The organism is Vogesella facilis (genome assembly GCF_042648525.1).
Lineage (GTDB): Bacteria > Pseudomonadota > Gammaproteobacteria > Burkholderiales > Chromobacteriaceae > Vogesella > Vogesella facilis.
Window position 1 is genome coordinate 138,247 of record NZ_JBHRXN010000032.1, and the last position, 54,881, is coordinate 193,127.

Here is a 54,881-nt window from a genome sequence, read left to right on the forward strand (position 1 = left end):
GCGTCGGGCTGATGGAGATGCTGGCGCTGGCCTATCCCATCTGCCGCCGGCTGCTGGGCGAGGAGTTTTTTGAAGCACTGGCGCGCGAATACGTGCGCGCCACACCGTCCTGCAGCGGCAACCTGCATCACTACGGCGCCGCGCTGGCCGACTTCATCGCCGGCTTCGCCCCCTGCGCCGAACTGCCCTACCTGCCGGACGTGGCGCGGCTGGAATGGGCGCTGCACCACGGCTACTACGCACCGGATGCGCCCTGCTTCGAACTGGCGGCGCTGGCGGCCATGCCGCAGCCGCAGTGGGGTGCGCTGCGCTTTGCCCCGCACCCGGCCTGCCGCGTGCTGGATACGCGCTGGCCGCTGGCCGCCATCCACCGCTGGCACCAGCCGGGCGGCGAGCACACCGTGGTGGACATGCAGCAGCCACAACCGCTGCTGCTGTACCGCGACCAGATTGGCCGCATGCAGCTGCTCGTGCTGGACGCCGCCGGCTGCCGCTTCGCCGGCCTGCTGCTGGCCGGGGAAACCCTGGCGGCGGCCACCGACGCGGCGCTGACGCTGGATGCCGGCTTCGACCTGCAGGCGGCACTGCTGCGCCTGCTGCAACACGGCTGCCTGTCGGCCCTGAAGGAGTAATCATGCTGCAAACCATCGTGCACTGCGGCCAACGTGCCGCCACCGTGCTGGAGCGCTGGCTGCTGCCGCTGGCGCTGCTGGCCCTGCGCCTGTACCTGGCGCAGGTGTTCATCGCCTCCGGGCTGACCAAGCTGGCGGACTGGGACACCACCGTGCTGCTGTTCAGCGAGGAATACCACGTGCCGCTGCTGCCGCCGGCGCTGGCGGCGCTGCTGGGCACCGCCGGCGAGCTGCTGCTGCCGCCGCTGTTGCTGCTCGGCCTGTGCGGCCGCTTCGCCGCGCTGGGGCTGACGGTGCTCAACCTGATGGCGGTGATCAGCTACTGGCACGGGCTGGATGCGCGCGCGCTGGAATTCCACCTGGTATGGGGGCTGATGCTGGCGCTGCTGCTGGCCGCCGGCCCGGGGCGGCTGGCGCTGGATCCACTAGTCAAACGGCGGTTTGGATGAGGCGGTACCGGCAAGCGCGGCGCGTGGCATAATCGACGGCAATCCTTATCCAACCGTACTGATTGTCCATGAGCGCCAGCCACACTCTCGTCCTGCAAGCCCCCCATCTCGACCCCACCCGCGTTACCGAGCTGTCCATCCTGGCCGGTGCGGCCAACGTGCCCGCCATCCACGCCGGCGTTGCCCGCGTGACCGGCTGCAACCCGGCGCGGCGCGAGGTGGTGCTGGCGCGCGCCGAGGCGCTGGGGGTGGATGCCAACTTCGTCGACGACGAGCGCCGCTTCGCCGACTTCGGCCTGCTGGTGTCGGACATGGATTCCACGCTGATCACCATCGAGTGCATCGACGAGATCGCCGACATGCAGGGCCTCAAGCCGCAGGTGGCGGCCATCACCGAGCGCTCGATGCGCGGCGAGCTGGACTTCACCCAGTCGCTGTGCGAACGCGTGGCGCTGCTGGCCGGGCTGCCGGAGGCGGCGCTGGCGCAGGTGTACGAACAGCGCCTGCAGCTGATGCCGGGCGCGCAGGCACTGCTGGCCGCCTGCCGCGAGCACGGCGTGAAGTTCATGCTGGTGTCCGGCGGCTTCACCTACTTTACCGAGCGGCTGCAAGCCGAGCTGAATCTCGACTATACCTACGCCAACCAGCTGGAAATCGTGGACGGCAAGCTCACCGGCCGCGTACTGGGCGACATCGTGGACGGCGAAGCCAAGCGCCGGCTGCTGATCGCCAAGCGCGAGCAACTGGGTCTGCGAGCCGACCAGGTCATCGCCGTGGGCGACGGCGCCAACGATCTCGCCATGCTGGCCGAAGCCGGTGTCGGCGTGGCCGCCCACGCCAAGCCGGTGGTGCGTGCCCAGGCCGGCTACCGCCTCAACGTCAGCGGCCTGGACGCCATTCGCAACCTGTTCCTGTAAGCGGCCACCCCGTGATCCTGCCCCAGCTCGATACCGCCAGCTTCGATGCCCAGCTGCCGCTGCTCATCCGCCAGGCCGATGCGCAGGAAAGCGCGCGCGCGCTGCTGGAAACCCGGCTGGCGCTGGCCATCCTGGCAGCGCCGGGCGATGCCGGCGACGGCTCGGCGCAACTGCAGCGGCTGGAAGCCAAGCTCGACCTGTCGCTGGAGCTGGCGCTGCGCGCCCGCACGCAGCCGGGCGGCCAGCTGTGCCCCTGCCGCATCGGGCTGGACAGCATGGCCTGGCAGCAGGCACAGCCGCTGCCGCTGGGCAGCCAGTGGCTGCTGAGCCTGCAGACCGGGCTGGATTCCGCGCTGACGCTGCACCTGCCGATCTGCATCCGCCAGTGCGAGCAGCACGCCGACGGCTGGTTGCTGCGCGCCGACTGGAGCGGCGCACTCCCCGAGGCAGTACAGCAGAACTGGGAGCGCTGGGTGTTCCGCGGCCACCGGCAACAGGTGGGCAAGCGTCGATGAGCCAAGCCCCCGCCGCACCGCTGGATCGCCGCGAATCGCGCCTGCGCTGGATGGACAGCCTGCTCACCGCGCTGTTTTTGCTGCTGCTGTGGTGGCTGGTGGCGGAAATCCTCTACGAGCGCGCCGGCAGCCTGAGCCAGCGCGTGGAGCTGCGCCAGCAGAGCTGGCTGCAGCAGGCCAGCCGCGCGGTGGATGCGCGGCTGGAGACGCTGCAACGGGAAATGCAGCTGTTCGGCCAGGTGGATGCCGGCCTGGCGCAGCAGGCGGTGAGCCTGCATCCGCTGGAAAACGGCCAGCTGTGGCTGCTGCAGCACGAACAACTGAGCCAGCCGCTGGGGCCGCGGCAACCGCTGCCGGCCAGCGCCCGCGACAATATGCTGCAGCTGCTGGCGCAGCGCCCGGCCAACGGCAAGATGCTGTTGCTGCCGGCCGCCTCGGCGGCCAACCCGGACCGCCTGCAGGTGAGCATGGTGGTATGCGACGAGCACGCCGCCGACTGCGACCGCGCCATCAGCGGCTTCATCACCCTGACCGCGCTGCTGGACCCGGAACTGCTGCTGTCGCGGCCGCACTTTGCACTGCGCGATACGCAGGGCAACCAGCTGGCCTCGTACCACGGCGATGAGAACGGCAGCAACCTGCTGCACACTCACAGTACCAGCAGCCAGCTGACCACCGTGCCGCTGCAGCTGTCGGTGCAGTTCAACCCGCGCGAAGAACTGCGCCCGTTCATGCTGTTTTCGCTGTTCCTGGTCGGCGGCGGCGCGCTGCTCAGCCTGCTGCTGATGCTGCTGATCGTGCGCGTCAACCGCAAGCTCGGTTACGCGGTGCGCCACAGCCGCGAAGTGACCCAGGCCACCCACCTGCTGACGCTGACCAACAACAGCCTGCGCGAGCGGCTGCAGGTGCTGGTGGACGAACAGCGCGACCAGCAGACGCTGATCGACACCGTGCAGGTGGGCGTGCTGATGCTGGACGCCGAGCAGCAGACCCTGCTCACTGCCAACGAGGCGGCGCTGCGCATGCTGGGCTTCAACCGCCAGGCGCTGTTCCGCCAGCTGCCGGAGCAGCTGTTCGCCGACGCCGCGCAGTACACCCAGCTGCAGGCACAGCTGAAAGAGCAGCAACTGGTGAGCGAGCGCGAGGTGGAGCTGGTGACGCGCAGCGGCGAGCGGCTGTGGGCGGTGCTGTCGATGCGGCCGCTGCTGTTCCGCGAGCGGCGCGCCATCGTGCTGAGCTTCGTCGACATCACCGAACGGCTGCTGCACGCGCAGCGGCTGGAGCAGGAAAAGCAGACCACCGAGCGCACGCTGGCGCAGCTGCAGTCCACCCAGCACGAGCTGTACCAGCGCGCCACCCGCGACGACCTGACCGGCATCGCCAACCGCCGCCACTTCCTCAGCAACGCCGGCAAGGCGCTGGAGCAGGCGCGGCGCGAACAGCAGCCGTTCGCGGTGGCGGTGCTGGACGTGGACCGCTTCAAGTCCATCAACGACCACTACGGCCACGCGGTGGGCGACAGCGTGCTGCGCCAGAGCGCCACCACCATCGCCGCGCTGCTGCCGGACGTGGCGCTGTTCGGCCGCCTGGGCGGCGAGGAGTTTGCCATCGCCCTGCCCGGCTTCAGCCTGCTGGAGGCGCACGCGCTGCTGGACCAGCTGCGCGACAGCCTGGCGGCGCAGCCGCAGCAGGTGGACGAGCACCTGCTGCTGGTGACCTTCTCCGCCGGCGTGGCCGAGCGCCAGCTGTGCGGCGACCTGCTGTCCAACCTGCTGAAGGAAGCCGACCACGCCATGTACCGCGCCAAGCGCAGCGGCCGCAACCGGGTGGAGAGCGCGCGCGGCGCCAATATCTAGCCGCCCGACGCGCAAAAGCACAAGGCCCGGCGTTGCCGGGCCTTGCTGTTGGCGATGCCTGCCGGCGGCTTACTGCGCCAGCGCGCTCAGCAGCTTGCCGTGGATGCCGCCGAAGCCGCCGTTGCTCATCACCAGCACCTGGTCGCCGTCGCGCGCCTCGGCCACGATGGCGGCCACCAGCGCGTCGATATCGTCGAAGCACTGCGCCTTGGCGCCCAGCGGCGCCAGCGCCTCGGCCACGCTCCAGCCCAGGTTGGCCGCACCATAACAGAACACCACGTCGCCGTCGGCCAGCGAGGCCGGCAGCGCCGCCTTCATGGTGCCCAGCTTCATGGTGTTGGAGCGCGGCTCCAGCACCGCCAGGATGCGCTGCTTGCGGCCAACCTTGTGGCGCAGGCCGGCGATGGTGGTGGTGATGGCGGTGGGATGGTGGGCGAAGTCGTCGTACACGGTGACGCCGCGCACGCTGCCCTTCACTTCCATGCGCCGCTTCACGCTCTTGAAGCGCGACAGCGCCTCGATGGCCAGCTGCGGCGTCACGCCGACATGGCGCGCGGCGGCAATCGCCGCCACCGCGTTCAGCCGGTTGTGCTCGCCCGGCACCTCCCACTGCACGCGGCCCAGCGTCTCGCCGTGCAGCAGCACGTCGAAACTGCCGTCGGCATCCGCCGCGCCAGCCTGCCAGCCCTCGGCAGTGCCGAAGCGCTCCAGCGGGCTCCAGCAGCCGCGCTCCAGCACGCGGTCCAGGCTGGGCTCGCGGCCGTTGCTGACGATCAGGCCGTTACCCGGCACGGTGCGCACCAGGTGGTGGAACTGGGTCTCGATCGCCGCCAGATCGGCAAAGATGTCGGCGTGGTCGAATTCCAGGTTGTTCAGCACCGCGGTGCGCGGGTGGTAGTGCACGAACTTGCTGCGCTTGTCGAAGAAGGCGGTGTCGTACTCGTCGGCCTCGATCACGAAGAACGGGCTCACGCTCGCCGCATCCTGGCGCGGCGCGCCCGGCAGCCGTGCGGAGATGCCGAAGTTCTCGGGGATGCCGCCGATCAGGAAGCCCGGCTCCAGGCCGGCATCCTGCAGGATCCACGCCAGCATCGAGCTGGTGGTGGTCTTGCCGTGGGTACCGGCCACCGCCAGCACCCATTTGTCGTGCAGCACGTTCTCGGCCAGCCACTGCGGGCCGGAAATATACGCCAGGCCGCGGTTCATGATCTCTTCCATCAGCGGCTTGCCGCGGGTCACCACGTTGCCGATCACGAACACGTCGGCGCCGATGTCCGCCTGTTCGGCGCCGAAGCCCTGCAGCAGCTCGATGCCCATGGCTTCCAGCTGGGTGCTCATCGGCGGGTAGACGTTGGCGTCGCAGCCGGTCACCTTGTGACCCGCCGCCTTGGCGATGGCGGCGATGCCGCCCATGAAGGTGCCGCAGATGCCGAGAATGTGGATATGCATGATGGTGGAGCGCAAAAATCGGGAAAGCGGCAAGCATACCGCAAAGCAGCAAGGTTGGCCGCATGCGGCCAACCTTGCCTCAGAAGAACAGCCAGCCCAGCAGCAGGAACAGCGGCAGCAGGATAAGCGCCGACCACAGCAGGTAGCCGAAGAAGCCGGGCATGGCGATGCCGCGCTGTTCGGCAATCGCCTTCACCATGAAGTTGGGGGCGTTGCCGATATAGCTCAGCGCGCCCATGAACACCGCGCCCATGGAAATGGCCAGCAGCGTCTGTGCCTGCGGCCCCATCAGCTGCGCCGCGTCGCCGGAGGCCAGGTTGAAGAACACCAGGTAGGTGGGCGCGTTGTCGAGGAAGGCCGACAGGATGCCGGTCAGCCAGAAGTAGCTGCCGTTGACCGGCGCGCCGTCGCTGCCGGTCACCAGTTGCACCAGCGGCGCCAGCTGCCCGGCCGTGCCGACCTGCAGGATGGCGATCACCGGCGCGATGGTGATGAAGATGCCGGCGAACAGCTTGGCCACTTCCAGCATCGGCGCCCAGTTGAAATCGTTGCCGGCGCGCACCTGGCGCGGGGTGATCTTCAGCGACACGGCGGCGATCAGCAGCAGCAGCGCGTCGCGCAGCAGGTTCTGCAGCGCCAGCGGCGTGCCCAGGATGTCGAAACTGATGCCCGGCTGCCAGAAGCCGGACAGCAGCACCGCGACTATCACCGCCAGCAGCAGCGGCACATTGCGCAGCCCGTACAGCTTGATGCCGGCATCGGCGCGCGCCGGCGGCGGCACGCCCTCCTGGCGGAAGTAGTAGCGGTCCAGCGCGTAGAACAGCGCCAGCAGCACGCTCACCAGCAGCAGCACCGGCAGCGCCATCGCCTTGAGCGTCCAGAAAAAATCCACGCCCTTCAGGAAGCCGAGGAACAGCGGCGGGTCGCCCAGCGGCGTCAGCCCGCCTCCGATATTGGCCACCAGGAAGATGAAGAACACCACCACGTGCACCTTGTGGCGGCGCTGCTCGTTGGCCTTCAGCAGCGGGCGGATCAGCAGCATGGCGGCACCGGTGGTGCCCATGATGGACGCCAGCAGCGTGCCCAGCGCCAGCAGGCCGGTGTTCAGCGCCGGCGAGGCGCGCAGATGGCCCCACACCAGGATGCCGCCGGACACGGTGTACAGCGCCAGCAGCAGCACCACGAAGGGAATGAACTCGGCCAGCAGCGCATGCACTAGCAGCGCGGCGGAGGCTCCGGCACCGAAGCTGAAGCTGAACGGCAGCAGGAACAGCGCGGTCCACAGCGCGGTGATCTTGCCGAAATGGTGGTGCCAGAAGCCCGGTGCAAACATCGGGAACAGCGCGATGGACAGCAGGATGCCGGCAAACGGCAGCCCCCAGCCGAGGCTGAGGCTGGCGCCGTCCAGCGTGGCGGCCTGCGCCAGTGCCGGCATGGCCAGCAGCGCCAGGCAGCTTAGCAGTCGGTGCATGGATTCTCCTTGTGGTCACGGCAGCCGGCCGCGCCGGTCATGCCATGTTGATGATGGCATGCCGTGCCGGCCGGCGGGCAAAACTTATCCGAGGCTGGCGCGCGCCGAAAATTCCCCTCCCACCGGCAAAATATTTTTCACCAAAACAAAACCCCGGCGTTGCCGGGGTGTGCGGGCTTGCGGCCAACCTTGGCCGCAGCACGGCAGCGCTTAGCGGCTGCCCTTCTGGATGAACTCGATCTTGTAGCCGTCCGGGTCCTCGACAAAGGCGATCACCGTGCTGCCGTGCTTCATCGGCCCGGCCTCGCGCACCACCTTGCCGCCCTTGGCGCGCACCGCGTCACAGGCGGCGTAGGCGTCGTCCACTTCCACCGCCAGGTGGCCGAAGGCGTTGCCCAGCTCGTAGCTGGCGGTGTCCCAGTTGTGGGTCAGCTCGATCACGCTGTTGCTGGCTTCGTCGCCGTAGCCGACAAAGGCCAGCGTGAAGCGGCCGTCCGGGTAGTCGTGCTGGCGCAGCAGCTGCATGCCCAGCACTTCGGTGTAAAACGCCAGCGAACGCTCGAGGTTGCCGACACGGATCATGGTATGCAGCAGGCGCATGGGGTTCTCCGCGAAAAGGTTGGCCGCAGGTGGCGGCGGTGCAGTCAGAGCAGGCAGATGGGGCCGGATCGGCGACAGGCAAGTCGCCGCGGCGGAACAGTTTGTTCAGCCGTGGCGGAACAGCAGCTCGCCGTGCTGCTTCAGCCACTGCCGCGCCCCCTGCCAGCCGGGGTACAGCCGCTCCACCTCGGCCCAGAACACCTTGGAATGGTTCATGTGCAAGAGGTGCGCCAGCTCGTGCGCGATCACGTAGTCGAGTATCGCAGGCGGCGCCTGCACCAGCCGCCAGTTGAGGCGGATCACCCCGCGGCCGGAGCAGCTGCCCCAGCGGCTGCGTGCGCTGGACAGCGCCCAGCCGGACAAGGGCCGCGCCGCGCGTGGCAGCCACAGCTGCAACCGCTCGGCAAAACGTTTTTTGGCTTCGCGCTGCAGCCAGGCCAGCAACGCCGCCTGGCGCCGCGCCGGCAATTCCAGCTGCGGGCCGGCCAGGTGCAGCGCACCGCCCTCCACCCGCGCGCTGATGCGCTGCGCGGCGTGGCAATGCAGTTGCAGGTTTTCGCCGGCATACAGCACCAGGTCCGGGCTGGCCGCCTGCTGCTGCGAGGCTTCACGGTGGCGCGCAAGATGGCCGGCGATCCAGTCGCGCTTTTGCGCCAGCACTTCCTGCAGATAGGCCAGCGACACGCCAGGCGGCGCGATCACCTCCACCTCGCCGTGCTGCACGCGGATGCCGACGCTCTGGCGCTGGCGCCGCGTCAGGCGTACCGCCACCGCGCCGTCAGGCAGCGTGAGTGTGAGCGCGCCGGGCCTTGCGTTCATCGGGATGGGCAAACGGGCCGACGCCGCCGATCTCGCGCTGCTGCGCTTCGATCCAGTCCTCGGCGGCGCGGGTCATGGCTTCGGGGCCGGCGTAGTCCTGCGGCCGGATGGCCGGGCCGATCACCACGGTGATCTCGCCCGGATGCTTGAGGAAGGCGTTGCGCGGCCAGAATTCGCCGGCATTGTGCGCCACCGGCACCAGCGGCATGTCCAGCTGCCGCGACATGCGCGCCGCCCCCAGCTTGTACTTGCCGCGCAAGCCCGGGCGCACGCGGGTGCCTTCTGGGAACACGCTGATCCAGAAGCCGTGCTGCTTGCGGTTCAAGCCCTGCGCCAGCATGCGGTTGTTGGCGCGGCTGCGGTCGGAGCGGTTGATGGTGATCGGATTCATCAGCCCCAGGCCCCAGCCGAAGAACGGAATCCACAGCAGCTCCTGCTTGGCGACGAAGATCTGCGACGGGAAGATCTTCTGCAGCGCCAGCGTCTCCCAGCCGGACTGGTGCTTGGCGCAGATGATGGCCGGCTCGGCGATGATGTTTTCCGCGCCGATCACGCGGTAGCGCAGGCCGACGATATGCCACAGCGCCCAGGTGAGCAGCTGCGCCCAGCTTTCGCCGAACACGTGGCGCTTGCGGCGCGGCAGCGGCGCCGCAAGCAGCAGCAGGATGAAAAAGATCGGCGTGGACACGGCGACCAGCAGCCAGTACAGCAGGTTACGGACGAGCAGCATGCGTATCAGTCTTCGAGATTGATCAGGTAGTCGGCGGCATCGAACAGGTCGTCGAACACCAGCGTGCCGTCCGGCAGGCCGCCTTTTTCCAGCGTGCGCAGACCCTTGCCGCTGCGCACCAGGATGGGTTGCCCGCCGACCGCGGCCACCGCCTGCAGGTCGCGCAGGCTGTCGCCGATCAGCGGCAGGCCTTCGCCGCGCACGTTGAAGCGCTGCATGATCTCTTCCACCATGCCCGGCTCCGGCTTGCGGCAACGGCAGTTGTCGTCGGCCAGGTGCGGGCAGAACACCACCGCATCGATGCGGCCGCCGGCCATGTTCACCAGCCGGTGCATCTTCTCGTGCATGCTGTTGAGCGCGTGCATGTCGAACAGGCCGCGGCCGATGCCGGACTGGTTGGTGGCCACCACCACATGCCAGCCGGCCTGGGTGAGGTTGGCGATGGCGTCGCAGCTGCGCGGCAGCGGCTGCCATTCCATGGTGTTCTTGACGAAGTCGTCGCGATCTTCGTTGATCACGCCGTCACGGTCGAGGATGACGAGTTTCATGCTTCCCTTTGGCCTGCACGGCAGGCGATAAGCGGGTCATTCAGCCGGCCTGCGCCGGGCGGCGCACGGCCGCGACAGCCTGCGCTGCCTGGCCGCGCCCGCTGCGGCAGCTTACTCCGCCAGCAGCGAAATATCCGCCACGCGGTTGAACAGTGCAGCCAGGCTCGCCAGCAGCGCGATGCGGTTGCCGCGCACTGCCAGGTCGTCGGCCATCACCATCACGCCGTCGAAGAAGGCATCCACCGGCGCACGCAGCGAAGCCAGCTGGGTCAGTGCGCCGGCGAAGTCGTGGGCGGCGAACTTGGCGTCTACTGCCGGTGCCAGTGCCTGCACCGCGTCGAACAGCGCGCGCTCGGCATCCTCGGCGAACAGCGCCGGGTTGACGGCGGCGATGTCGCCGTCGGCCTTCTTCAGGATGTTTTTCACCCGCTTGTTGGCCGCGGCCAACGTTGCCGCCTCCGGCAGCGCCTTGAACTGCGCCACCGCGGCCAGCACCGCCGGCACCTCGTTCAGCACGCTCGGCGCCTGTGCCAGCACGGCGTCGATCTCGTCGGACTTGTAGTCGGCGGCCAGGTAGTTCTTCAGCCGCTCCAGGCAGAAGGCATGCACCTCGTCCACCACCGTGGCGGACAGCAGGCCGGCCGGGAAGGCGGCGGCGGTGGCGCTCAGCAGTGCTTTCAGGTCCAGCGGCGCTTCCAGCACCATGCGCAGCACGCCCAGTGCGGCGCGGCGCAGCGCGAACGGATCCTTGTCGCCGGTCGGAATCAGGCCGATGCCCCAGATACCGACGATGGTTTCCAGCTTGTCGGCCAGCGCCACGGCGGTGGCGATGGCGCCCTGCGGCAGGCTGTCACCGGCAAAGCGCGGGTGGTAGTGGCCTTCGATGGCGTCGGCCACCACCTCGTCCTCGCCATCCAGGCGCGCGTAGTAGCGGCCCATGATGCCCTGCAGTTCCGGGAACTCGCCCACCATGTCGGTGACCAGATCGGCCTTGGCGAGATAGGCGGCGCGGCCGGCCAGCGAGCTGTCGGCGCCCAGTTTGCCGGCGATGGCGGCGGCAATGCTGGACAGGCGGGTGATGCGTTCCAGCTGGTTGCCGATCTTGTTGTGGTACACCACGTGCTCGAGGCGCGGCAGGCGGCTGTCCAGGCGCTGCTTCTGATCCTGCTCGTAGAAGAACTTGGCATCGGACAGCCGTGCGCGCAGCACGCGCTCGTTGCCGCCGATGATGTAGCGCGGGTCGGCGGTTTCCAGGTTGGACACCAGCAGGAAGCGGTTGATCAGCTTGCCCTCGGCGTCCAGCAGCGGGAAGTATTTCTGGTTCTGCTGCATGGTCAGGATCAGGCATTCCTGCGGCACGTCGAGGAATTCGGCCTCGAAGCCGGCCTCCAGCACCACCGGCCATTCCACCAGCGCGGTCACTTCATCGAACAGCGCCTCCGGCGCGGCGATGGTGGCGCCCAGGCGGGCGGCGGCCTCGGCCAGCTTGTGGCCGATCAGCTCGCGGCGGGCGCTGAAGCTGGCAATCACCTTGCCCTGTTCCGCCAGGGTGCGGGCGTAGCCATCGGCGTTGGCGATAACCACGTCATCGCTGGACAGGAAGCGGTGGCCGCGGGTGAGGTTGCGGCTGTTGAGACCCAGCACCTCGCCGTCGATCAGCGCGTCGCCATGCAGCATTACCAGGCCGTGCACCGGACGCACGAACTGCACGTCCAGATCGCCCCAACGCATCAGCTTGGGCGCCGGCAGCTTTTTCAGCGCGGTGGCGACGATGCCGGACAGCACCGCGGCCAGGCTCTCGCCGGCCTTGGTGGATTCGTAGGCAAATACCTCCTGCTTGCCATCGTGGGCGGTGGTGAGCTGGCTCACCTCCACGCCGCAGGAACGGGCGAAGCCGGCCAGTGCCGGCGACGGCTGGCCGTCCTTCATGCCGGCGGCCACCGCCGGGCCGCGGCGCACGATGTGCTGGTCCGGCTGGATGCCGGCCACGGCCGGGATCTGCACCGCCAGGCGGCGCGGGCTGGCGTAAACGTTGGCCGCAACGTCGGCGGCCACGAACTGCAGTTTTTTCAGTTCGTCGCTAATGGTATCGGCAAAGCTGGCTGCCAGTTTTTCCAGTGCCTTGGGCGGCAGTTCTTCGGTCAGCAGTTCAATCAGCAGGGTCGCGGTTTGGGTCATGATCATTCAATTTTCAGGCGAGGAGCGTCGGGCGCCAGGCGGCAGACAATCTGCAGCATGGTGTCGGCGATGGAGCCGGTTTCCACCGGAACGAAGGTCCAGTTGAAACGCTGCAGCGGAAACATCTGGGTGTAGACATGCTTGCCCTTGGCCGTCCAGAAGGAGGTGTTCACAAAGGCATACTGCCGGTTCTGGCAGTCGGCGCGGCCTTCGAGGCGGCGCACCTGGTAGCTGATACCCAGCGCGGTTTCCTGTTTCTTGTCGGCAAAACGCTCCTGGTTGACGAAACGGACAAGCCCTTCGTTCACATTGGCAATGGCGTCCAGTTCCAGCGACAGCTCCAGCGCCTCGCTGGACTGGTAGACCTCGAACTTGCCTTGCTGCGCCGGTGGCTGCACCTGATGCTGTAGATACCAGGTCAGCGCCGCCAGCGTCAGCAGAATGACGAAGATGGTTGCCCACGTCTTCATGCAATCAGGCTTTCTTGCACATCGGGAAGCCCAGCGCTTCGCGGGCGTTGTAGTACGCCTGCGCCACGCCGCGCGCCAGGTTGCGGATGCGGCCGATGTAGGCGGCGCGCTCGGTGACCGAGATGGCGCCGTGGGCATCCAGCAGGTTGAAGGTGTGGCCGGCCTTGAGGATCAGCTCGTAGCACGGCAGCGGCAGGCCGGCTTCCAGCATGCGCTTGGCTTCGCCTTCGAACTGCTCGAACTGCTTGAACAGCAGCTCGACATTGCTTTCCTCGAACGCGTACTTGGACTGCTCGTACTCGTTCTGGAAGAACACGTCGCGGTAGGTCACCGCCGTGCCGTCCGGCAGGTAGGTCCACACCAGGTCGTACACGTTCTCGATGTCCTGCAGGTACATCGCCAGGCGTTCCAGACCGTAGGTGATCTCGCCCAGCACCGGCTTGCAATCCAGACCGCCCACCTGCTGGAAGTAGGTGAACTGCGTCACTTCCATGCCGTTGAGCCACACTTCCCAGCCCAGGCCCCAGGCACCCAGCGTCGGGTTTTCCCAGTCGTCTTCCACGAAGCGGATATCGTGCACGCGCGGGTCGATGCCCAGCTCCTGCAGCGAGCCCAGGTACAGTTCCTGGATGTTCGGCGGCGACGGCTTCAGCACCACCTGGAACTGGTGATGCTGGAACAGGCGGTTGGGGTTCTCGCCGTAGCGGCCGTCTTTCGGGCGGCGGCTGGGCTGCACATAGGCGGCGTGCCACGGCTCCGGGCCGAGCGCGCGCAGGAAGGTTGCGGTATGCGAGGTGCCTGCGCCCACTTCGGTATCGTACGGCTGGAGCAAGGCGCAGCCCTGACGGTTCCAGTAGTGCTGCAGGGTAAGGATGATTTCCTGAAAAGTGAGCATGGGGCAAACGGAATGGATTGAGAAACAAAGACCGATTCTAACCGTTTACGCCAGACCGGGAAAACCGTTTGCAGTTGGCCGCCTGCGCATGGCGGCGCCCCGCCGCTGTGCTGACATTTAAGACACAGCCGGCAGAACTTCTTGCCATGCCCAAGGCATGGCGTTACCACCGGCCGGCGCAGCGTGCTAAAGTGCTGCGCTTCTGGTAGAAGTTGGCCACCGATGAATCCGACCCAGACCATCCTTGTCGTCGATGACGCCGAGATCAATCTGCACCTGCTGCAAGGACTGCTGCAGCCGGATTATCGCGTGCTGACCGCCGACAACGGCGCCGACGCCTTGCAGCTGGCCCTGGAGCAGCAGCCCGACCTGGTGCTGCTGGACGTGATCCTGCCGGGCATGGACGGCTACGCCGTGCTGCAGCGGCTGCAGGCCGACCCGCGCACCAAGCATATCCCGGTGATCTTCGTCACCGCGCTCAGCAGCGCCGAAGACGAGGCGCGTGGCCTGGAGTTCGGCGCCGTCGACTACATCACCAAGCCGCTCAACCCCATCATCGTCAAGGCGCGGGTCGCCACCCACCTGAAGCTGGAACGCCAGCGCCGCATGCTGGAAGCGCTGGCCAATATCGACGGCCTGACCGAGCTGCCCAACCGCCGCCAGCTGGACAAAGTCTTCGTCACCGAGTGGGACCACGCCGTGCGCAGCGGCAGCGACCTGTCGGTTGCCGTCATCGATGTCGACTGCTTCAAACAGTACAACGACCTGTGCGGCCATGCCCGCGGCGACTGGGTACTGCGCCAGGTGGCGCGCACCATTTCCGCCAGCCTGCTGCGCAGCACCGACTTCGCCGCCCGCTACGGCGGCGAGGAGTTTGTGGTGCTGCTGCCGGCCACCCCGGCCGATGGCGCCTGGCTGCTGATGGACACTCTGCGCCGCAATATCGAGCGCCTGGCCATCCCGCATCCCGGTTCCGATGTCTCCGATTTCGTCACCCTCAGCGTCGGCGTGGCCGGCTCCCGCCCGCTGCCGCAGCAACAGTCGGCGCTGCTGCTGCAGAAAGCCGACCAGCGGCTGTATCACGCCAAGCGCAGCGGTCGCAACTGTGTGGTGGGCGATGGCCTGCACAGCAGCTTCAACAGCAGCGCGGTGTTCAGCCCGGACCTGCCGCTGGACTTCCCCGGCCTGTAAGCCGGCAGCAAACAGAAAAGCCCGCGTGTGCGGGCTTTTGTTATTTGCGGCCAACGTTGGCCGCAACAGCGCTTACTGCCAGTCGAGGATCACCTTGCCGCTCTGGCCGGACAGCATGGCGGCGAAGCCGGCCTCGAAATCGTCGACCTTGAAGTGGTGGGTGATGATCGGGTTGATATCCAGCCCGGACTGGATCAGCGCCACCATCTTGTACCAGGTCTCGAACATCTCGCGGCCGTAGATGCCCTTGATTTCCAGCCCCTTGAAGATCACCTGGTTCCAGTCGATGGCGGTGTTGGCCGGCGGGATGCCCAGCAGCGCCAGCTTGCCGCCGTGGTTCATCACTTCCAGCATCTGGCGGAAGGCCTGCGGGTTGCCGGACATTTCCAGCCCCACGTCGAAGCCCTCGGTCATGTGCAGCTCCTGCATCACCGCCTTCAGATCCTGCTTGGCCACGTTCACCGCGCGGGTGGCGCCCATTTTCTGCGCCAGCTCCAGCCGGTAGTCGTTGACGTCGGTGATCACCACGTGGCGCGCGCCGACATGCTTGGCAATCGCCACCGCCATGATGCCGATCGGGCCGGCGCCGGTGATCAGCACGTCCTCGCCCACCAGGTTGAACGACAGCGCGGTGTGCACCGCATTGCCGAACGGGTCGAAGATGGACGCCAGATCGTCGGAGATGTCGTCCGGAATCGGGAAGGCGTTGAAGGCCGGAATCACCAGGTATTCGGCGAACGAGCCTTCGCGGTTGACGCCCACGCCGGTGGTGTTGCGGCACAGGTGGCGGCGGCCGGCACGGCAGTTGCGGCAGTGGCCGCAGGTGATGTGGCCTTCGCCGGACACGCGCTGGCCGATCGTGAAGCCCTGCACTTCCGAGCCCATGCCGGCCACCACGCCGACGTACTCGTGGCCGACATGCATCGGCACCGGGATGGTCTTCTGCGCCCAGTCGTCCCAGTTCCAGATATGGATGTCGGTACCGCAGATGGCGGTCTTGCGGATCTTGATCAGCAGATCGTTGTGGCCGACTTCCGGCATCGCCACATCGGTCATGGACAGGCCGGGAGCGGCCTGCAGTTTGGCAAGTGCTTTCATGGTTTTCCCTTTGTTTACCACGGCAACCCACGGCGGAACGTGCTCCGGGCCGGCCCGCCATGCGGGCGCCCGGCCGGCGACCAAGCGCCGAGTATACGTCTGCCCGCCGGCGCCATCGCAGCCGGCGCCCACTTTCCGTGCACGCCGCTGTTGCCGCAGCAAGAAATCAGTGCGGTTAGATCACGCCCAGCTCGCGGCCAACCTTGATGAAGGCGGCCACGGTGCGTTCCACCTGCTCCAGCGTGTGGCCGGCGGACATCTGCGTGCGGATGCGCGCCTTGCCCTTGGGCACCACCGGGTAGGAGAAGCCGATCACGTACACGCCCTCGGCCAGCAGCGCCGCCGCCATTTCGCCGGCCAGGCGCGCATCGCCCAGCATCACCGGCACGATGGGGTGCTGGCCCGGCACCAGGGTGAAACCGGCGGCGCTCATGCCGTGGCGGAAAGCCTCGGCATTGCGCTTCAGGTTGGCACGCAGCGCGGCGCCCTCGGCGCTGCGCAGGATCTCCAGCACCTTCAGGCTGGCGGCGGCAATGGCCGGCGCCAGGGTATTGGAGAACAGATAGGGGCGCGAACGCTGGCGCAGCAGGTCGACAATCGGCTGGCGCGCGGCCACGTAGCCGCCGGAAGCGCCGCCCAGCGCCTTGCCCAGCGTGCCGGTGTAGATGTCGACGCGATCGCCGACACCGCACAACTCCGGCGTGCCGGCGCCGGTCTCGCCGATGAAGCCCACCGCATGCGAATCGTCCACCATCACCAGCGCGCTGTAGCGGTCGGCCAGGTCGCAGATGGCTTTCAGGTCGGCGATGATGCCGTCCATGGAAAACACGCCGTCGGTGACGATCAGCTTGAAGCGCGCACCGGCGGCCTCGGCCGCCTGCAGCTGCGCTTCCAGGTCGGCCATGTCGTTGTTCTGGTAACGGAAGCGCTTGGCCTTGCACAGCCGCACGCCGTCGATGATGGAGGCGTGGTTGAGCGCGTCGGAGATTACCGCATCCTCTTCGCCGAGCAGGGTTTCGAACACGCCACCGTTGGCGTCGAAACAGCTGGAGTACAGGATGGTGTCGTCGCTACCGAGGAAGGACGAAATCGCCGCCTCCAGGTCCTTGTGCACCTGCTGGGTGCCGCAGATGAAGCGCACCGACGCGCAGCCGTAGCCGTAGTCGTCCATGCCCTGTTTGGCGGCAGCGATCAGGCGCGCATCGTCGGCCAGGCCCAGGTAGTTGTTGGCACAGAAATTCAGCACATGCTGGCCGCCGGCCAGATCGATATCGGCCCGCTGCGGCGAGGCGATCACCCGCTCCGGCTTCTCGTAGCCTTCGGCGCGAATCTGCGCCAGCGTAGCCTGCAGGTGGGCAAGGTAGGTGTGGTTCATCCTGGTTTCCTTGAATGACGCCCCCCGCCGGATCGCAGCGGGCATGGCGATACTGTCACCATTGTAGACCCCGGCTTTTGCCACGTTCAGATACAGTTGCCGGCGATTTTGCGACCGCCGGTGTTACCGTGGTCTTACAGCATAGTTGCTGCATCGCAGTACCCAGACTCCAAATCTCTGCCCGCTCCCTACCTTATCGCACCAAATAAATATTGCCATTCAAGAAGCAGCTACGCCCCTAAAAAATACAATTTCCAGCAAAATTTTTATTTTTATGTCATTGATTTAACTAAGCAGTCAAAGTTTGCACCATGCACCAAGCAATACCAAAAAATTATATTTCTTGCCGTCGACATAACAATTGAATCAACATAATAAATACCACCCGAATAAATAAGATTTTATTTTAAATGCACCCAGTTATTATAAACCTCTGCAAGGGAGTAAATAAATGCGTAAGACCATGCTGGCAATGGCCATTAGCTGTGCCTATGTCCCGTTGGCCTTTGCCGATTTTTCCGGCAGCTATGCCCCCGGCAACTGGACCCTAACAAATAATTTGGGCGGGAATGGCAGTGTTAACACCATAAGCGCCCCCAGCTCTATCACCCTGACTGGTACGAGCAACAACCAATCGGGTGCCACAACCAACTACACGACCACCCTTGCTTGCAGCAAATGCAATATTTCATTCCATTGGGCATACAGCAGCACAGATCCGGCTACCGGATACGATGCCGGCAAGTACTTACTAAATGGCACAGCAACCATATTGTCCTCGCTCAACACTGGCGCATCTGGGACAGTCAGCCTTTCCAACATCAATGGGGGCAGTAGCTTTGGCTGGCAAATCTGGACACTTGACGGAGAGCTTGGCCCTGGGGTGCTGGTTATCACCAACTTCAGTATTAGCAACAGCCTGAGCGTCTACAGCTCTGCCAGTAGCAGTAATAACGCCCCGGCTTATGCGGCAGCTCAGGTTATTGATGGCAATAGCGAGCTGCAGGATCTGTTTGGCTCGCTGAGCAGCGACCAGCAAATCTCCGACGCCGCCAGCCAGACTCTGCCGCTGCTGACCGGTGGTAGCCTGCAGGCAGCCGGCAATGCGCTGTCCGGCATCAACGGCGTGATCCAGGGGCGCCAGCAGGGCATGTCCGCCGGCGATGGCTACTTCAGCGATAAATATGTATGGGTGAAACCATTCGGCTCCTGGGCCAAGCAACATGACCAGAACGGCGTTAGTGGCTTCAAGTCCCGCACCAGCGGCCTGGCCGTGGGTGCCGATGCCGCCGCCAGCAGCAAGCTGCGCCTGGGCGCCGCATTCGCCTACGCCAGGGCCGATGTGGACAGCAACTCCAGCAGCGCGCCACAGAATGCCAAGGTGGACGTATTCCAGCTGGTGGGCTATGGCAGCTATGCGCTGCCGCGCGACTTCGACCTGGACTTCCAGGCCGACGTTGGCCAGAACCGCAACCACGGCGAGCGCACCATCGCCTTCACCAATAGCGTGGCATCGTCCAAGTACAGCAGCGATACCACGCACGTCGGCGCCGGCCTCAGCCGCAGCTACCAACTGAACGAGAAGACCAGCCTCACCCCAGCCCTGCGCGCCGACTACACCTGGATCCGGGACAGTGCCTACCAGGAAAGCGGTGCCGGTCTGCTGAACCTGAACGTGGATAGCCGCGCCAGCGAACAGTTCGTGCTGGGGCTGGATGGCAGGCTCGATCGCAAGCTGAACGACAGCACCACGCTGAGCGCCAAGCTGGGCGTGGGCTACGACACCCTGGCCAAGCGCGACAGCATCACCGCCACGTTTGCCGGTGCCGCAGGCGCCGCGTTCACCACCTATGGCCTGGATCCGGATCCGTGGATCGCGCGCGCCAACCTGGGCGTAAGTCATCTCACCAAGAGCGGCACCGAAATCAGCCTGAGCTACGACTCCGAGCACCGCAAAGGTTTCAACAACCAGAGCGCATCGGTGAAAGCGCGCTGGGCGTTCTGAGCGCCGCTCGCAGCAAGACAAGCTCCGCCTGGCGGAGCTTTTTTCATGCCGGCACGGCAAGGCGGCATACTCCCCGGCGCCCTGCCGCCTCCCATAAGCAGCGCCCGGCAGGCATAATCAGCGCTTGCCAGCGCCCTGTTCCCACACCGTGAAACCCTCCCCCGCCACCAGCCTGCACTGCCGCTTCTGCCGCCATTACTACATCACTCACGATGTACGCTTTCCCTATGGCTGCCGCGCCATGGATTTCAAGAGCAAGCGCCTGCCGTTGCAGGAGGTGCGCGCAGCCACCGGCCGCGACTGCCAGACCTTTGCCCCGAAGACACCGCGCTGAGTCCAACGCTGGCCGCATGGCAGACCAGCGGCCCCGATAAAGCAAAACCCCCGCATGGCGGGGGTGGGCATTACAGCGCGGCCGGTATTGCCGGCGACGGCCTGGGCACCTTGTGCGCATGCACGATGTGCCTGTGCGGGTGCTTGTGATGCACAGGCCTGGCTGCCAGCGGGCGCGACAGCTTGGTCGCCACCACGATAGTGACCGGCGCCGGCTCGCTGGCAAAACCACCGGCGGCAGACAGCCCGCACAGGGCGGCCACCGCGGTGAGCATCAGCCTGTTCATCGACTAGCGCTTACTTGGCGGCGGAAGCCGCTTTTTTCATGCCGGCCTTGTGATGCTTGGCGACATGCTTCTTGTGCATGACTTTCTTGTGCATCATTTTCTTGGCCGGGGCCTTCTGCACCACCGCCGGCTTGGCGGCAGCGTCGGCCGGCTTGGCGGCATCGGCGGCAAAACCGGCCATGGAAGTCAGGCCCAGAACGGCAGCAACGGTCAGTGCGGTCAGTTTTTTCATGATGTTCACTCCAGTGATTGAGAACGCTTGCATTCCGGGTGTCACCCATGCGACTAGCCCTTGACGTCATGCTATGCCGCCAGCCGGCCAAGGTATGTAAGGCAGCTGTTACCGCATGTTGGCCGCCGTGCGCTACCGTTACCCGGCGTTACAGGCCGGGCCGCGGCGGCCGCCTTGCCGCCGCCACAGGTAACCGTGCGTAATCGGCGCCCCAAAAAAACATGCGGCCAACCCCGCTACAGGGTTGGCCGCATGTGTCACCGGATCGGCGCTCAGCGCTTGAGCAGGCGCGCCGCATCCATGGCGAAGTAGGTGAGGATGCCGTCGGCGCCGGCGCGCTTGAACGCCAGCAGGCTTTCCAGCATGCATTTCTCTTCGTCCAGCCAGCCGTTCTGGAACGCCGCCTTCAGCATCGCGTACTCGCCGGACACCTGGTAGGCATAGGTCGGCACCTTGAAGTGATCCTTCACGCGGCGGATCACGTCCAGGTAGGGCATGCCCGGCTTGATCATCACCATGTCGGCGCCTTCTTCCAGGTCCATCGCCACCTCGTACAGTGCTTCGTCCAGATTGGCCGGGTCCATCTGGTAGGTGTACTTGTCGGCCTTGCCGAGGTTGGCCGCCGAGCCGACCGCGTCGCGGAACGGGCCGTAGAAGGCGGACGCATACTTGGCGCTGTAGGCCAGGATCTTGGTGTGAATGAAGCCTTCGTCTTCCAGCGCGCTGCGGATGGCGCCGATGCGGCCGTCCATCATGTCGGACGGGCCGAGCACGTCGGCGCCGGCCGCGGCGTGGCACAGGCCCTGCTGCACCAGCACCTCGGTGGTTTCGTCGTTCAGCACGTAGCCGCTGGCATCGAGGATGCCGTCCTGGCCGTGCACGGTGTACGGGTCCAGCGCCAGGTCGGTCATGATGCCCAGCTCTGGGAAGCGGGTTTTCAGCGCGCGCACCACGGTCGGCACCAGGCCGTCCGGGTTGTAGGCTTCCTCGCCGGAATTGTCCTTGCCGGTTTCGATCACCGGGAAGATCGACAGCATCGGAATGCCCAGCTGCAGCGCCTGTTCCGCGGTGTACAGCAGCTTGTCCAGGCTCTGGCGCACCACGCCGGGCATCGATGTCACCTCCTGCTCGCGGCCCTGCCCTTCCAGCACGAACACCGGGTAGATCAGGTCATTACAGGTCAGCACGTTCTCGCGCATCAGGCGGCGGGAGAAATCATCGCGGCGCATGCGGCGCAGGCGGGTGGCGGGGAAGTAGCGGTTGGTGAACATGGACGGCTCTTTCGGCGGGAAGTGAAATTTCGGCAACACGATAGCAAAGCCAGACCACCGCGCCCAGCATTGGTTCATGCTTTCTTGTTGCGGCGCAAGGTTGGCCGCAAGCCGGCAGCGACTAGGGTTTTTGCGATGGCCAGTCGTCGTCTTCGTCGTCGTCCTGCTTGTCGGTGGCGTAGGTGCCGGGAATCACCCCCGGCGGCAGCTTGATCGGCCCCTGTTTTTTCGCCAGCCGCGCCAGCGTGCCGACCACGGTGACGATGGGGCCGATGATCATCAGCACCCAGAACCAGGTGGAATGCAGCAAATCCATGAAATCAGTCCGAAATGAAAAAACGCCGGGAAAGCCCGGCGTCAATGTGTTTACGCGGATCGCGGCAAGGCTATCACACCTTGTCGTATACCGGCTGGCCGCCGCGTTTGCGTTCCTCTTCCAGATTGTCTTCCGACTGGTGACCGCTCCAGTAGTCGGCATTCTTGATGCCGAGCTTTTCCGGATGGAATACCGGGTCCAGACCCTGTGCCTTCTGTGCCTCGTAGTCGCGCAGCGCAATGAAGGCCGGCTTCTGCAGCAGGATGATGGCGGTAATGTTCAGCCACGCCATCAGGCCCACACCGATATCGCCCAGGCCCCAGGCCAGATCGGCGGTTTTCACGGTGCCGTACACGGTGGACACCATCAGCGCCAGTTTCAGCACCAGCGTCAGCCATGGGCGATTGATCTTGCGATTGAGGTAGGCAATGTTGGTTTCGGCGATGTAGTAATAGGCCACGATGGTGGTGAAGGCGAAGAAGAACAGCGCCACCGCCACGAAGATGGAACCGAAGCCCGGCATGATGTTTTCCATCGCCGTCTGGGTGTAACCCGGACCGGCAGCCACACCGGCGATGCCGCTATACAGCGCCTTGCCATCCGGCCCCTGGACATTGTACTGGCCGGTGATCAGCAGCATGAAGGCCGTAGCCGAGCACACGAACAGAGTGTCGACATATACCGAGAATGCCTGCACCAGACCCTGCTTGGCCGGGTGCGACACGGCGGCAGCCGACGAGGCATGCGGGCCGGTACCCTGGCCAGCTTCGTTGGAGTACACACCACGCTTCACGCCCCACTGGATCGCCATGCCAAGGATGGCGCCGAAACCGGCGTCAAAACCGAACGCGCTGTTGAAGATCAGCGCCAGCACGTGCGGCAGCTCATGAATGTTCAGCGCCACCACCACGCAGGCGACCAGGATGTAACCCAGTGCCATGAACGGCACCACGATCTCGGCAAAGGAAGCGATACGCTTTACGCCGCCAAAGATGATGAAGCCCAGCACCAGTGCCAGCACGGCAGCAGTGACATTCGGGTCAATGCCCAGCGCGTTCTGCAGACCGGCAGCAATGGAGTTGGACTGGGTGCCCGGCAGCAACAGACCGCAGGCAAAGATGGTGGCAATGGCAAAGAACAGCGCATAGCGCTTCATGCCCAGCCCCTTCTCGATGTAGAAGGCCGGACCACCGCGATATTCGCCGTTGATCTTTTCCTTGTAGATCTGGCCCAAGGTGGATTCCACGTAGGCCGAACTGGCACCGAGGAAGGCAACCATCCACATCCAGAACACGGCACCGGGACCGCCAAAGGTGATGGCAGTGGCCACACCGGCGATGTTGCCGGTACCCACGCGACCGGCCAGCGTCATGGCCAGCGCCTGGAACGACGACACGCCGCTGTCGCTGGACTTGCCGTCGAACATCAGACGGATCATTTCGCCAAAATGGCGTACCTGCGCAAAACGGGTGCGCAGCGAGAAGAACAGGCCGACACCCAGACAAAGGAAAATCAGCCCTTTGCTCCAGATCCAGCCATTCAGAAAATCAACCAGTTCCTGCATGTTTACTCCTTACGATCAGTGTTGTGCGGTCCCAAACGGGAGGCTCCCTGTCAAGGAGCCGGCTTCGCGCGAGTCTTGGCGCCCACGGCGAAGCCGCAACCATACTGAATGCCGATAAGCAGAGCTAGGTGGCCGGATACAATAGCCATAATCCGTCCGCATGTTCGGAATATGGCGCATTACATTGCGTTACAAATACAAATCGCGCCGTCTGCAATGCAGAACGGCGCGATGAAAATACAACAGTCAGAAACAGGGCTTAGCCGAAGAAGTCCTTCAGTTTGTCCATGAACGACTTGGTGCGCGGGCTGTGGGTGGCGACATCGCCCTGGCTGATGGCCTCGAACTCGCGCAGCAGCTCTTTCTGCCGCTCGGTCAGCGCCACCGGAGTTTCCACCACCACGTGGCACATCAGATCGCCGTAGTCGCTGCCACGCACCGACTTCACGCCCTTGCCGCGCACGCGGTAGACGCGGCCGGACTGGGTCTCCGCCGCGATCTTCACCTTCACCATGCCATCCAGCGTCGGGATTTCCACCTCGCCGCCCAGCGCCGCGGTGGCGAAGCTGATCGGCATTTCGCAATGCAGGTCGCGGCCATCACGCTCGAACACGCTGTGCTTCTTGATGTGGGTGACCACGAACAGGTCACCGGCCGGGCCGCCGTTCTGCCCCGGTTCGCCCTCGCCCGCCAGGCGGATGCGGTCGCCCTCGTCCACGCCGGCCGGAATCTTCACGTTCAGCGTCTTGTGGGTCTTCACCTGGCCGGCGCCGTGGCACTTGTGGCACGGGTCGGTGATTTCCTTGCCACTGCCGTGGCAGGTCGGGCAGCTCTGCTGGATGGAGAAGAAACCCTGGCTCATGCGTACCTGGCCGTGGCCGCCGCAGGTGCGGCAAGTCTTGGGCTGGGTGCCCGGCTTGGCGCCGCTGCCGTGGCACACGTCGCAGTTCTCGTGCGACGGGATGCGGATCTGCTTCTCGCAGCCGCGCGCCGCGTCTTCCAGCGAGATTTCCATGTTGTAGCGCAGGTCTGAGCCGCGATACACATTGGAGCGGCCGCCGCCGCCACGCTGGCCGCCGCCGAAGATGTCGCTGAAGATGTCGCCGAAATCGAAGCCGCCGAAGCCGGCGCCGCCACCGCCCATGCCGGCCTGCGGGTCTACCCCGGCGTGGCCGTACTGGTCATAGGCGGCGCGTTTCTGGTTGTCGGACAGGATCTCGTAGGCTTCCTTCACCTCCTTGAACTTGTCCTCGGCTTCCTTGCTGTCCGGGTTGCGGTCCGGGTGGTACTTCATCGCCAGCTTGCGATAAGCCTTCTTGATGTCGTCGTCCGAGGCATCGCGGTTGACGCCCAATGCCTCGTAGAAATCCTTCTTCGCCATGCTGTCTCACCATTGCGCCAACCGTAAGGGTTGGCCGAGCTTGTTTACAAAGCCCTGCCGCCAGGCGGCAGGGCTTTGCGATGCAAACAGGAAGGCTGCCGAAGCCAGGACTTGCCAGGAGCGGCGCGGTTTGGCCGGGCCCGGTAACCCCGGCTAGGAACTGTGTCAGCAGCCTGCGCCAACCATGCAAGGTTGGCCGCCTATCAAGGAAAAGGCACAGCGCCCCGTAGGGCCTGTGCCTTGACGCGCTCAAGGAAGCTTACTTCTTCACTTCTTCGAATTCGGCGTCGACGACGTTGCCGTCGTCTTTTTTGTCGTCGGCCGGCTGGGCTTCGGCACCGGCTTCGCCGCCCTTGTCGGCGTACATGTGCTCGGCCAGCTTGTGCGACGCGGTCATCAGCGCCTGTACCTTGGCGTCGATCACTTCCTTGTCGTCGCCCTTGATCACTTCCTCGGCTTCCTGCAGCGCGGTTTCGATCGCGGCTTTCTCGTCGGCGGAGATCTTGTCGCCGAACTCGGCCAGCGATTTCTTCACGCTGTGGATCATGCCTTCACCCTGGTTGCGGGCCTGCACCAGCTCGTGCAGCTTCTTGTCTTCTTCGGCGTTCAGCTCGGCGTCGCGCACCATCTGCTGGATTTCCGCTTCGGACAGACCGGAGGAGGCCTGGATGGTGATGTTGGCCTGCTTGCCGGAGGCCTTGTCCTTGGCGGACACGTGCAGGATGCCGTTGGCGTCGATGTTGAACTCAACCTCGATCTGCGGCACGCCGCGCGGTGCCGGCGGAATGTCGCCCAGGTTGAACTGGCCCAGCGACTTGTTGGCGGCAGCCTTTTCGCGCTCGCCCTGCAGCACGTGGATGGTTACCGCGGTCTGATTGTCGTCGGCGGTGGAGAAGGTCTGCGAGGCCTTGGTCGGGATGGTGGTGTTCTTCTGGATCAGCTTGGTCAGCACACCGCCCAGGGTTTCGATACCCAGCGACAGCGGGGTCACGTCCAGCAGCAGCACGTCCTTGCGATCGCCGGACAGCACCGAACCCTGGATCGCGGCACCCACGGCCACGGCTTCGTCCGGGTTCACGTCACGACGCGGTTCCTTGCCGAAGAAGGCCTTCACCGCTTCCTGTACTTTCGGCATGCGGGTCTGACCGCCGACCAGGATCACGTCGGTGATATCGGCCAGCGATACACCGGCGTCTTTCAGCGCTACCTTGCACGGCTCGATGGAGCGCTGTACCAGGTCGTCCACCAGGCTTTCGAACTTGGCGCGGGTAATCTTCATCGCCAGGTGTTTCGGGCCGGTGGCGTCCATGGTGATGTACGGCAGGTTCACTTCGGTCTGGGTAGCAGACGACAGCTCGATCTTGGCCTTTTCCGCGGCTTCCTTCAGACGCTGCAATGCCATCACGTCGTTCTTCAGATCGACGCCCTGGTCTTTCTTGAACTCGGTCACGATGTAGTCGATCACACGCTGGTCGAAGTCTTCGCCGCCGAGGAAGGTGTCACCGTTGGTGGACAGCACTTCGAACTGGTGCTCGCCGTCTACGTCGGCGATTTCGATGATGGACACGTCAAAGGTGCCGCCGCCCAGGTCGTATACCGCGATCTTGCGGTCACCTTCCTGCTTGGCCAGGCCGAAGGCCAGCGCGGCAGCGGTCGGTTCGTTGATGATGCGCTTCACGTCCAGACCGGCGATGCGGCCGGCGTCCTTGGTGGCCTGACGCTGGCTGTCGTTGAAGTAGGCCGGCACGGTGATTACCGCTTCGGTCACTTCTTCGCCCAGGTAGTCTTCGGCGGCCTTCTTCATCTTGCGCAGCACTTCGGCGGAAATCTGCGGCGGTGCCATTTCCTTGTCGCGCACCTGCACCCAGGCGTCGCCGTTAGAGGCTTTCTTGATCTGGAAAGGCATCAGGTCGATGTCTTTCTGCACTTCCTTGTCTTCGAAGCGGCGGCCGATCAGGCGCTTCACCGCGTACAGGGTGTTCTTCGGGTTGGTTACCGCCTGGCGCTTGGCCGGGGCGCCGACCAGGATCTCGCCGTCTTCCATGTAGGCGATGATGGACGGAGTGGTGCGTGCGCCTTCGGCGTTTTCGATTACTTTCGGGTTGCCGCCTTCTACGACTGCCACGCAGGAGTTGGTGGTGCCCAGGTCAATACCGATGATTTTGCCCATGTTCAATCTTCCTATGCTTGTAACTGGATTCAGGCGCCGCGAACGTTGGCCGCAGCCGCCGGTTGAGTTGTCAGATATTGGCTATCGCCACAATTTCAAGAGGGCCTTGAGTGGCTTTCAGGCTTTCGGCTTGGCCACTACCACCATCGCCGGGCGCAGGATGCGGTCGGTGATCAGGTAGCCCTTCTGCATCACGCGCAGCACGGTGCCGGCCTCGGCATCGGACTCTTCCTGGCTGATGGCCTGGTGTTTGTGCGGATCCAGCTTCTCCCCCACCGGGTTGATCTCGCTGATCTGGCCTTTCTCGAACGCGGCCACCAGCTGCTTCAGCGTCAGGTCGACGCCGAATTTGAGGTTTTCGAACTGGCCGGACTGGTCCAGAACCGCCATTTCCAGGCTGTCTTTCACTGCCAGCAGTTCGGAGGCGAACTTCTGGATAGCAAACTTCTGTGCGTTGACCACATCTTCCGCCGCACGGCGGCGCATGTTTTCGGTTTCGGCCTTGGCGCGCAGGCACTGGTCTTTCCATTCCGCCACTTCGGCTGCCAGCGCCGCAATGCGCTGTTCCGGCGTCAGCTCCACTGCTGCCGCCGCGTCTGCCGCCGCCGCATCAGTTTGTGTAAGCACTTCTTCTGCTTGGGGATTCTGGTTTTCCTGCATGGCGCTTCCATTTGAGTGAAGTCATAAACACCTTCGCCATATAAGGCCATCGCCGGACTTTTCAAGCCCTGCCGTTTACAAACTAAATGCTCGTTTAATTACATTTTTTTTCGCATTGCACAAAAAATGCCAGTCGAAAATATTCATTTCTGCACCTGCATGTTAGCTTTTGAAAACAAAGGATTTTTTTTGTGCTGCACTGCACACAAGGCGATTTTTCTGTGATTAAATGATTTCACAACAGCGCTACTGCACGGCCCGCCAGCCCCCTTATCCGGGGCGGTTTCCGGCAGTGAAACCAGCTACCAAAACAGGCTGGTGCTAACGCAAAAACGCCGGCAAGACCGGCAGGCAACAAGAGAACTGGGAGCGCCGGGCAACCGGCAAAACGCAACTATCAAGTGAAGGGTTCATCACCATGACGACTCGTGAACAACGCATCGCCGCCATCCAAAAAGACTGGGACGAAAATCCGCGCTGGAAAGGTATCAAGCGTGGCTATAGCGCCGCCGACGTGGAGCGCCTGCGCGGCTCCGTCCAGGTAGAGCACACCCTGGCCCGCAATGCAGCCAACAAGCTGTGGAACCTGGTGAACACCGAGCCCTACATCAACTGTCTGGGCGCCCTGACCGGCGGCCAGGCCATGCAGCAGGTAAAGGCCGGTATCAAGGCCATCTACCTGTCCGGCTGGCAAGTTGCCGCCGACAACAACGAATACGCCGCCATGTACCCGGACCAGTCGCTGTACCCGGTGGACTCGGTACCGAAAGTGGTTGAGCGCATCAACAACGCCTTCACCCGTGCTGACGAAATCCAGCACTCCAAGGGTGTTGAGCAGGGCGATGCCGGCTACATCGACTACTACGCACCGATCGTGGCCGACGCCGAAGCCGGTTTCGGCGGCGTGCTGAACGCCTACGAACTGATGAAGGCGATGATCCGCGCCGGCGCCGGTGGCGTGCACTTCGAAGACCAGCTGGCTTCGGTGAAGAAATGCGGCCACATGGGCGGCAAGGTACTGGTGCCGACCCAGGAAGCGGTACAGAAGCTGATCGCCGCCCGTATGGCTGCCGACGTATACGGCGTGCCGACCCTGGTGATCGCCCGTACCGACGCCGAAGCCGCCGACCTGCTGACCAGCGACTGCGACGAGCGTGACCGTCCGTTCCTGACCGGCGAGCGCACCGCCGAAGGCTTCTACAAGACCAAGAAAGGTCTGGAGCAGGCCATCAGCCGCGCCGTAGCCTACGCCGAGTACGCCGACCTCGTATGGTGCGAAACCGGTACCCCGGATCTGGAATTCGCCCGCAAGTTCGCCGAGGCGGTACATGCCAAGCACCCGGGCAAAATGCTGGCCTACAACTGCTCGCCGTCCTTCAACTGGAAGAAGAACCTGGACGATGCCACCATCGCCAAGTTCCAGCGCGAGCTGGGCGCCATGGGCTACAAGTACCAGTTCATCACCCTGGCTGGCATCCACAACATGTGGTACAACATGTTCGATCTGGCACAAGACTACGTGGCTCGCGGCATGTCCGCCTACGTGGAGAAGGTGCAGGAGCCGGAATTCGCCGCCCGCGATCGTGGCTACACCTTCGTGTCGCACCAGCAGGAAGTGGGCACCGGCTACTTCGACGACATCACCACCGTGATCCAGGGCGGCAAGTCCTCGGTTACCGCGCTGACCGGTTCCACCGAAGAGGAGCAGTTCCACTAAGCCTTTCGACATCAAACGGCGCCTCGACCCCGCCGTCTGCGTCAAAAGCAAAACCCCCGTCGCCAGACGGGGGTTTTGTCTTTACAGCTTGCGGCCAACGTTGGCCGCAAGCATCGCGCCTTCTGTAGTACGTGGGCAAGCCACAGCCAACGATCCGCCTAACTACACACCAGAAGTAGAACCGAACCGATGTGCCCCAATCCCGTTTTGCACGGGGTTTCGAGCAGCAGCCGGGGAGCCGGGGATCGCTAAGGGGGCCGCGGTGGCCCCCTTAGCCTGCTCGCCGGGCGGAACCGGCACCTAAAATCATCATCCGCGCAGCGGATTCGACACCAGCATCAACACCCACCAAAGAAAATGCCGCCCACCTTCATAAGGTGAGCGGCATTACGCCTCGCAAGCGGGAGATGCCTTTTGCGGCCAACCTTCAGTACAAAGGTTGGCCGCATCGCACATCACGCCTTGTGCAGATGCGAACGCTGGCGCGAGTAGCCGAAGTACACCACCAGGCCGATCACCAGCCACACCACGAAGCACAGCCAGGTCAGGCTGGACAGCTGCGCCATCAGGAACACGCAGAACAGCATCGCCAGTGCCGGCACGTAGGGCACACCCGGGCAGTGGAATTTGCGCGGCAGATCCGGCTCGCGCTTGCGCAGCACGATGATGGCGGCGGCGATCAGGGTGAAGGCGGCCAGGGTGCCGATGTTCACCAGCTCGGCCAGGGTGCCCAGCGGCACGAAGCCGGCGATCAGCGCGATGATGCTGCCGATCAGCCAGGTGGCCTTGTACGGCGTGCCGTACTTGGGATGCACCTCGGAGAACACCTTGGGCAGCAGGCCGTCGCGCGACATGGCGAACAGGATGCGGGTCTGGCCGTAGGTCATCACCAGGATCACGGTGAGCATGCCGAGGATGGCGCCCAGGTCGACGAAACCGGCAAACCAGTCCAGTTTGGCCACCTGCAGCGCCAGCGATACCGGGTGGTCGATGCCCTTGAACTGCATGAACGGCACGATGCCGGTCATGATGGCGGACACGATCACGTACAGCACCGAGCAGATCGCCAGCGACCAGATCACGCCGCGCGGAATATCCTTCTCCGGGTTCTTCACTTCTTCCGCCGCGCAGGTCACCGCGTCGAAGCCGAGGAAGCTGAAGAACACGATGGCGGCGCCCTGGAACACCCCGCTCATGCCGTAGGGCAGCGCCGGGTTCCAGTTGGCCGGCTTCACGTGCCACACCGCAATGGCGATGAACAGCAGCACCACCGCCACCTTGATCAGCACCACGAAGTTGTTCACCCGCTTCGATTCCTTGATGCCGAAGGCCAGCAGCGTGGTGACCAGCATGGCGATCACGAAGGCCGGCAGGTTGAAGAAGGTTTCCACCCCCGGACGGGCGCCGGCGGCGGCGGTCAGCGCATCCGGCAGGTGGAGGCCAAAGCCCGACAGCAGGCTCTGGAAGTAGCCGGACCAGCCCACCGACACCGCGGACGACGCCAGCAGGTATTCCAGCATCAGGTCCCAGCCGATCATCCAGGCGATGATCTCGCCCAGCGTGGCGTAGGCATAGGTATAGGTAGAGCCGGACACCGGCAGCATGGAAGCAAATTCGGCATAGCACAGCGCGGCAAAACCGCAGGCGATGGCGCCGATGATGAAGGACAGCACCAGGCCGGGGCCGGCCACGGTGGCGCCGGTGCCGGTCAGCACGAAAATGCCGGTGCCGATGATGGCGCCGATGCCCAGCATGGTGAGGTCAAAGGCGGATAATTCCTTGCGCAGCACACCCGCGCCCTGCGATGCGGCCAACATCTGGCGCACATCCTTCTTGCGTAACAAACTCATTGTCGTGTCCCGTTGCACCGGCGAACGTCGGCTCTGGTGGAGCCGGCTACCGGCATTTGTTGTGATGTATCGCGCTGCGCTGGTCAGACGCAACGCGCAGGGGCGCGACTATGCCGCATCGCAGCACCCGCTTCAAGCCGCCAACTGTAACCAGTATTTTGTATCCATACTGTAATGCCCGCGTTTGCAGGGGGGAAATGCCAGCGCACGGCGGCCGGGGCGATACATCGCGCCGCGATATGCCAATTTGCGGCAGATCACTGCAAATGTGCCGCCACGGCCGCCGGCTGCGGTTTTTCCGCGACTGGCGCACCGTCCTCGCCGGCATTGGCGCTAAAAAAGTAAAAGATGTTGTCGGTCTGCGCCTATTTTTCCGCCACCGCCATGCCGCTAAACTGCAGGGCAATAGGCACCGTGCCGGACAAATCAAAGGAGAGACAATGGCACTGCAACTGCCGCCGGGCGTGGAACTGCTCGCGCCGGTGAAAGCCGCGCACCAGGCACTGCTCAGCTACGAGGCGCTGGCCTTCATCGCCATGCTGCACCGCCGCTTCGAGCCGCGTCGCCGCGAGCTGCTGGCGCTGCGTCAGCAACGCCAGGCCGAGCTGGACGCCGGCAAGCTGCCGGACTTCCTCCCCGAGACCGCCGCCATCCACCACAGCGACTGGCAGATCGCCGCGCTGCCGGCCGAGCTGCGGGACCGCCGCGTGGAAATCACCGGCCCGGCCGAGCGCAAGATGATGATCAATGCGCTGAACTCCGGCGCCAGCTGCTTCATGGCCGATTTCGAGGATGCGCTGAGCCCCAACTGGCACAACATCATCCACGGTCACCAAAACATGTGCGATGCCTGGCGCGGCAGCATCAGCCACCACGGCGCGGACGGCCGCCACTACCGCCTGAACGACAGCCCGGCCACGCTGCTGCTGCGCCCGCGCGGCTGGCAGCTGCCGGAAAAACACCTGCGCATCGACGGCCAGCCGGTATCCGCCGCGCTGTTCGATTTCGCGCTGAGCTTCTTCCACAACGCCGCGCTGCTGCAGGCACAGGGCCGCGGCATCTACTACTACCTGCCCAAGCTGGAAAATCACCTGGAAGCACGGCTGTGGAACGATATCTTCCTGGCGGCGCAGCAGGCACTGGCGCTGCCGGTGGGCAGCATCCGCGCCACGGTGCTGATCGAGCACCTGTTGGCCGCATTCGAGATGGATGAAATCCTGTACGAATTGCGCGAGCACAGCGCCGGGCTCAATGCCGGGCGCTGGGACTACATCTTCAGTTGCATCAAGAGCTTCCGCCAGGCACGCCATTTCTGCCTCGCCGATCGCGAGCAGATCGGCATGACGGTGCCGTTCATGCGCTCCTACGCGCTGCTGCTGCTCAAGACCTGCCACCGCCGCGGTGCGCCGGCCATTGGCGGCATGTCGGCGCTGACGCCGATCAAGCACGATGTTGCAGCCAACGAGCGCGCGCTGGCGAGCATCCGCGCCGACAAGGAGCGCGAGGCGCGTGACGGCTACGATGGCAGCTGGGTGGCGCACCCGGCGCTGGTGCCGCTGGCACTGGAGGCGTTCCGCAGCGTGCTGGGCGATGCGCCCAACCAGCTGCAACGCCAGCGCGAACACGTGGTGGTGACCGCCGCCGACCTGCTGAATTTCCAGCCGGAAACACCGATTACCGAGGCCGGGCTGCGCAACAACATCAGCGTCGGCCTGCAGTACCTGGGCGCCTGGCTCGGCGGCAACGGCTGCGTGCCGATCCATAACCAGATGGAGGACGCCGCCACCGCCGAAATCGCCCGCGCCCAGCTGTGGCAGTGGCTGCACAGCGCCAAGGGGGTGCTGGACGATGGCCGCCGCATCAGTCTGACCTTGCTGCGCGACCTGGCCACCGACGAGATCAACCGGCTGCAGGCCGAGTACGGCAGCCGCTGGAGCCGGCACTTCGAGGATGGCGCGCAGCTGTTCGACCTGCTGATCACCAGCGAAGACTTCATCGAGTTCTTCACCCTACCCGGCTACGAATACCTGGACTGAACCACCGCACCGCAACATGTGGCAGCGCGCTGTACCGCCGCCACTACATAATTCGCCAGCATCCACCCGCCCGCGCCGCCTGCGCTGGCGGGTTTTTCTTTTCAGGCGCAAACATGGGGCAGATCGCACCAAATGGATACAATATGTGAAATATTATTGCTGCGCACAATCTGAAACGGCTGCTGCTTTGCAATATCATTGCCCGACACCGCATCGCAACATTCCAGAGGAATACCCCATGCACGCCATTTCGCGCCGCACCCTGCTGGCCCTGGCCATCGCTGCCAGCCTGTCCCCGTTCGCCCTGGCCGCCGAGCAGAAATCGGTGGCGGTTACCGCCATCGTCGACCATCCGGCGCTGGATGCCGCACGCAAGGGTATCGAGGATGAACTGAAAGCCGCCGGCTTCGAGCCGGGCAAGCAGCTCAAGTACCAGTTCCAGAGCGCCCAGGGCAACCCGGCCACCGCCGCGCAGATCGCCCGCAAATTCGTCGGCGATGCGCCGGACGTGATCGTGGCTATCGCCACCCCCAGCGCCCAGGCCGCCGTCGCCGCCACCCGCTCCATTCCGGTGGTGTTCACCGCCGTGACCGACCCGGTAGCCGCCAAGCTGGTGCCGGGCTGGAGCGCCAGCAAGACCAATGTCACCGGCGTGTCCGACAAGCTGGCACTGGCGCCGCAGATCGACCTGATCGGCAAGGTGAAGCCGGGCGCCAAGCGCGTGGGCATCGTGTACAGCCCGGGTGAAGTGAACTCGGTGGTAGTAGCCAAGGAGCTGAAAGCCGAGCTGACCAAGCGCGGCATGAGCCTGGTGGAAGCCCCGGCACCGCGCACCGTGGACGTGGCCCCCGCCGCCAAGAGCCTGATCGGCAAGGTGGACGCCATCTACACCAGCACCGACAACAACGTGGTGTCCACTTATGAATCGCTGGTCGCCGTGGCACAGCAGGCCAAGCTGCCGCTGGTGGCCGCCGACACCGACTCGGTGAAGCGTGGTGCCATCGCTGCGCTGGGGCAGAACTACTACGACATCGGCCGCCAGACCGGCAAGCTGGTGGTACGTATCCTGAAAGGTGAAAAGCCGGGCGCCATCGCGCCGCAACTGGGCGAAAAACTGTCGCTGTCGCTGAACCCGGCCGCCGCGCAGAAGCAGGGCGTGACCCTGAGCCCGGCGCTGCTGAAAGCGGCACAGGAAACCGTGAAGTAATGCCGCAAACGTTGGCCGCACACCCTGCGGCCAACCTCTTGTTTCATCGCGCAGCCACAAGCTGCGCGTTTGCATTCCCGTTGGAGAGAACCACAACATGACGCTGATCGCCCTGATGGGCGCGCTGGAAATCGGCCTGGTCTTTGCGCTGGTGGCGCTGGGCGTGCTGATTTCCTTCCGCATCCTCGATTTTCCCGACCTGACTGCCGACGGCAGCTTCCCGCTGGGCGGCGCGGTAGCCGCCACCCTGATCGCCGGCGGCCATGACCCGTGGCTGGCCTGCGGCGTGGCAGCTCTGGCCGGCGCCGCCGCCGGGCTCACCACCGCCTGGCTGAACGTGCGGCTGAACATCCTGCAGCTGCTGGCCTCCATCCTGGTGATGATCGCGCTGTATTCCATCAACCTGCGCATCATGGGCGCGCCGAACATGCCGCTGATCGGCAGCCCCACCGTGTTCAGCCCGCTGATCGGCGACAACTTCGACATCGCCTGGCAGGTACAACCGGCGCTGCTGGCAGCCATCATCGTAGCGGCCAAGCTGGCGCTGGACGTGTTCTTTGCCTCGCAGGCCGGCCTCGCCATGCGCGCCACCGGCGCCAATGCCCGCATGGCGCGCGCCCAGGGCATCGCCACCGAACGCATGGTGCTGGCCGGCATGGCGCTGTCCAACGCGCTGATCGCACTGGCCGGCGCGCTGTATGTGCAGACTCAGGGCGGCGCGGATGTCTCCATGGGCGTGGGCACCATCGTGGTGGGCCTGGCGGCGGTGATCATCGGCGAAACCCTGCTGCCCTCGCGCAAGCTGTGGGTAATTACCCTGGCCACCGTGCTGGGCGCCCTGCTGTATCGCCTGCTGATCGCCGTGGCGCTGAACGCCGACTTCATCGGCCTGCAGGCGCAGGATCTGAACCTGATCACCGCGCTGCTGGTGGGCTTTGCGCTGGTACTGCCGAAACTGAAAGCCAAATTTGCCCGCAAGGCGGGAGGGAAGCTCTGATGCTGCGCGCCGATAATCTGTTCAAGACCTTCAACCCCGGCATGCCGATCGAGAACCCGGTGCTGCGCGGCCTGTCGCTGCAGATCGCCAGCGGCCAGTTCGTCACCGTGATCGGCAGCAACGGCGCCGGCAAATCCACCTTCCTCAATGCGCTGGCCGGCGATGTGATCGTCGACAGCGGCAGCCTGGCTATCGACGGCCAGGATGTCACCCGCACCCCGGGCTGGCAGCGTGCCGGTCTGGTGGCGCGCGTGTTCCAGGATCCGATGGCCGGCACCTGCGAAAACCTCAGCATCGAGGAGAACATGGCACTGGCCTATGCCCGCGGCCGCAAGCGCGGCCTGGGGGCGGCGCTGAACCGCGAACTGCGCGAGCTGTTCCGCGAGCGGCTCGCCACCCTGAAACTGGGGCTGGAAAACCGCCTGCCGGATCGCATGGGGCTGCTGTCCGGCGGCCAGCGCCAGGCCGTGAGCCTGCTGATGGCCAGCCTGCAGCCGTCGCGCATCCTGCTACTGGACGAGCACACCGCCGCGCTGGACCCGAAAACCGCCGCCTTCGTGCTGGAGCTGACCGACCGCATCGTGCACGAGAACAAACTCACCGCGCTGATGGTGACCCACTCCATGCGCCAGGCGCTGGATCACGGCCATCGCACCGTGATGCTGCATCAGGGCCGCGTGGTACTGGATGTGGCCGGCGACGAGCGCAGCCGCATGCAGGTGGCCGACCTGCTGGCGATGTTCGAGAAAACCCGCGGCGAAGCCATCGACGACGACGCACTGCTGCTGGGCTGAGCAACGTCCGGCCCGGCAGGCCTGGCCTTGCCGGGCTGCTGCCCGCCTGCTGCGGCCAACCCGGCCGCTAGCACAACGCCATAGGCAGGCAGCAGACAAGCAGGTAGTCTGTATTTATCGAAATAGCCGGCAGTCCCCATGCAGCTGCTTGACCCCTTTACGCTTTACTTCCTGCTGATGGCCACGCTGCTGCTGCTTTCCCTGCTGCTGCTGCTGATGGGCCTGGTGCACCGGCAGGAACGCTCGCTGCGCTTCTGGGGCATCAGCGGCCTGCTGGGAGTGGGCGGTGTGCTGCTGTTGCTGGCGCGCGAGCTGCTCTCGCCGTGGCTGGGCGTGATAGCCGCCAACTCGCTGCTGTTCGCCAGCCTGGCCGGCTGCTGGCTGGGCATCGTGGAATTCCAGCAGCGGCCGCTGCCGTGGCGCCAGGCCTGGGCGCTGTGGGGCGGCTGCAGCCTGCTGTGGGTACTGCTGCTGTTCTACGGCGACACCGCGCTGCGCTCGCAGCTGTACGGCCTCATCTACCTGCTGTTCGCCGCGCTGGCGCTGTACCAGCTGCTGTGCGACCCGGCCCACCGCCGCCGCGGCAGCTACCGGCTGGTAGGCGGCATCATCCTGCTGCTGATGCTGAGCTACAGCTATCGTACCTACCACATGCTGCTGCACCCGGTACTCAACCCGCTGCGCAATACCGGCCTGCCACTGCAACAGCTGCTGGCCAGCCTGCTGGAATTCGCCAAGACGCTCGGCCTGCTGTACCTGGTGTTCGAACGCATGCAGCAAGGGCTGCAACAGCTGGCGATGCTGGATGCGTTGACCGGACTGCACAACCGGCGCGCCTTCGAGCAGCAGGCGACGGCCACCTTACTGCACGATGGCCACCACCGCCATGCGCTGCTGGTGATGGACCTGGACCTGTTCAAACGCATCAATGACGGCCACGGCCACCAGGCCGGTGATGCTGCATTGCAACACTTTGCCAGCCTGTTAGCCGCGCAGCTGCCCGCCGGCAGTATCAGCGGCCGCCTGGGCGGTGAGGAGTTCGTGGCGCTGCTGCGCGACACCAGCAGCAGCCAGGCCTGGCAGGTGGCGGAGGCGATCCGCAGCCAGCTGGCCGCCAACTGGATCGGCCTGCCGGACAAGCCGGCGTTTCAGGTCACCACCAGCATCGGGCTGGCCATGCGCCACCATCGGCAGCAGACGTTGGCCGCGCTCTACCATGACGCAGACATGGCGCTGTATGATGCCAAGCAGCGCGGTCGCAACCAGGTCTGCAGCAGCCGGCCGCTTGTTGCGGTGCCAGCAGCGGAGTGAACCTGTTAGCCCGCACCGCAGTCTGACAGCGCTCAACCATCCCTGGGAGCCCCCATGCGTACCATCGCCCTTGGCAGCCTGCTGCTTGCCCTGCTGCCGGCAGCCCCGGCTCTGGCCGACAACAGCACCCTGCTCAACCTCAGCGCCAGCGCGCAGCGCGAGCTGGCCAACGACGAAGTCACCGCCAGCCTGTATGTGCAGGAGCGCCAGGCCCAGCCCGCCGTGCTGGCCGACCGCCTCAACAAGGCACTGGCGCGCGCGCGCGGTGAAGCCGCCGCCTTCAAGCCGGTGGAATTCAGCAGCGGCAGCTACAACAGCTGGCCGGACTACGGCCGCGACGGCAAGATCCAGGGCTGGCAAGGCCGCGCGCAGATCCGCCTGAAGAGCCGTGACTTCACCGCCGCTGCCGAGCTGGTGGCGCGACTGCAGAAATTCATGCTGCTGGAAAACGTGCAGTTCAACGTGGCCGACAGCACCCGCCGCCAGGCGGAAGACAGCCTGATCCCAGAAGCCATCGCCGCGCTGCAGGCGCAGGCTGCCGCCACCGGCAAGGCGCTGGGCCGCCACAGCCAGCAGGTGCTGGAGCTGAATATCGGCCAGGTGCAGGCACCGCCGCCGATGCCGATGCTGCGCGCCAAAGCGATGATGGCCGACGCCGCCGCGCCGGAAGTGGCCACCCCGGACTGGCAGGCCGGCAACAGCGTGGTGCAGCTCAATGTCAGCGGCCGCATCGAGCTGCGCTGAGCAAACACCCGGAGATGAGCGCCGCTCTTTTGATCGGCCTGCGCTTACGCTAAATTAGATGCTGATACCCCCATCGCCCACTCGTGCCCACACCATGAAACTGATCGCATCGCTTACCAGCCCCTACGCCCGCAAGGTCCGCATCGTGCTGGCGGAAAAGAAGATCGACTGCCCGCTGCAGCTGGACATTCCCTGGGAGGCCGGCTCCACCGTTACCGACTCCAATCCGCTGGGCAAGGTGCCGGTGCTGCTGATGGACGATGGCAGCACGCTGTACGACTCGCGCGTGATCGTTGAATACCTGGAGAACAGCTCGCCGGTATCGCGCCTGCTGCCGCAGGACAGCAAGCGCCTGCTGATCGAGACCCGCCGCTGGGAGGCGCTGGCCGACGGCATCTGCGATGCGGCCAGCAGCATCGTGCTGGAGGGCCGGCGCCCGCCTGACAGGCAGAGCCCGGAGTGGATCGAACGCCAGCAAGGCAAGGTGGATCGCGGGCTGGCCGCCCTCTCCACCATGCTCGGCGAGCGCCACTGGTGCAATGGCGAGGCCTACAGCCTGGCCGACATCGCCACCGGCTGCGTGCTGGGCTATCTCGACCTCCGCTTTCCGCAGCTGGACTGGCGTAGCGCCTACCCCAATCTGGCGGCGCTGGAAGAAAAACTGGCCGCCCGGCCCAGTTTTGCCGAAACGCTGCCACCCGCCGCCTGAGCCGACAAAGCCCCAAAAAATGCCGTTTCACTGAAGCGGCATTTTTTACGTGCATTTTTTCTGCACCCGTCTATGCTGAATTCAGGTTAGCCACAAGCAACCATACGCGGGAGCACAAACATGAGACTCGAACACTTCAATCACGTCGCCAACCTGATCGGCCTGAAGAAAAAATCGCGCGAAGCCGTGTGGCTGATGGAAATCGACGGCATGACCGGCTATGCCGCGTCCAAGCAGCTGGATATCAGCCAGTCCACCGTGTCACGGGCGCACGCGCGCTTTCGCCGGGCACTCAACGAAATCAACGCGCTGTCACCTTTCCTGCCGCTGTAAGCCGGCCAAGCGGCTGCCCGCCCGCGGGTGGCCGCTTATTCAAACACCGCGCTGCGCACGCTGCCATCGAACTGCAGGCAATCCGTCACCCGCTGCAGCTGCATGGCAGACAGCTCCGCCAGCGGCCAGTAGCGCCAGGCCAGATGCTCGTCACTCAAGCACAAGCGCCCGTCGGCCGGTAAACGGCAGCGGAAAATGCAGACCTGCGACTGGTAGCTGGCGTGGTAATACACCCCGGACAGGTAATCGATGGCCACTGCCAGCCCCAGCTCTTCGCGGCACTCGCGCAGCAAGGCCTGGTGGATGGTTTCCCCCGGTTCCACCCCGCCGCCGGGCAAGCCCCAGCGGCCATCGCCATAGCTGGCCTGCAACTGCAACACCTGTCCGCGCTCATCGGTAATCACCGCATGACAGCTCATGCGGAACATGTCGTTAAATGCCATCCCGGCTCCTCCTGCTGCGACGGTGCGATTGAGGATATTGTCGTATTCCGGCTACTTGGCAAAATTCCTGCGTAACCATGGCAAATTTTTCACAAAAACTATTGACGCCGGGAGGTGCCATCCGTATAGTTCGCGTCTCTCGCAAGTCAACGACAAACGAGAAACAGCGCACCCGTAGCTCAGTTGGATAGAGTATCTGGCTACGAACCAGAGGGTCGGGCGTTCGAATCGCTCCGGGTGCGCCAGCTGTCCCCATCGTCTAGAGGCCTAGGACACCGCCCTTTCACGGCGATAACCGGGGTTCGACTCCCCGTGGGGACGCCAATACGCACCCGTAGCTCAGTTGGATAGAGTATTTGGCTACGAACCAAAGGGTCGGGCGTTCGAATCGCTCCGGGTGCGCCAGCTGTCCCCATCGTCTAGAGGCCTAGGACACCGCCCTTTCACGGCGATAACCGGGGTTCGAATCCCCGTGGGGACGCCAGGATTCGACAATCAAGCCACCGCAAGGTGGCTTTTTTGTTTTCCGCACCGCTCACCGAACCGCTCCCTCCCCGTACCGGTCTTATACCCGGCCAATCATTTTGCTGCGCCCTTTCATAGCATAACGATATATATATTCAGTCTTTTGCTAGCACCGCGCTCTCCGGTACATTGCCACTGCCGGACAATCCGGCGGCCGCTGCGGCCCTACTGTCGAAGTCAACTGTTCAAGAAACGAGTGCCACGATGAAAATCAGTCAGGAGAGGCTGACCCACCTCAAGCAACTGGAAGCCGAGTCCATCCACATCATTCGCGAAGTCGCCGCCGAATTCGAGAATCCGGTGATGCTGTACTCCATCGGCAAGGATTCCGCCGTGATGCTGCACCTGGCACAGAAGGCCTTCGCCCCGGGCAAGCCGCCGTTCCCGCTGATGCACGTGGACACCACCTGGAAATTCCAGGACATGATCGCGCTGCGCGACAAGCAGGCGCGCGAACACGGCTGGGACCTGATCGTGCACGTGAACCAGGAAGGCGTGGACGCCGGCATCAACCCGTTCACCGCCGGCAGCGCCAAGCACACCGACGTGATGAAGACCGAGGGCCTGAAGCAGGCGCTCAACAAGTACAAGTTCGACGCTGCCTTTGGCGGCGCGCGCCGCGACGAAGAGAAATCGCGCGCCAAGGAGCGCGTGTACTCCTTCCGCGACAAGAACCACCGCTGGGACCCGAAAAACCAGCGCCCGGAGCTGTGGAACATCTACAACTGCCGCATCAACAAGGGTGAAAGCATCCGCGTGTTCCCGCTGTCCAACTGGACCGAGCTGGACATCTGGCAGTACATCTTCCTGGAAAACATCGAGATCGTGCCGCTGTACTTTGCCGACGAACGCCCGGTGATCGAGCGTGACGGCACGCTGATCATGATCGACGACGACCGCATCCTGCAGTACCTGAGCGAGGAAGAGAAAGCGAAGATCCAGACCAAGCGCGTGCGCTTCCGCACCCTGGGCTGTTACCCGCTGACCGGCGCGGTGGAATCCTCCGCCACCACGCTGCCGGAGATCATCCAGGAAATGCTGCTGACCAAGACCTCCGAACGCCAGGGCCGCGTGATCGACCACGACTCCTCCGGCTCGATGGAGAAGAAGAAGATGGAAGGCTACTTCTAAGCCGCCGTTTCCTTATAAGGCACACTACATTCCAGAGGTTGGCCGCATGCGGCCAACCTTGCTGATGCAAGGCTCTAGCTCATGGCACACCAATCCGACCTGATCGCCAGCGATATCCTGGCCTACCTGAAACAGCACGAAAACAAGGACCTGCTGCGCTTCATCACCTGCGGCAACGTCGACGACGGCAAATCCACGCTGATCGGCCGCCTGCTGCATGACTCCAAGCTGATCTTCGAAGACCAGCTGGCCGCCATCCAGCGCGATTCCAAGAAGTACAACACCACCGACCAGGAGATCGACCTGGCGCTGCTGGTGGATGGCCTGCAGGCCGAGCGCGAGCAAGGCATCACCATCGACGTGGCCTACCGCTACTTCAGCACCGATCGCCGCAAGTTCATCATCGCCGACTGCCCGGGCCACGAGCAGTACACCCGCAATATGGCCACTGGCGCCTCCACCTGCAACCTGGCGGTGATCCTGATCGACGCCCGCTACGGCGTGCAGACCCAGACCCGCCGCCACAGCTACATCGTGAGCCTGCTGGGCATCAAGCACGTGGTGGTGGCCATCAACAAGATGGACCTGGTGGACTTCGATCAGGCGGTATTCGACCGCATCCGCGCCGAGTACACCGCGTTTGCGGCCAACCTGGACATCCCCGACATCCGCTTCGTGCCGATCTCCGCACTGCGCGGCGACAACGTGGTGAACCGCACCGACAGCGCACCGTGGTACGACGGCCAGACACTGATGGACATCCTAGAAAGCGTGGAGGTCGAGCACGACGTGAAGCTGCCGGCGTTCCGCCTGCCGGTGCAGTACGTGAACCGCCCCAACCTGGACTTCCGCGGCTTCTGCGGCACCGTCGCCGCCGGCGAAATCCGCCCCGGCGACCGCGTGCGCGTGCTGCCGTCCGGCAAGGAAAGCAGCGTCAAATCTATCGTGGTATACGAGGGCGAGCTGGCGGCCGCGCATACCGGCCAGGCCATCACACTGACCCTGGCCGACGAGATCGACATCTCGCGCGGCGACACCATCGTGCGCACCGACGAGCCGCAGCCGCAGGTGAGCCAGGGCGTGGAAGCGCACCTGGTGTGGATGGATGAAACGCCGCTGGCGGTAGGCAAGGAATACCTGTTCAAGCTGGCCGGCAAGAGCGTAACCGGCCGCGTGGAGCGCATCGTGCACCGCGTGGATGTGAACACCCTGGACGCCTTCGAGGCAGAAAAACTGCAGCTGAACGAAATCGGCCTGGTGCGTATCAACTTCACCGCGCCGGTAGTGTTCGACCCTTACCGCGACAGCCGCGCCACCGGCAGCCTGATCGTGATCGACCGCCTGAGCAACGCCACCTCCGGCGCCGGCATGATCCGCAGCGCCGCCAGCAGCAGCGGTCGCAACGAGCACGACGAGCTGGCGCACTTCAAGGCCTTCGAGCAGGAGCTGAACACCCTGGTGCGCAAGTACTTCCCGCACTGGGAAGCACGCGACATCAGCAAGCTGCTCTGATCTCAGGCAGCAAGGCAAGACAAAGCGGAATCCTGCCGGATTCCGCTTTTTTGTTGCCGCCGGCCTGGCAGCCGGCAGCCGGGCCTCCTCCTGTCCCGATGCATGCTGCTAAACTGCCGGGCTTCCGGGACACAACACTACACAGCACAAAGGGCGACGCCGCGCACCGGAACGCGAGCCAGGCCCGCAACCACAGGATTTTCCATGTCCACCACCCGCCTGCTACCCGCCGTCGGCGCCCTGCTGGCCGGCATGCCGCTGCTGGCCCACGCCAGCGTCAACGGCGCCGAGCTGTCCGCGCTCTGGGCCGTGCCGTTTGCCGGCATGCTGCTGTCCATCGCGCTGCTGCCGCTGTTTGCGGCCAACGTCTGGCACCACCACTTCGGCAAGATCGCCGCCGGCTGGGCGCTGGCGTTTGCGCTGCCATTTGCCGCCGGCCACGGCCTGGGGCTGACGCTGCACGAGATCGCCCACACCCTGCTGCTGGAATACCTGCCGTTCATCATCCTGCTGGTGGCGCTGTTCAGCGTGGCCGGCGGCATCTATGTGCGCGGCAACCTGCACGGCTCGCCGCTACTGAACACCGGCTTTCTCGGCATCGGCACCCTGCTGGCCAGCTTTACCGGCACCACCGGCGCCTCGATGCTGCTGATCCGCCCGCTGCTGCGCGCCAACGACAACCGCCGCCACAAGACCCACGTGTTCGTGTTCTTCATTTTCCTGGTGGCCAATATCGGCGGCTCGCTGACGCCGCTGGGCGACCCGCCGCTGTTCCTGGGCTTCCTCAAGGGGGTGGGCTTCGGCTGGACCATGCAGCACCTGCTGGCGCCGATGCTGACCGCCAGCGCCATCCTGCTGCTGGCCTTCTATCTGCTGGACAGCTATTTCTACCGCCAGGAAGAAAACCTGCCGGCGCTGCCGGACCCGACGCCGGATTCGCGTGTCAGCCTGCTGGGCAAGGTCAATCTGCTGCTGCTGCTGGCGATTGTCGGCGCGGTGCTGCTGTCCGGCGTGTGGCGGCCAGGCGTGGCCTGGCAGCTGGGTGGACTGGAGATCGAGCTGCAAAACGTGGTGCGCGACGTGCTGCTGCTGGCCATCGCCGGGCTGTCGCTCAAGCTCACCCCCGGCAACTGCCGCCAGGCCAATGCCTTCAACTGGGGGCCGATGCTGGAGGTGGGCAAGCTGTTCGCCGCCATCTTCGTCACCATGATCCCGGTGCTGGCGATGCTGAAGGCCGGCCAGCACGGCGCCTTCTCCGGCTTGGTGAGCATGGTGAGCCAGCCGGACGGCAGCCCGGTGAACGCCGCCTACTTCTGGCTCACCGGCGCGCTGTCCAGCTTCCTCGACAATGCCCCGACCTATCTGGTGTTCTTCAACCTGGCCGGCGGCGATGCGCAGCAGCTGATGAGCGATGGTGCCAGCACCCTGCTGGCGATCTCGGCCGGCGCGGTGTTCATGGGCGCCAACAGCTATATCGGCAACGCCCCCAACTTCATGGTGAAAGCCATCGCCGAAGAACGCGGCGTGGCGATGCCCAGCTTCTTCGGCTACATCGGCTGGGCGCTGTGCTGCCTGATCCCCACCTTCGTGCTGCAGACCGTCATCTTCTTCTGATGTCTTGCGGCCAATCCCAAGGTTGGCCGCAGCAAAATAAAAGCCGCCTTGCTGGCGGCTTTTTTATGGCGCGGGCGCGATGCTCAGGCGCAGTAGCTGGCGCTGGTCATCAGCTTGGCGCTGAGTTTCATCATGCCGCGCAGCGGCGCCGGCAAGCGCGCCGCGCCCAGCTCATTGGCCATCTCGGCATGCTTCAGTTCGTCGTCGCGCATCTGCGTCACGATGGCGCGGCTGCGCGCATCCTGCGCCGGCAGCTCGCTGAGATGGCTGTCCAGGTGCGCGCCGACCTGGTGTTCGGTTTCTTCCAGAAAGCCCAGGTTCCACTTGTCACCCAGCACGCCGGCGGCCACGCCGATGGCCAGCGAGCCGGTGTACCACAGCGGGTTGAACAGGCTGGGGCGGCCGCCCAGTTCGCGGATACGCTGCTCGGTCCATGCCAGGTGCTCCACCTCCTCGAAGGCGGCATGGCGCAGCGCCTCACGCGCCGCCGGGTCGCGCGCGGTCAGCGCCTGGCCCTGGTACAGCGCCTGCGCGCACACTTCGCCGCAGTGATTGACGCGCATCAGCCCCAGCGCGTGCTGCTTTTCCGCTTGGCTCAACTCGGCTTCCGCCACGGCGTGGTCCGGGTGCGGACGGGCACTGTGCGCCGGCGCAAACAGCGTGCGCAGGCCACGGTCGAATTCGGTAATCAGGTTATCTAGCATCATGCAAGGTGATGGAGGTCATCAATAGTGGCAATTATACCCTGCCCCGGCTGCTGGTATAATCCCGCGGTTATTTGTTCCAAACTCAGCGCAAAAGGACAGCAAGCATGAACATCGACCTCATCGGCCCGGGCAAAGACATGCCGAACGACTTCAACGTCGTGATCGAAATCTCCGCCAACGCGGCTCCGATCAAGTACGAATTCGACAAGGAAAGCGGCGCGCTGATGGTTGACCGCTTCATGGGCACCTCCATGATGTACCCGGCCAACTACGGTTTCGTGCCGCAGACCCTGGCCGGCGACGGCGATCCGGTAGACGTGCTGGTGGTGACCCCGTTCCCGCTGCCACCGGGCGTGGTGATCCGCGTGCGCGCACTGGGCATGATCAAGATGGAAGACGACGGCGGCGTGGATGCCAAGCTGGTAGCGGTGCCGGTAGAAAAGCTGTGCCCGATGTACAAGGACATCCAGCAGCTGGAACACCTGCCGCAGCTGCTGCGCGACCAGATGGTGCACTTCTTCGAGCACTACAAGGATCTGGAAAAAGGCAAATGGGTGAAGATCCAGGGCTGGGGCACGCTGGAAGATGCCACCCGCGAACTGGTGGAAGGCGTGGAGCGCGCCAAGCAGGCCTGATAACGTTGGCCGCAAAAAAAGCCGGGGAATCCCCGGCTTTTTTATTGCCTGCGGCCAGGCTTACTTGGCGAAACGGCCGGCGGTCTGCGCGATGCGGGCGCCGAACAGGCGGGCGGATTCCAGATCGGAGGCATCCGGCGTCACCTCGGCCGGCGCATTGTCGGTACGCGCCATCAGGCCCAGCGAGCTGCCGTAGCGGTTGATCTGCGTGCCGGTAACGCCGCCCGGCAGCAGGCCGGTGCCGACCCAGATCATGCTGTGCTGCGCGGCAAACACCGACAGCTGCTGCAGGGTGTTCAGCTTGTCACCGCTGGGGCTGTTGGATACGGTGAAGCCGGCGGCGATCTTGTCCTTCCAGCCCTGGGTGTACCAGACCTTGGAGCTGGCATCCATGAAGGCCTTGAAGCCGGCCGACACGCTGCCCATATAGGTGGGCGCGCCGAAGATGATGGCATCGAAAGCGGCCAGTTCGTCCAGGCGCTGGCTGGCGTCGTCGGCGGCAAACAGCGCCACTTCGGCGTGTTCGCGGGCACCGGCGGCCACTTCTTCGGCCAGTTTGGCGGTGTGGCCGTAGCCACTGTGATACACCACGGCAAGCTTGGTACTCATCGACATTTCCTTATATAAACATAGAACGCAGGCATAGCTTGATGGTCTACTATGCAACTCACCGCGCTGCTGATTCAAAAAAACTGGATTGAAACCTCGTCGCTGGCACCACAGCGCCAACTGCTCTTGCTTGATTTGCAAAGGTTGGCCGCAGTATAAAAAGCCAGCACGGCCAAAAACAGCAGAACATTTTGATTTTTATTTTCAGAAAATCTGACGATGAAACTGACTCTAGACTCGCTCATGGTGCTGGACGCCATCGACCGCCGTGGCAGTTTTGCCGCCGCCGCCGAGGAGCTGTACCGCGTGCCCTCCGCCATCACCTACAGCGTGCAGAAACTGGAGCAAGACCTGAACGTGCAGCTGTTCGACCGCAGCGGCCACAAGGCGCGCCTCACCTCCGCCGGGGAACTGCTGCTAAAGGAAGGCCGCGCGCTGCTGGATTCGGCCGCCATGGTGGAAAGCCGGGTCAAGACCCATGCCACCGGCTGGGAAGGCCAGCTGCGCATCGCCATGTCGGACTTGCTGCGCTTCGATGATGTACTGCGCCTGGTGGAGGAGTTCGACGCGCTGCAGGCCGATACCGAGCTGCGCCTGAGCCGCGAAGTGTTTGGCGGCACCTGGGACGCGCTGGTGGACAACCGCGCCGACCTGGTGATCGGCGCCACCGAGAACAGCCAGGGCGGCGTGTTCCACAGCAAGCCGATGGGCAAGGTGCAGTTCGTGTTCTGCGTCGCGCCGCACCACCCGCTGGCCAGCATGGAAGACCCGATCCCGCAGCACGTAATCCGCCGCTACCGTGTCGCCGTGGCCGCCGACACCTCGCGCAACCTGCCGCCGCGCAGCATCTCGATCCAGGAAGGCCAGCCGCGGCTTACCGTCGCCAGCGTGGAAGATAAAATCGCTGTGCAAAGAACCGGACTTGGCGTAGGGTTTCTGCCTACCTGCCGCATACACGACGATCTGGCCAGTGGCCGGCTGATCGTGAAAGAACTGGAAGAAAAGCGCTCGCTGGTCTCGCTGCACTACGCCTGGAAGGAAAGCCAGCCCGGGCAGGCGCTCAGCTGGTTCATCAAGCGGCTACAGACTTTTGACTGGCACCTGAACTGACCCGACACCATGTCCGCTGACTCAGCGTACCGCCTGGCCCTGCAACAGCGACTGGCCACCGGCGGCCTCATCCACCCCGCCGTAGCGGCCGGCGACAACTGCCTGCAATGGCAGCAGCTGCTGATCCACTGCGGTCTCCTGCCGCTGAGCAGCACGCCTGCGGCCAACCTTGCCCTGGAACTCAACAGTCCCTGGCTGCCGCCGCAAGCCGGCAGCGGCTTCGCACTGCTGGTGGCCGGCCAGCGCCAGGCGCTGCAGCAGGCCCGGCCGCTGCTGGATGCACTGGCTCCGCAAGCCGGCGGCTGGCTGTACTGCGGGCCACTGGGCGCGGCCAGTTTCTGCCGCCGCGTGTTCGATGCGCTGTTCTATCTGAGCGGGCCGCTACTGCTGCAGCAGGCGGCCAGCGGCCAGCCGCTGCCGATCGACTGGCCCGGCCTGCTGCTGCAACAGCAGGAGCTGCTGCAACAGTTGGCCGCCCTCAGCCGCGACTACCTGCAACAACAGGGCGACAGCGCCGCCGCCAACGGCGAGCCATGGCAAGTGCTCGACGACTTTCGCCAGCCGCCACAGCAGCAGCAACACTTCGCCCGCAGCCTGGCGCACCTGCTGCTGCTGGCACATGGCCTGGGCGAGAATGCCCGCCAGCTGCTGGAGACGGCACTGGACCTGGCCGCCGCCGCGGCGCCAGAAAATGCAAAAAGCCCGCCGTAGCGGGCTTTTTTAACACTGCGCGGCGAATCAGGCAGCCGGAGTAGTGGTCTTGCGGGCGCGGCTTACCGCGGCACCAGCAGCCTTGGCGGAAGTCTCGGCAGCTTCCACGCTGGCTTCGGCGAAATCGGAGCCGACTTTCTTGGCGGTCTTGGAAGCGCTTTCGAAGGCGGCGCTACCGGAGGACACCAGGTTCTTCAGCACCTGCACCGCAGATTCGGAACCGGCCGGTGCATGCTTGGCCAGACGGTCCAGCGCTTCCAGCACCTGCTTGTTGGTTTCGGCAACCTGCTCTTCCACGAAGGAAGTCAGTTCGCTCTGCGCCGCCACAGTAGCGTCGTACACTTCGCGGGCGGTCGCCAGGCTCTTGTCCAGGTTCGGTTGTACCAGGCCAGCCTGGAATTCGGCGAAGGACTTCGGATCCTTGATGCCGGTCAGCTGCTTCACGGTCTCGGCGTTCTCGGCCACGACCTTGCGGGCGATTTCCAGCTGCAGGTTGGTTAGGCGCTCGGCGCTGGCCAGCACGATGGAGGACAGGCGAACGGCTTTGTCGAACTGGGCCTGACCGAAAGCGGAGAATTCTTGTACGTTGGTAAACATGGAGATAATCCTTTTCAGTGAATAACTACTCAGCAGCAAAACCGTTAGTGTTCTTGATTACTGACCAGATGTTGCGCTGCAACAACCCGAATCATATATTGCACCGCAACAATGTCAAGTAAATTTACGCGGCATAGCGGCTAAGTGACTATTTTTGCAACAGCTTTCGCCACTCTGCCGCCGCAAGGTGACAACAGCATGACAAGGCCTGGCATGCTGCCCTGCAATGCCACCCGCGCCGGCAAACTCGCCACACCCCCTACCTGACCGCCCGGCCGGCGCAAAAGCCGGCGCTGCGCGTTGAAACGCTTAGTCCAACGCTATACACTCGCCGTCATAAATTAAATCTATCTGTTAGCGAAACCAGACAATGAGCCAAGCGGCCAACCTTTTCGACATCAAATCCGCCAGTCTCGACCTGCTGGCCATCCTGCTGCGCAGCGGTGACTGCGCCGCACTGGCCGCGGCACTGGAAGCCCGCTTCGGCAACAAGACCGATGCCAGCCAGAGCGAGGCCTTCCTGCTGGATCTGGAGGCCATCGAGCAGCCGCAGGCACTGGACCTGGCCCGCATCCGCCAGCTGTTCCAGGCCAAGGGCATCGCCATCATCGCGCTGCGCCACCGCGATCACGCCGTCGCCGCGCTGGCACGCCAGCACGGCCTGGCCTTTGTCAGCAGCGGCAGCAGCCCGCGCCAGAGCGAACTGCCGGTGGAAGCACCGGCCGTGGAGGCCGCGCCGGCACTGCCGGCCAGCACGCTGGTGATCGACCGCCCGGTACGCGCTGGTCAGCAGATCTACGCCAAGGGCGGCGATCTGGTGGTGCTGGCGATGGTCAATGTCGGCGCGGAACTGATCGCCGATGGCAGCATCCACGTGTATGCGCCGCTGCGCGGCCGTGCGCTGGCCGGTGCCCGCGGTAACACCCAGGCGCGCATCTTCGTGCAGAGCATGGAAGCCGAACTGGTGTCCATCGCCGGCGTGTACCGCACCATCGAACAGGCGCTGCCCGACAGCATCCAGGGCAAGCCGGCACAGATTTACCTTGAAAACGAGCGCCTGGTAATGAGCGCGCTCGGTGCATAAGAACTCGCAAGTTGAAGGAACCCCATCGTGGCAAAAATCATCGTAGTGACCTCCGGCAAGGGCGGCGTAGGCAAGACCACCACCAGTGCCAGCTTTTCTTCCGGTCTCGCCCTGCGCGGCCATAAAACCGTGGTCATCGACTTCGACGTCGGCCTGCGCAACCTGGACCTGATCATGGGTTGCGAACGCCGCGTGGTGTACGACCTGATCAACGTGCTCAATGGCGAGGCCAGCCTCAACCAGACGCTGATCAAGGACAAGCACTGCGACAACCTGTTCGTGATCCCGGCCTCGCAGACCCGCGACAAGGATTCGCTGAGCGAAGAAGGCGTGGAAAAAGTGCTGAAAGAGCTGGGCGACATGGGCTTTGAATACATCGTCTGCGATTCGCCGGCCGGTATCGAGAAAGGCGCGCTGCTGGCGCTGCTGTTCGCCGACGAAGCCATCGTGGTCACCAACCCGGAAGTGTCCTCGGTGCGCGACTCCGACCGCATCCTCGGCATCCTGTCCTCCAAGTCGCGTCGCGCCATCGAAGGCCGCGAGCCGGTGAAGGAGCACCTGCTGCTGACCCGCTACGCGCCGGGCCGCGTCGACAAGGGCGAAATGCTGTCGGTAGACGACGTGAAGGAGATCCTGCGCGTCAACCTGATCGGCGTGATTCCGGAATCGCAGGCCATCCTGCAGGCGTCCAACTCCGGCACCCCGGTAATCCATCAAAAAGGCAGCGATGCTGCCGATGCCTACAGCGATGTCGTGGCGCGCTTCCTCGGCGAAACCCGCCCGATGCGCTTCCTCGAAGCCGAGAAAGTCGGCTTCCTCAAGCGTCTGTTCGGAGGCTAAGCCATGTCGCTGATCGATTTGCTGTTCGGCAAACGCCAGAAAACCGCCTCCATCGCCCGCGAGCGCCTGCAGATCATCCTGGCGCACGAGCGCAACGGCCGCAGCGCCCCGGACTACCTGCCGGCGCTGCAGCGCGAGCTGATGGAAGTGATCTCCAAATACGTGGCCGTCAACCTGGACGACATCAAGGTGCAGGTGGAGCGCCAGGACGATTTCGAAGTGCTGGAAGTGAACATCGTGCTGCCGGAGCACCAGCGCTGACACCATGACCCTTACCGAACTGCGTTACATCGTGGCGGTGGCGCGCGAGCGCCACTTCGGTCGGGCGGCACAGAGCTGCTTTGTCAGCCAGCCCACCTTGTCCATCGCGATCAAGAAGCTGGAAGACGAACTGGGCGTCACCCTGTTTGAACGCGGCGGCCAGGAAGTGGCAGTCACCGAGATCGGCGAGCGCATCATCGAGCAATCGCAACGCGTGCTGGAAGAGGCCGAGATGGTGAAGCGGCTGGCCGGCGAACACCAGAACGAGCTGGCCGGGCCGCTGAAACTGGGGGTGATCTTCACCATCAGCCCCTACCTGCTGCCCAAGCTGATTCCGGCGCTACGCATCCTGGCGCCGGACATGCCGCTAATCCTGGAAGAGAACTACACCGCGCGGCTGGCCGAGATGCTCAAGCGCGGCGAAGTGGACGCCATCATCGTCGCCGACCCGTTCGACGAGGCCGGCACCGAGGCGTATCCGCTGTACGACGAGGAGTTCGTGGTGGCCACGCCGAAAGGCCATCCGTGGGAGAAGCGCCAGTCGCTGCGCCCGGACGAGCTGCGCGACGAAAGCGTGCTGCTCTTGGCGCAGGGCAACTGCTTCCGCGACCAGGTGCTGCAGGCCTGCAGCGAAGTAGCCAGCCGCCAGCACCAGTCCGGCAGCCTGGCGTCCATGGTGCAGGGCAGCTCGCTGAACACCATCCGCCACATGGTGGCCAGCGGCATGGGCATTACCGTGCTGCCGCAGACCTCGGTGGCGCCCGGCGACGAGAACCTGCTGTCGCTGATCCCGTTCGCCGCACCGGTGCCACAGCGCCGCGTGCTGCTGGTGACGCGGCGCCAGTTCTTCCGCAAGAAGGCGATCCACACCCTGCAGCAGGCGGTGTTCCGCTCCGGGCTGGCCGGCGTGACCATGCTGGAGGACGAAGCCGCGCTGGCCTGAGCCGCCAGTCCGGCAACAAAAAAAGCCACCGCAAGGTGGCTTTTTTCATCCGGCAAACGTTGGCCGCAGCGCATGCGGCCAACCTTGCGCATCAGGCGTTGCGGATCACGCCGGCCAGGCGGGCAATGCCCTGCTCGATGCGCTCCGGCGAGGCGTGGCTGAAGTTCAGGCGCAGGTGGCCGATGCCCTGTTCCGGGTTGGCGTAGAACGCCTCGCCCGGCATGAAGGCCACGTTGTGCTGCTCCAGCGCCACCTTCAGCAGCGGACGGGTATCGCGCGGCTGCTTCAACGTCAGCCAGAAGAACAGCCCGCCCTGCGGCACCAGCCAGTCGGCGATGTCGCCGAAGTGTTTTTCCAGCGCCGCCTGCATCGCGTCGCGGCCAACCTTGTAGCTTTGCTGCAGCTGCTTGAGATGGCCCTGGTAGTCGCCGCTTTGCAGCCACTGGGTATTGAACCACTGCCCCAGACGGTTGGTGTGCAGGTCGGCCGCCTGTTTCAGCTTGATCAGGTACGGCATCAGGTCCTTGGACGCCACCAGGTAGCCAATGCGCAGCCCCGGCGCCAGCGTCTTGGAGAACGAGCCGCAATAGATCCACGGCGCATCCTTCAGATGCGTTACCAGCGGCTTCGGCGCCTCGCCGTCGTAGGACAGCGCGCGGTACGGATCATCCTCGATCACCGGCAGCTTGGCCGCCTCGATCACCGCCGCCAGCTCCCGGCGGGTCTGCTCGCTGTAACAGGCACCGGACGGGTTCTGGAAGGTCGGGATCAGGTAGGCCAGCTTGGCCTTGCTGCTGTCGATCGCCTGTTGCAGCGCGGTGGCGGACAGCTGGCCGTTGTCCTGCTGCTGCACGGTGGTGATGTCGGCGCCGAACAGCTTGAACACCTGCAGCGCCGCCAGGTAGGTCGGGCCTTCGGCGATCACCGGCGTAGCCGGGTCGATGAACAGCTTGGCGGCCAGATCCAGCGCCTGCTGCGAGCCGGACAGCACCAGCACCTGCGAAGCATCCACGTTCAGACCGATACGCGCCAGTTCCTCTACCACCGCGGCGCGGAATTCCGGCTCGCCCTCACTGGTACCGTATTGCGCCAGATTGGCCGGCACCCCGGCAAAATCCAGCTTGGGCAGGCAATTGGCGGCCGGCAGGCCACCGGCAAAGGAAATCACTTCCGGACGCTGCGCGGCGGCGAGAATCTCGCGGATCAGTGAGCCGGACAGACGTTCGACGCGTTCGGAAAACATGGTACTCTCCTTAGCTGACAGGTATGTTTTAAGTCAAATTGTTTGACCAATCTAACGTCTATTGACGCACACGTCAACATGCAATCACCACTGCCCAACACCTTGCTGCGTGACGCGATGAAAGCCTTCTTTCACGCCTATCTCGCCTTCACCGACAAGCCGGATGAAATGCTCGCCAAGCGGGGTCTGGCGCGGGTGCATCACCGCATTCTGTTCTTCGTGGCGCTGTATCCGGGGCTGTCGGTGAAAGACCTGCTCGGCTGCCTGGATGTCACCAAGCAGGCGATCAACATCCCGCTGCGCCAGCTGATGGAAATGGACCTGATCGCCGCCGGCACCGCCGCCCACGACAAGCGGGTGAAGGAGCTGCGGCTGACCGAAGAAGGCCGCAAGCTGGAAGAAGCGCTGCACCGCGAACAGGCCAAGCTGCTGATGCAGGCGTTTGCCGAAGCCGGCGAGGACGCCACCCGCGGCTGGCTGGCGGTGAACCAGGCGATGGCCGTGCACGCCGTCGGCCCCTGACAGGCCTGCGGCCAACAGCAAGGTTGGCCGCAAACCCCGGTACATCAGTACGCCAGGCTATTCGAGGCGCGCGTAGCGCACCTCCAGAATCTCGATCTCCTCCTCCCCCTGCGGGCCGCGGAAATACACCACGTCGCCTTCGCGCGCCTTGATCAGCGTGCGCGCGATCGGCGAGATCCAGCTGATGTGACCCTTGGCGAGGTCAATCTCGTCCACGCCGACAATCGACAGCAGCTGCTCGCTGCCGTCGCCGCGCAGGATCAGCACCGTGGCGGCAAAAAACACCTGGTCGGTGGCCTCGCGCAGCTCCGGGTCCACCACCTCGGCCGCTTCCAGCCGCTTGGTAAGGAAGCGGATGCGGCGGTCGATCTCGCGCAGCCGGCGCTTGCCGTACAGGTAGTCGCCGTTTTCCGAACGGTCGCCATTGCTGGCCGCCCAGTTCACCACCTGCGTCATATGCGGGCGCTCTTCCTTCACCAGCTGGTTCAGCTCCTGGCGCAGGCGATGCCAGCCGCCCGGGGTGATGTAATTCTTGCTTGAAGCCGGCAGGCGCTGCTCGGCTGGCAGATCGTCGTCCTGCTCGTCGTCGCTCTCGCGGGTAAATGCCTTGCTCATGCTGCTCCCTTCCCGGCCATCCGCACCGGCACGGCCAACAAACCAAACGCCCCCAGCCTATCGAGCTGGGGGCGTGTAGTTTAACGCTTAGCGGCCGCGCTTGTTGCCGCGAGCCGGCGCTTCCTGGCCGGTAGCAGACAGGCCGGCCCACTTCATCACCGCCGCCACTTCCGACTCGTTCAGCTCGTAGTACTGGCCGCGCTTCAGGCGCGGCGGCAGACCGATATTGCCGAAGCGCACGCGGATCAGGCGGCTGACGGTAAGGCCGAAATGCTCGAACATGCGGCGCACTTCGCGGTTGCGGCCTTCGCGGATCACCACGTTGTACCAGCGGTTGGCGCCGTCCTCGGCGCCGCCCTTCTCGCTGACGCGCTGGAACACCGCCGGGCCGTCTTCCAGCTCCACGCCGCGGGTCATCTCGTTCATCTGTTCGCGGCTCAGCTCGCCCAGCACGCGCACCGAGTACTCGCGGTCGAACTCGAAGCTCGGGTGCATCATGCGGTTGGCCAGCTCGCCGCTGGTGGTGATCAGCAGCAGGCCGGAAGTGTTCACGTCCAGGCGGCCGATGGCCACCCAGCGGCTGGAACGCGCCTGCGGCAGGCGGTCGAACACGGTGATGCGGCCTTCCGGATCGTCGCGGGTGACGATCTCGCCTTCCTGCTTGTGGTA

At 64.6% G+C, this 54,881-nt stretch carries 55 protein-coding genes and 4 tRNA genes (1 of these 59 running past the window's edge); 32 read left to right on the forward strand and 27 right to left on the reverse strand.

Annotation, left to right across the window (positions count from 1 at the left end; genetic code table 11):
• The 5 genes from ACFOLG_RS14230 to ACFOLG_RS14250 form a co-directional block, all read left to right on the forward strand.
• Positions 1-632: HvfC/BufC family peptide modification chaperone (locus tag ACFOLG_RS14230; protein WP_386092975.1), on the forward strand; the 632-nt coding region annotated here is incomplete at its 5' end.
• A gap of 2 nt (positions 633-634) precedes the next feature.
• Entirely contained in the window at positions 635-1,081 is a 447-nt protein-coding gene (locus tag ACFOLG_RS14235; protein ID WP_386092977.1) for a DoxX family membrane protein, read from the forward strand.
• Between the two features lie 68 nt (positions 1,082-1,149).
• Complete coding sequence (gene serB, locus ACFOLG_RS14240) at positions 1,150-1,998, forward strand: phosphoserine phosphatase SerB (RefSeq protein ID WP_386092979.1); 849 nt, start codon at positions 1,150-1,152, stop codon at positions 1,996-1,998.
• Positions 1,999-2,009: 11 nt separating this feature from the next.
• Complete coding sequence (locus ACFOLG_RS14245) at positions 2,010-2,513, forward strand: PilZ domain-containing protein (protein ID WP_386092981.1); 504 nt, start codon at positions 2,010-2,012, stop codon at positions 2,511-2,513.
• Complete coding sequence (locus tag ACFOLG_RS14250) at positions 2,510-4,369, forward strand: sensor domain-containing diguanylate cyclase (protein WP_386092983.1); 1,860 nt, start codon at positions 2,510-2,512, stop codon at positions 4,367-4,369. Before ACFOLG_RS14245 ends, ACFOLG_RS14250 begins: the two co-directional genes overlap by 4 nt.
• 69 nt (positions 4,370-4,438) lie before the next feature.
• Here the strand turns inward: ACFOLG_RS14250 and mpl are convergent, their stop codons facing one another.
• The 9 genes from mpl to glyQ all read right to left on the reverse strand — a co-directional run bounded on the left by mpl (position 4,439) and on the right by glyQ (position 13,529).
• A complete protein-coding gene (mpl, locus tag ACFOLG_RS14255; RefSeq protein ID WP_386093261.1) occupies positions 4,439-5,821 on the reverse strand; it encodes a UDP-N-acetylmuramate:L-alanyl-gamma-D-glutamyl-meso-diaminopimelate ligase in 1,383 nt (460 codons plus the stop codon).
• Positions 5,822-5,897: 76 nt separating this feature from the next.
• The gene (locus ACFOLG_RS14260; RefSeq protein WP_386092985.1) at positions 5,898-7,289 is read right to left on the reverse strand and encodes a sodium:proton antiporter; all 1,392 of its coding nucleotides are present in this window, start codon (positions 7,287-7,289) and stop codon (positions 5,898-5,900) included.
• 210 nt (positions 7,290-7,499) lie between these two features.
• Complete coding sequence (gene gloA, locus ACFOLG_RS14265; protein WP_386092987.1) at positions 7,500-7,889, reverse strand: lactoylglutathione lyase; 390 nt, start codon at positions 7,887-7,889, stop codon at positions 7,500-7,502.
• A 105-nt stretch (positions 7,890-7,994) separates the two neighbouring features.
• A complete protein-coding gene (locus tag ACFOLG_RS14270; RefSeq protein WP_386092989.1) occupies positions 7,995-8,708 on the reverse strand; it encodes a M48 family metallopeptidase in 714 nt (237 codons plus the stop codon).
• The gene (locus tag ACFOLG_RS14275) at positions 8,668-9,438 is read right to left on the reverse strand and encodes a lysophospholipid acyltransferase family protein (RefSeq protein WP_386092991.1); all 771 of its coding nucleotides are present in this window, start codon (positions 9,436-9,438) and stop codon (positions 8,668-8,670) included. Before ACFOLG_RS14275 ends, ACFOLG_RS14270 begins: the two co-directional genes overlap by 41 nt.
• A 5-nt stretch (positions 9,439-9,443) precedes the next feature.
• Complete coding sequence (gmhB, locus tag ACFOLG_RS14280) at positions 9,444-9,986, reverse strand: D-glycero-beta-D-manno-heptose 1,7-bisphosphate 7-phosphatase (RefSeq protein WP_386092993.1); 543 nt, start codon at positions 9,984-9,986, stop codon at positions 9,444-9,446.
• A 111-nt stretch (positions 9,987-10,097) separates the two neighbouring features.
• Positions 10,098-12,164: a glycine--tRNA ligase subunit beta gene (gene glyS, locus ACFOLG_RS14285; RefSeq protein WP_386092995.1), complete on the reverse strand. Its 2,067-nt coding sequence runs from the start codon at positions 12,162-12,164 to the stop codon at positions 10,098-10,100.
• Positions 12,165-12,166: 2 nt separating this feature from the next.
• Entirely contained in the window at positions 12,167-12,634 is a 468-nt protein-coding gene (locus ACFOLG_RS14290; RefSeq protein WP_386092997.1) for a surface-adhesin E family protein, read from the reverse strand.
• Positions 12,635-12,638: 4 nt separating this feature from the next.
• Positions 12,639-13,529 carry a glycine--tRNA ligase subunit alpha gene (gene glyQ, locus ACFOLG_RS14295; RefSeq protein ID WP_386092999.1) on the reverse strand — a complete coding sequence of 297 codons (891 nt, stop codon included), beginning with the start codon at positions 13,527-13,529 and terminating at the stop codon, positions 12,639-12,641.
• Positions 13,530-13,751: 222 nt separating this feature from the next.
• Between glyQ and ACFOLG_RS14300 the strand changes: the two genes are divergently transcribed.
• Positions 13,752-14,720, forward strand: a complete 969-nt coding sequence (locus ACFOLG_RS14300; protein ID WP_386093001.1) for a diguanylate cyclase — start codon at positions 13,752-13,754, stop codon at positions 14,718-14,720.
• Positions 14,721-14,792: 72 nt separating this feature from the next.
• On the opposite strand, the gene tdh is transcribed toward ACFOLG_RS14300, so the two are convergent.
• Positions 14,793-15,818 carry an L-threonine 3-dehydrogenase gene (gene tdh / locus ACFOLG_RS14305; protein ID WP_386093003.1) on the reverse strand — a complete coding sequence of 342 codons (1,026 nt, stop codon included), beginning with the start codon at positions 15,816-15,818 and terminating at the stop codon, positions 14,793-14,795.
• 175 nt (positions 15,819-15,993) lie between these two features.
• The gene (locus ACFOLG_RS14310; protein ID WP_386093005.1) at positions 15,994-17,193 is read right to left on the reverse strand and encodes a glycine C-acetyltransferase; all 1,200 of its coding nucleotides are present in this window, start codon (positions 17,191-17,193) and stop codon (positions 15,994-15,996) included.
• Positions 17,194-18,076: 883 nt separating this feature from the next.
• On the opposite strand from ACFOLG_RS14310, the gene ACFOLG_RS14315 reads away from it, so the two are divergent.
• Together ACFOLG_RS14315 and ACFOLG_RS14320 are read left to right on the forward strand one after the other, a co-directional pair.
• Positions 18,077-19,198 carry an autotransporter outer membrane beta-barrel domain-containing protein gene (locus tag ACFOLG_RS14315; protein ID WP_386093007.1) on the forward strand — a complete coding sequence of 374 codons (1,122 nt, stop codon included), beginning with the start codon at positions 18,077-18,079 and terminating at the stop codon, positions 19,196-19,198.
• A 148-nt stretch (positions 19,199-19,346) separates the two neighbouring features.
• On the forward strand, positions 19,347-19,532 hold the full coding sequence (locus ACFOLG_RS14320; RefSeq protein WP_386093009.1) for a hypothetical protein: 186 nt from the start codon (positions 19,347-19,349) through the stop codon (positions 19,530-19,532).
• A gap of 70 nt (positions 19,533-19,602) precedes the next feature.
• Here ACFOLG_RS14320 and ACFOLG_RS14325 read toward each other — a convergent pair whose 3' ends face one another.
• The 8 genes from ACFOLG_RS14325 to grpE all read right to left on the reverse strand — a co-directional run bounded on the left by ACFOLG_RS14325 (position 19,603) and on the right by grpE (position 27,412).
• A complete protein-coding gene (locus ACFOLG_RS14325; RefSeq protein ID WP_386093011.1) occupies positions 19,603-19,818 on the reverse strand; it encodes a hypothetical protein in 216 nt (71 codons plus the stop codon).
• 10 nt (positions 19,819-19,828) lie between these two features.
• Positions 19,829-20,050, reverse strand: coding sequence for a hypothetical protein (locus ACFOLG_RS14330; protein WP_386093013.1), 222 nt, complete (start codon positions 20,048-20,050; stop codon positions 19,829-19,831).
• A gap of 272 nt (positions 20,051-20,322) precedes the next feature.
• The gene (gene hemB / locus ACFOLG_RS14335) at positions 20,323-21,321 is read right to left on the reverse strand and encodes a porphobilinogen synthase (protein ID WP_386093015.1); all 999 of its coding nucleotides are present in this window, start codon (positions 21,319-21,321) and stop codon (positions 20,323-20,325) included.
• 121 nt (positions 21,322-21,442) lie between these two features.
• Entirely contained in the window at positions 21,443-21,637 is a 195-nt protein-coding gene (locus ACFOLG_RS14340; RefSeq protein WP_386093017.1) for a hypothetical protein, read from the reverse strand.
• A gap of 73 nt (positions 21,638-21,710) precedes the next feature.
• Positions 21,711-23,201 (reverse strand): alanine/glycine:cation symporter family protein, encoded by a 1,491-nt coding sequence (locus ACFOLG_RS14345; RefSeq protein ID WP_386093019.1) that lies wholly within the window; start codon positions 23,199-23,201, stop codon positions 21,711-21,713.
• Positions 23,202-23,460: 259 nt separating this feature from the next.
• The gene (gene dnaJ, locus ACFOLG_RS14350; RefSeq protein WP_386093021.1) at positions 23,461-24,582 is read right to left on the reverse strand and encodes a molecular chaperone DnaJ; all 1,122 of its coding nucleotides are present in this window, start codon (positions 24,580-24,582) and stop codon (positions 23,461-23,463) included.
• Positions 24,583-24,841: 259 nt separating this feature from the next.
• On the reverse strand, positions 24,842-26,752 hold the full coding sequence (gene dnaK / locus ACFOLG_RS14355) for a molecular chaperone DnaK (protein ID WP_386093023.1): 1,911 nt from the start codon (positions 26,750-26,752) through the stop codon (positions 24,842-24,844).
• 117 nt (positions 26,753-26,869) lie between these two features.
• Entirely contained in the window at positions 26,870-27,412 is a 543-nt protein-coding gene (gene grpE / locus ACFOLG_RS14360) for a nucleotide exchange factor GrpE (RefSeq protein WP_386093025.1), read from the reverse strand.
• Positions 27,413-27,830: 418 nt separating this feature from the next.
• On the opposite strand from grpE, the gene aceA reads away from it, so the two are divergent.
• Positions 27,831-29,129: an isocitrate lyase gene (gene aceA, locus ACFOLG_RS14365; RefSeq protein ID WP_386093027.1), complete on the forward strand. Its 1,299-nt coding sequence runs from the start codon at positions 27,831-27,833 to the stop codon at positions 29,127-29,129.
• 455 nt (positions 29,130-29,584) lie between these two features.
• Here aceA and ACFOLG_RS14370 read toward each other — a convergent pair whose 3' ends face one another.
• A complete protein-coding gene (locus tag ACFOLG_RS14370; RefSeq protein WP_386093029.1) occupies positions 29,585-30,979 on the reverse strand; it encodes an amino acid permease in 1,395 nt (464 codons plus the stop codon).
• 440 nt (positions 30,980-31,419) lie between these two features.
• Here ACFOLG_RS14370 and aceB point away from each other — a divergent pair, with 440 nt between their 5' ends.
• The 8 genes from aceB (at position 31,420) to ACFOLG_RS14410 (ending at position 39,110) form a co-directional block, all read left to right on the forward strand.
• The gene (gene aceB / locus ACFOLG_RS14375; protein ID WP_386093031.1) at positions 31,420-33,015 is read left to right on the forward strand and encodes a malate synthase A; all 1,596 of its coding nucleotides are present in this window, start codon (positions 31,420-31,422) and stop codon (positions 33,013-33,015) included.
• Between the two features lie 238 nt (positions 33,016-33,253).
• Positions 33,254-34,222: an ABC transporter substrate-binding protein gene (locus ACFOLG_RS14380; protein WP_386093033.1), complete on the forward strand. Its 969-nt coding sequence runs from the start codon at positions 33,254-33,256 to the stop codon at positions 34,220-34,222.
• A 97-nt stretch (positions 34,223-34,319) separates the two neighbouring features.
• A complete protein-coding gene (locus ACFOLG_RS14385; RefSeq protein ID WP_386093035.1) occupies positions 34,320-35,219 on the forward strand; it encodes an ABC transporter permease in 900 nt (299 codons plus the stop codon).
• Positions 35,219-36,013 carry an ABC transporter ATP-binding protein gene (locus ACFOLG_RS14390; RefSeq protein ID WP_386093037.1) on the forward strand — a complete coding sequence of 265 codons (795 nt, stop codon included), beginning with the start codon at positions 35,219-35,221 and terminating at the stop codon, positions 36,011-36,013. Before ACFOLG_RS14385 ends, ACFOLG_RS14390 begins: the two co-directional genes overlap by 1 nt.
• A gap of 138 nt (positions 36,014-36,151) precedes the next feature.
• A complete protein-coding gene (locus ACFOLG_RS14395; protein WP_386093039.1) occupies positions 36,152-37,324 on the forward strand; it encodes a GGDEF domain-containing protein in 1,173 nt (390 codons plus the stop codon).
• Positions 37,325-37,378: 54 nt separating this feature from the next.
• Positions 37,379-38,068 carry an SIMPL domain-containing protein gene (locus tag ACFOLG_RS14400; protein ID WP_386093041.1) on the forward strand — a complete coding sequence of 230 codons (690 nt, stop codon included), beginning with the start codon at positions 37,379-37,381 and terminating at the stop codon, positions 38,066-38,068.
• Positions 38,069-38,162: 94 nt separating this feature from the next.
• Complete coding sequence (locus tag ACFOLG_RS14405) at positions 38,163-38,777, forward strand: glutathione S-transferase (RefSeq protein ID WP_386093043.1); 615 nt, start codon at positions 38,163-38,165, stop codon at positions 38,775-38,777.
• 120 nt (positions 38,778-38,897) lie between these two features.
• Positions 38,898-39,110 (forward strand): helix-turn-helix domain-containing protein, encoded by a 213-nt coding sequence (locus ACFOLG_RS14410; protein ID WP_174873822.1) that lies wholly within the window; start codon positions 38,898-38,900, stop codon positions 39,108-39,110.
• A gap of 35 nt (positions 39,111-39,145) precedes the next feature.
• Here ACFOLG_RS14410 and ACFOLG_RS14415 read toward each other — a convergent pair whose 3' ends face one another.
• Positions 39,146-39,553: an NUDIX hydrolase gene (locus ACFOLG_RS14415; RefSeq protein WP_386093045.1), complete on the reverse strand. Its 408-nt coding sequence runs from the start codon at positions 39,551-39,553 to the stop codon at positions 39,146-39,148.
• Between the two features lie 168 nt (positions 39,554-39,721).
• Here ACFOLG_RS14415 and ACFOLG_RS14420 point away from each other — a divergent pair.
• The 7 genes from ACFOLG_RS14420 (at position 39,722) to ACFOLG_RS14450 (ending at position 44,335) form a co-directional block, all read left to right on the forward strand.
• Positions 39,722-39,798, forward strand: a tRNA-Arg gene (locus ACFOLG_RS14420).
• A 3-nt stretch (positions 39,799-39,801) separates the two neighbouring features.
• Positions 39,802-39,877 (forward strand) — tRNA-Glu (locus ACFOLG_RS14425).
• Between the two features lie 4 nt (positions 39,878-39,881).
• Positions 39,882-39,958 (forward strand) — tRNA-Arg (locus ACFOLG_RS14430).
• A 3-nt stretch (positions 39,959-39,961) separates the two neighbouring features.
• Positions 39,962-40,037 (forward strand) — tRNA-Glu (locus ACFOLG_RS14435).
• 245 nt (positions 40,038-40,282) lie between these two features.
• A complete protein-coding gene (gene cysD, locus ACFOLG_RS14440; protein ID WP_088966624.1) occupies positions 40,283-41,209 on the forward strand; it encodes a sulfate adenylyltransferase subunit CysD in 927 nt (308 codons plus the stop codon).
• An 81-nt stretch (positions 41,210-41,290) separates the two neighbouring features.
• Positions 41,291-42,721, forward strand: coding sequence for a sulfate adenylyltransferase subunit CysN (gene cysN / locus ACFOLG_RS14445; RefSeq protein WP_386093047.1), 1,431 nt, complete (start codon positions 41,291-41,293; stop codon positions 42,719-42,721).
• Positions 42,722-42,925: 204 nt separating this feature from the next.
• The gene (locus tag ACFOLG_RS14450; protein WP_386093049.1) at positions 42,926-44,335 is read left to right on the forward strand and encodes a sodium:proton antiporter; all 1,410 of its coding nucleotides are present in this window, start codon (positions 42,926-42,928) and stop codon (positions 44,333-44,335) included.
• 83 nt (positions 44,336-44,418) lie between these two features.
• Here the strand turns inward: ACFOLG_RS14450 and coq7 are convergent, their stop codons facing one another.
• Positions 44,419-45,039: a 2-polyprenyl-3-methyl-6-methoxy-1,4-benzoquinone monooxygenase gene (gene coq7, locus ACFOLG_RS14455; protein WP_386093263.1), complete on the reverse strand. Its 621-nt coding sequence runs from the start codon at positions 45,037-45,039 to the stop codon at positions 44,419-44,421.
• Positions 45,040-45,146: 107 nt separating this feature from the next.
• On the opposite strand from coq7, the gene ppa reads away from it, so the two are divergent.
• Positions 45,147-45,677, forward strand: coding sequence for an inorganic diphosphatase (gene ppa, locus ACFOLG_RS14460; RefSeq protein ID WP_386093051.1), 531 nt, complete (start codon positions 45,147-45,149; stop codon positions 45,675-45,677).
• 60 nt (positions 45,678-45,737) lie between these two features.
• Here ppa and ACFOLG_RS14465 read toward each other — a convergent pair whose 3' ends face one another.
• Positions 45,738-46,286, reverse strand: coding sequence for a flavodoxin family protein (locus ACFOLG_RS14465; protein WP_386093053.1), 549 nt, complete (start codon positions 46,284-46,286; stop codon positions 45,738-45,740).
• Positions 46,287-46,505: 219 nt separating this feature from the next.
• On the opposite strand from ACFOLG_RS14465, the gene ACFOLG_RS14470 reads away from it, so the two are divergent.
• Both ACFOLG_RS14470 and ACFOLG_RS14475 read left to right on the forward strand, forming a co-directional pair.
• Positions 46,506-47,396: a LysR family transcriptional regulator gene (locus tag ACFOLG_RS14470; protein ID WP_386093055.1), complete on the forward strand. Its 891-nt coding sequence runs from the start codon at positions 46,506-46,508 to the stop codon at positions 47,394-47,396.
• Positions 47,397-47,405: 9 nt separating this feature from the next.
• Positions 47,406-48,107 carry a 6-phosphogluconate dehydrogenase gene (locus ACFOLG_RS14475; protein ID WP_386093057.1) on the forward strand — a complete coding sequence of 234 codons (702 nt, stop codon included), beginning with the start codon at positions 47,406-47,408 and terminating at the stop codon, positions 48,105-48,107.
• Positions 48,108-48,134: 27 nt separating this feature from the next.
• Here ACFOLG_RS14475 and phaP read toward each other — a convergent pair whose 3' ends face one another.
• Positions 48,135-48,704 (reverse strand): phasin family protein, encoded by a 570-nt coding sequence (phaP, locus tag ACFOLG_RS14480; protein WP_386093059.1) that lies wholly within the window; start codon positions 48,702-48,704, stop codon positions 48,135-48,137.
• 370 nt (positions 48,705-49,074) lie between these two features.
• Here phaP and minC point away from each other — a divergent pair, with 370 nt between their 5' ends.
• Genes minC through ACFOLG_RS14500 form a run of 4 tightly spaced genes read left to right on the forward strand, consistent with a single transcriptional unit; the run spans position 49,075 to position 51,832 of the window.
• Complete coding sequence (gene minC / locus ACFOLG_RS14485) at positions 49,075-49,788, forward strand: septum site-determining protein MinC (RefSeq protein WP_386093061.1); 714 nt, start codon at positions 49,075-49,077, stop codon at positions 49,786-49,788.
• Between the two features lie 27 nt (positions 49,789-49,815).
• A complete protein-coding gene (gene minD / locus ACFOLG_RS14490) occupies positions 49,816-50,628 on the forward strand; it encodes a septum site-determining protein MinD (protein ID WP_386093063.1) in 813 nt (270 codons plus the stop codon).
• A gap of 3 nt (positions 50,629-50,631) precedes the next feature.
• Positions 50,632-50,889 (forward strand): cell division topological specificity factor MinE, encoded by a 258-nt coding sequence (gene minE / locus ACFOLG_RS14495; RefSeq protein ID WP_349589592.1) that lies wholly within the window; start codon positions 50,632-50,634, stop codon positions 50,887-50,889.
• Between the two features lie 4 nt (positions 50,890-50,893).
• A complete protein-coding gene (locus tag ACFOLG_RS14500; protein WP_386093064.1) occupies positions 50,894-51,832 on the forward strand; it encodes a LysR substrate-binding domain-containing protein in 939 nt (312 codons plus the stop codon).
• 91 nt (positions 51,833-51,923) lie between these two features.
• Here the strand turns inward: ACFOLG_RS14500 and ACFOLG_RS14505 are convergent, their stop codons facing one another.
• On the reverse strand, positions 51,924-53,075 hold the full coding sequence (locus ACFOLG_RS14505) for an aminotransferase-like domain-containing protein (protein ID WP_386093066.1): 1,152 nt from the start codon (positions 53,073-53,075) through the stop codon (positions 51,924-51,926).
• Between the two features lie 78 nt (positions 53,076-53,153).
• On the opposite strand from ACFOLG_RS14505, the gene ACFOLG_RS14510 reads away from it, so the two are divergent.
• Positions 53,154-53,597: a MarR family winged helix-turn-helix transcriptional regulator gene (locus ACFOLG_RS14510; RefSeq protein ID WP_386093068.1), complete on the forward strand. Its 444-nt coding sequence runs from the start codon at positions 53,154-53,156 to the stop codon at positions 53,595-53,597.
• Between the two features lie 57 nt (positions 53,598-53,654).
• Here the strand turns inward: ACFOLG_RS14510 and greB are convergent, their stop codons facing one another.
• Both greB and rluB read right to left on the reverse strand, forming a co-directional pair.
• Positions 53,655-54,212, reverse strand: a complete 558-nt coding sequence (gene greB / locus ACFOLG_RS14515; RefSeq protein ID WP_386093070.1) for a transcription elongation factor GreB — start codon at positions 54,210-54,212, stop codon at positions 53,655-53,657.
• Positions 54,213-54,299: 87 nt separating this feature from the next.
• Positions 54,300-54,881, reverse strand: partial view of a 23S rRNA pseudouridine(2605) synthase RluB gene (gene rluB, locus ACFOLG_RS14520; protein WP_386093072.1) — the end only. Its footprint extends 687 nt past the window's final position; 582 of the gene's 1,269 nt are visible here — the last part of the coding sequence; its start codon lies beyond the right edge, outside the window; its stop codon occupies positions 54,300-54,302.

What these genes read in the sequence shown, in the direction of transcription:
- minE (WP_349589592.1), top strand. Translation starts at nt 50,632, where the DNA reads ATGTCGCTGATCGATTTGCTGTTCGGCAAACGCCAGAAAACCGCCTCC.
- ACFOLG_RS14300 (WP_386093001.1), top strand. Translation starts at nt 13,752, where the DNA reads ATGAATCCGACCCAGACCATCCTTGTCGTCGATGACGCCGAGATCAAT.
- glyS (WP_386092995.1), bottom strand. Translation starts at nt 12,164, where the DNA reads ATGACCCAAACCGCGACCCTGCTGATTGAACTGCTGACCGAAGAACTG.
- ACFOLG_RS14310 (WP_386093005.1), bottom strand. Translation starts at nt 17,193, where the DNA reads ATGAACCACACCTACCTTGCCCACCTGCAGGCTACGCTGGCGCAGATT.
- cysD (WP_088966624.1), top strand. Translation starts at nt 40,283, where the DNA reads ATGAAAATCAGTCAGGAGAGGCTGACCCACCTCAAGCAACTGGAAGCC.
- dnaJ (WP_386093021.1), bottom strand. Translation starts at nt 24,582, where the DNA reads ATGGCGAAGAAGGATTTCTACGAGGCATTGGGCGTCAACCGCGATGCC.
- ACFOLG_RS14250 (WP_386092983.1), top strand. Translation starts at nt 2,510, where the DNA reads ATGAGCCAAGCCCCCGCCGCACCGCTGGATCGCCGCGAATCGCGCCTG.
- aceA (WP_386093027.1), top strand. Translation starts at nt 27,831, where the DNA reads ATGACGACTCGTGAACAACGCATCGCCGCCATCCAAAAAGACTGGGAC.
- ACFOLG_RS14260 (WP_386092985.1), bottom strand. Translation starts at nt 7,289, where the DNA reads ATGCACCGACTGCTAAGCTGCCTGGCGCTGCTGGCCATGCCGGCACTG.
- dnaK (WP_386093023.1), bottom strand. Translation starts at nt 26,752, where the DNA reads ATGGGCAAAATCATCGGTATTGACCTGGGCACCACCAACTCCTGCGTG.
- ACFOLG_RS14465 (WP_386093053.1), bottom strand. Translation starts at nt 46,286, where the DNA reads ATGAGTACCAAGCTTGCCGTGGTGTATCACAGTGGCTACGGCCACACC.
- coq7 (WP_386093263.1), bottom strand. Translation starts at nt 45,039, where the DNA reads ATGCTAGATAACCTGATTACCGAATTCGACCGTGGCCTGCGCACGCTG.
- ACFOLG_RS14390 (WP_386093037.1), top strand. Translation starts at nt 35,219, where the DNA reads ATGCTGCGCGCCGATAATCTGTTCAAGACCTTCAACCCCGGCATGCCG.
- ACFOLG_RS14410 (WP_174873822.1), top strand. Translation starts at nt 38,898, where the DNA reads ATGAGACTCGAACACTTCAATCACGTCGCCAACCTGATCGGCCTGAAG.
- ACFOLG_RS14235 (WP_386092977.1), top strand. Translation starts at nt 635, where the DNA reads ATGCTGCAAACCATCGTGCACTGCGGCCAACGTGCCGCCACCGTGCTG.
- ACFOLG_RS14405 (WP_386093043.1), top strand. Translation starts at nt 38,163, where the DNA reads ATGAAACTGATCGCATCGCTTACCAGCCCCTACGCCCGCAAGGTCCGC.
- ACFOLG_RS14400 (WP_386093041.1), top strand. Translation starts at nt 37,379, where the DNA reads ATGCGTACCATCGCCCTTGGCAGCCTGCTGCTTGCCCTGCTGCCGGCA.
- ACFOLG_RS14475 (WP_386093057.1), top strand. Translation starts at nt 47,406, where the DNA reads ATGTCCGCTGACTCAGCGTACCGCCTGGCCCTGCAACAGCGACTGGCC.
- greB (WP_386093070.1), bottom strand. Translation starts at nt 54,212, where the DNA reads ATGAGCAAGGCATTTACCCGCGAGAGCGACGACGAGCAGGACGACGAT.
- cysN (WP_386093047.1), top strand. Translation starts at nt 41,291, where the DNA reads ATGGCACACCAATCCGACCTGATCGCCAGCGATATCCTGGCCTACCTG.
- ppa (WP_386093051.1), top strand. Translation starts at nt 45,147, where the DNA reads ATGAACATCGACCTCATCGGCCCGGGCAAAGACATGCCGAACGACTTC.
- ACFOLG_RS14325 (WP_386093011.1), bottom strand. Translation starts at nt 19,818, where the DNA reads ATGAACAGGCTGATGCTCACCGCGGTGGCCGCCCTGTGCGGGCTGTCT.
- ACFOLG_RS14500 (WP_386093064.1), top strand. Translation starts at nt 50,894, where the DNA reads ATGACCCTTACCGAACTGCGTTACATCGTGGCGGTGGCGCGCGAGCGC.
- ACFOLG_RS14510 (WP_386093068.1), top strand. Translation starts at nt 53,154, where the DNA reads ATGCAATCACCACTGCCCAACACCTTGCTGCGTGACGCGATGAAAGCC.
- ACFOLG_RS14270 (WP_386092989.1), bottom strand. Translation starts at nt 8,708, where the DNA reads ATGAACGCAAGGCCCGGCGCGCTCACACTCACGCTGCCTGACGGCGCG.
- ACFOLG_RS14275 (WP_386092991.1), bottom strand. Translation starts at nt 9,438, where the DNA reads ATGCTGCTCGTCCGTAACCTGCTGTACTGGCTGCTGGTCGCCGTGTCC.
- aceB (WP_386093031.1), top strand. Translation starts at nt 31,420, where the DNA reads ATGGCACTGCAACTGCCGCCGGGCGTGGAACTGCTCGCGCCGGTGAAA.
- ACFOLG_RS14370 (WP_386093029.1), bottom strand. Translation starts at nt 30,979, where the DNA reads ATGAGTTTGTTACGCAAGAAGGATGTGCGCCAGATGTTGGCCGCATCG.
- ACFOLG_RS14450 (WP_386093049.1), top strand. Translation starts at nt 42,926, where the DNA reads ATGTCCACCACCCGCCTGCTACCCGCCGTCGGCGCCCTGCTGGCCGGC.
- ACFOLG_RS14470 (WP_386093055.1), top strand. Translation starts at nt 46,506, where the DNA reads ATGAAACTGACTCTAGACTCGCTCATGGTGCTGGACGCCATCGACCGC.
- tdh (WP_386093003.1), bottom strand. Translation starts at nt 15,818, where the DNA reads ATGAAAGCACTTGCCAAACTGCAGGCCGCTCCCGGCCTGTCCATGACC.
- gmhB (WP_386092993.1), bottom strand. Translation starts at nt 9,986, where the DNA reads ATGAAACTCGTCATCCTCGACCGTGACGGCGTGATCAACGAAGATCGC.
- ACFOLG_RS14380 (WP_386093033.1), top strand. Translation starts at nt 33,254, where the DNA reads ATGCACGCCATTTCGCGCCGCACCCTGCTGGCCCTGGCCATCGCTGCC.
- ACFOLG_RS14385 (WP_386093035.1), top strand. Translation starts at nt 34,320, where the DNA reads ATGACGCTGATCGCCCTGATGGGCGCGCTGGAAATCGGCCTGGTCTTT.
- ACFOLG_RS14290 (WP_386092997.1), bottom strand. Translation starts at nt 12,634, where the DNA reads ATGAAGACGTGGGCAACCATCTTCGTCATTCTGCTGACGCTGGCGGCG.
- ACFOLG_RS14345 (WP_386093019.1), bottom strand. Translation starts at nt 23,201, where the DNA reads ATGCAGGAACTGGTTGATTTTCTGAATGGCTGGATCTGGAGCAAAGGG.
- ACFOLG_RS14330 (WP_386093013.1), bottom strand. Translation starts at nt 20,050, where the DNA reads ATGAAAAAACTGACCGCACTGACCGTTGCTGCCGTTCTGGGCCTGACT.
- phaP (WP_386093059.1), bottom strand. Translation starts at nt 48,704, where the DNA reads ATGTTTACCAACGTACAAGAATTCTCCGCTTTCGGTCAGGCCCAGTTC.
- ACFOLG_RS14415 (WP_386093045.1), bottom strand. Translation starts at nt 39,553, where the DNA reads ATGGCATTTAACGACATGTTCCGCATGAGCTGTCATGCGGTGATTACC.
- serB (WP_386092979.1), top strand. Translation starts at nt 1,150, where the DNA reads ATGAGCGCCAGCCACACTCTCGTCCTGCAAGCCCCCCATCTCGACCCC.
- ACFOLG_RS14340 (WP_386093017.1), bottom strand. Translation starts at nt 21,637, where the DNA reads ATGGATTTGCTGCATTCCACCTGGTTCTGGGTGCTGATGATCATCGGC.
- minC (WP_386093061.1), top strand. Translation starts at nt 49,075, where the DNA reads ATGAGCCAAGCGGCCAACCTTTTCGACATCAAATCCGCCAGTCTCGAC.
- hemB (WP_386093015.1), bottom strand. Translation starts at nt 21,321, where the DNA reads ATGTTCACCAACCGCTACTTCCCCGCCACCCGCCTGCGCCGCATGCGC.
- glyQ (WP_386092999.1), bottom strand. Translation starts at nt 13,529, where the DNA reads ATGCTCACTTTTCAGGAAATCATCCTTACCCTGCAGCACTACTGGAAC.
- grpE (WP_386093025.1), bottom strand. Translation starts at nt 27,412, where the DNA reads ATGCAGGAAAACCAGAATCCCCAAGCAGAAGAAGTGCTTACACAAACT.
- ACFOLG_RS14505 (WP_386093066.1), bottom strand. Translation starts at nt 53,075, where the DNA reads ATGTTTTCCGAACGCGTCGAACGTCTGTCCGGCTCACTGATCCGCGAG.
- ACFOLG_RS14395 (WP_386093039.1), top strand. Translation starts at nt 36,152, where the DNA reads ATGCAGCTGCTTGACCCCTTTACGCTTTACTTCCTGCTGATGGCCACG.
- gloA (WP_386092987.1), bottom strand. Translation starts at nt 7,889, where the DNA reads ATGCGCCTGCTGCATACCATGATCCGTGTCGGCAACCTCGAGCGTTCG.